The organism is Kitasatospora sp. NPDC059646, from assembly GCF_042734615.1.
Lineage (GTDB): Bacteria > Actinomycetota > Actinomycetes > Streptomycetales > Streptomycetaceae > Kitasatospora.
Map to the genome: position 1 here is coordinate 165,484 of NZ_JBHWDS010000004.1, position 57,671 is coordinate 223,154.

Genomic DNA, 57,671 nt, shown 5'->3' on the forward strand with positions numbered 1-57,671 from the left:
CCGCGTCCTGTACGGCGCGCAGATCTCGCTGCTGGTGGCGCTCGGCGCCGCCGTGCTGTCCGTCGGCATCGGCGTGGTCATGGGCATCACCGCCGGCTACTTCGGCGGCTGGGTGGACGCGTTCATCGGCCGCGTCATGGACGTCCTGCTGGCCTTCCCGCAGCTGCTGTTCAGCATCGCGCTGGTGTCGGTGATCCCCAACTCGGTGCTCGGACTGGGCGACACCACCGTGCGCGTATGGGTGCTGATCATCGTGATCGGCTTCTTCGGCTGGCCCTACATCGGACGCATCGTCAGAGGCCAGGCCCTGTCGCTGCGCAACCGGGAGTTCGTGGACGCCGCCCGCAGCCTCGGCGCCGGCCGCGCCCACATCCTGTTCCGCGAACTGCTTCCCAACCTGGTGGCGCCGATCCTGGTCTACGCGACCCTGATCATCCCCGCCAACATCCTGAACGAGGCGGCGCTCAGCTTCCTCGGGGCCGGTGTCCGGCCGCCCACCCCCTCCTGGGGCCAGATGCTCTCCGACGCGGTCGGCATCTACCAGGCGGACCCCACCTACATGGTGATCCCCGGCCTCGCGATCTTCATCACCGTGCTCGCCTTCAACCTGTTCGGCGACGGCCTGCGCGACGCGCTCGACCCCAAGGGCAACTGAGCCCGCAACTCTGGAGGTTCCCCAACCCATGAAGCGAAACAGGACGCTCGCGGTCGCCGCCCTCGCGGCCACCCTCGCGCTCACCGCCACCGCCTGCGGCGGCAGCAAGAGCGGCAACTCCGGCGAAGGCGGTGCCAAGGGCAGCGCGGCCGGCTTCAACGCGGCCGTCGACAAGGTGGTGAACCCGTCCGACAAGAAGGGCGGCACCCTCAACCTGTGGACCACCACCGACGTGGACTCGCTCGACCCCGGTCGCGCCTACTACGCCTCGGTGTGGAACTTCGAGCGCTTCTACACCCGCACCCTGCTGGCCTTCGACGGCAAGCCGGGCAAGGAGGGCCTGAACCTGGTCCCCGACCTGGCCGCCGCCAAGCCGGAGATCTCCGCGGACGGCAAGACCTACACCTTCAAGCTGAAGCCGGGCCTGAAGTTCGAGGACGGCTCGGTCATCACCTCGAAGGACATCAAGTACGGCATCGAGCGCGTCTTCGCGCAGGACGTCATCTCCGGCGGCCCGACCTACGTGGTCAACGAGCTCGACCAGGGCCAGAACTACAAGGGCCCCTACACGGACACCGACCCGAACAAGCTGGGCCTGAAGTCCGTCCAGACCCCGGACGACAACACCATCGTCTTCACCCTGGCCAAGCCCAACTCGGACTTCCCGTACCTGCTGGCCATGGGCTCCGCCGCCCCGGTCCCGCAGAAGCTGGACACCGGCGCCCACTACGCCGACAAGCCGGTCTCCTCCGGCCCGTACAAGTTCAAGACCGCCGAGCCGGGCAAGGGCTACGAGCTGGTCCGCAACGAGAACTGGGACCCGGCCTCCGACCCGTTCCGCAAGGCGCTGCCGGACGTCGTGAAGCTGACCGTCACCACCAACGCCGACGACATGGACGCCCGCCTGCTGGCGAACACCGCCGACCTCGACTGGGGCCAGACCGGCCTGTCGCAGGCCGCCCAGGTCAAGGTCCTGCAGGACCAGGCCCTGAAGGCCAACACCGACGACCCGTACAACGGCTTCATCCGCTACGTCGTGATGGCCCCGACGGTCGCCCCGTTCGAGAACGAGCACTGCCGCAAGGCCGTCCTGTACGCGGCCGACACCACCGCCCTGCAGACCGCCCGCGGCGGCTCGGTGGCCGGCTCGCTCTACGGCTCGATGCTGCCCCCGAACATCCTCGGCTCGGACGACTACGACCCGTGGGGTCTGACCAAGGGCAAGCCGAACGTCGAGAAGGCCAAGGAAGAGCTGAAGGCCTGCGGCAAGCCCGACGGATTCAAGACCAACATCGCGGTGCGCGGCAACAAGCCGAAGGAGGTCAACTCCGCGGTGGCGCTGCAGACCGCCCTCAAGGCCGTCAACATCGACGTCACCGTCGACCAGTACGACGGCAAGCTGAACGCCTCGGTGATCGGCGCGCCCGACTCGGTCAAGAGCAAGGGCTACGGCCTGATCGTCATGGGCTGGGGCGCCGACTACCCGACCGGCTCCGGCTACCTCCAGCCGCTGGTCGACGGCCGCTTCATCACCACCAACGGCAACAACAACTACGCCGAGATCAACGACCCGGAGATCAACGGCTGGTTCGACCAGGCCGCGCAGACCACCGACCCGGCCAAGGCCGCCGAGATCTACAAGAAGATCAACCACAAGGTCGCCGACGGCGCCTACTACCTGCCGATCGTCGCCGACAAGGCCCTGAACTGGCGCAACCCGCGCCTGACCAACGTCTACATCTCCGACGCCTTCGGCGAGGTGGACTTCCAGGCGCTCGGCGTCTCCGACGGCAAGTGACCTGACCTTCCCCCTTAGTTCGCACCGCTAGTCCGAAGGGCAGGTGAAGGCCCTGCCCGGGTCGGCCGGACGACCCCCACCGGGGAAACGCCGGCCGGCCCGTGGCAGGGCCGACCGCAGTGCTCGTGTATCTCTTCAGGCGACTGATCAACGTCGTCCTCATGCTGCTGGTGGTCGCCGCGGTGACCTTCGGCATCTTCTTCATGGTGCCCAAGCTCACCGGAACCGACCCCGCGATGCTCTACGTGGGCAAGATCGCGGACCACGCGGCCGTCGAGGGTATCCGCCACAAGATGGGCCTCGACAAGTCGATCGTCGAACAGTTCTGGCTCTTCCTGAAGGGCGTGTTCGTCGGCCGCGACTTCAACGCCGGCGTCGACGTGACCCACTGCTACGCCCCCTGCCTGGGCTACTCGTTCAAGACCGAGCAGGAGGTCTTCCCGCTCCTGCTCAGCCGGGTCGGCGTCGACATCTCGCTGGCCGTCGGCGCCTCGGTGCTGTGGCTGCTGCTCGGCACCGCCACCGGCATCGTCTCGGCGCTGCGCCGCGGCACCGCCCTGGACCGCATCAGCATGACCGTCGCGCTGGCCGGCGTCTCGCTGCCGATGTACTTCACCGGCCTGGTCGCGCTCGCGGTCTTCGTCCACCAGCTCGGCTGGTTCCCGAACACCTACACGGAGTTCGCGGACGACCCGGTGGCCTGGTTCCAGGGGCTGGTCCTGCCCTGGATCACGCTGGCCTTCCTGTTCGCCGCGACCTACGCCCGACTCAGCAGGGCGACCCTGCTCGACGTGCTCGGCGAGGACTACATCCGCACCGCGCGCGCCAAGGGCCTCAAGGAACCCGTCGTCATCGGCAAGCACGCCATGCGCTCCACGCTGACCCCGATCCTGACCGTCTTCGGCATGGACCTCGGCGGCCTGCTGGGCGGCGCGGTGCTCACCGAGAAGACCTTCAACCTGCGCGGCCTCGGCTACGAGGCGGTCCAGTCGATCGCCTCCAGCGACCTGCCGGTGATCATGGGCGTGACCATGTTCGCCGCGTTCTTCATCATCATGGCCAGCCTCGTGGTTGACCTGCTGTACGCCGTCGTCGATCCCAAGGTGAAGCTGGCATGAGCAACGACGACAAGCCCTTCCTGTCCGTCCGCGACCTGAAGGTGCACTTCCCGACCGACGACGGACTGGTCAAGTCGGTCAACGGCCTGAGCTTCGACCTGGAGCGCGGCAAGACCCTCGGCATCGTCGGCGAGTCCGGCTCCGGAAAGTCCGTCACCTCGCTGTCGATCATGGGCCTGCACCGCACCGGCACCAAGCGCGGCGCCCCGCAGATCTCCGGCGAGATCTGGCTGGACGGCGAGGAGCTGGTGGCGGCCGGCGCCAACCGGGTGCGCCAGCTCCGCGGCCAGAAGATGGCGATGATCTTCCAGGACCCGCTGACCGCGATGCACCCGTACTACACGGTCGGCGCCCAGATCATCGAGGGCTACCGGGCCCACCACCCCGGCGCCTCCAAGAAGGAGGCCCGCGCCCGGGCCGTCGAGATGCTCGACCGGGTCGGCATCCCGCAGCCCGACAAGCGGGTCGACAGCTACCCGCACGAGTTCTCCGGCGGCATGCGCCAGCGCGCCATGATCGCCATGGCCCTGGTCAACGACCCCTCGCTGCTGATCGCCGACGAGCCGACCACCGCCCTGGACGTCACCGTCCAGGCGCAGATCCTGGACCTGATCCGGGACCTGCAGAAGGAGTTCGGCTCCGCCGTCATCATCATCACGCACGACCTGGGCGTGGTCGCCGAAATCGCCGACGACATCCTGGTCATGTACGGCGGCAAGCCCGTCGAGCGCGGCCCCGCCGAGACCATCTTCGACTCGCCCGAGCACCCCTACACCTGGGGCCTGCTCGGCTCGATGCCCCGCCTCGACCGGGAGCTCCAGGACCGGCTGATCCCGGTCAAGGGCACCCCGCCGAGCCTGATCAACGTGCCGTCCGGCTGCGCGTTCCACCCGCGCTGCCCGTACGCCGAGCTCACCGGCGGCCGCTCCACCAGCGAGGTTCCCGTGCTCGCCGAGGCCGCGCCCCGGCACCACGCCGCCTGCCACCTGCCGATCGCCGAACGCCACCGGATCTTCGCCGAAGAGATCGCGCCCCGGCTGTGAGCACGTACCACCCACTTGGAGACAACCGATGACGGACAGCCAGACGGCGGCCCCGCAGGCCGCGAAGGTGCCCGCCCAGGCACCCGGCCCGGACCGTGAACCCCTGCTGCGGGTCACCGGACTGACCCGGCACTTCCCGGTCACCAAGGGCCTGCTGAAGCGTCAGGTCGCCGCGGTGCGAGCCGTCGACGGCATCGACTTCGAGGTCATGGCCGGCGAGACGCTCGGCGTGGTCGGCGAGTCCGGCTGCGGCAAGTCCACGATGGGACGCCTGGTCACCCGGCTCGACGAACCCACCGGCGGGAAGATCGAGTTCGAGGGCGCCGACATCACCCACCTGGGCGTCGCGGCGATGCGGCCGTACCGCCGCGACATCCAGATGATCTTCCAGGACCCGTACTCCTCGCTGAACCCGCGGCACACCATCGGCACCATCGTCGGTGCGCCGTTCCGGCTCCAGAACGTCCAGACCGAGCACGGCGTCAAGAGGGCCGTCCAGGACCTCCTGGAACTCTGCGGACTCAGCCCCGAGCACTACAACCGCTACCCGCACGAGTTCTCCGGCGGCCAGCGCCAGCGCATCGGCATCGCCCGCGCGCTCGCCCTGCGGCCGAAGATGATCGTCGCCGACGAGCCGGTCTCGGCCCTGGACGTCTCCATCCAGGCCCAGGTGGTCAACCTGCTGGACGACCTCCAGAAGGAGCTCGGCCTGACCTACCTGATCATCGCGCACGACCTCTCGGTGGTCCGGCACGTCTCCGACCGCGTCGCGGTGATGTACCTCGGCAAGGTGGTGGAGATCGCCGACCGCGACTCCCTCTACGCCCAGCCGATGCACCCGTACACCAACGCCCTGATGTCCGCGGTGCCGGTCCCCGACCCGCGGCGCAAGGAGCGCCGCGAGCGGATCCTGCTCACCGGCGACGTGCCCTCCCCGCTCAACCCGCCGTCCGGCTGCCGGTTCCGCACCCGCTGCTGGAAGGCGCAGGAGATCTGCGCGAGCCAGGAACCGCCGCTCGCCGCCGCGAAGGCGGGGCACCAGGTGGCGTGCCACTTCCCGGAGAACACCGGCGAGTAGGGCACTTCGAACGACAGGTCCGCCCCGGGGGGTTGCTCCCCGGGGCGGACCTTTCCGTCGGCGGGGGAGTGCCCCTCCCGTTCTCCGCTGACAGTGGCGGATGCGAGGGTGGGGCCATGCTCGAGATCGCGGTGAAGGACCAGTCGGACGAGGTCAGGGTGCGCGTGTCGGAGGACGAACTCGCCGACCTGGTGCGGGACATGGGGGAGTGGGACGGCGCGTTCCTGGTGCTGCAGCGGGTGCCCGACCTGCCGGACGTGTACGCGCAGACCTGCCCGGTGGACGGCGAATGGACCGTCGAGCACCGGGCCGGCAGCCCGGCCCGGCACTACGAGACCCGGGTCGCCGACCTGGAGCGGGTGGCCGAACTGCTGATCCGGTGGTCGCGGGAGGACCCGGACTGGGACGCCGGGGTCGAGTGGCAGCGGATGGACTTCGGGCCCGAGCCGGAGCCCGCGCCGCTGGAGCTGTCCGAGGAGGACGAGCGGATCCTGGTCGAGGCAGTACGGGGCCTGCTGCGCGGCGGCTACGCGACCAGGCGGGAGGCGGCCGAACTCGCCGCCGACCACCTGGTGCGCGACGGCGCGAGCCCGGTGACGCAGGCTCAGGCCGAGCAGCTGGCCGACCGGCTGTGGCTGGAGCGGGTCGCCGAGCAGCGGACCTGGGTCGGCCGGACCGACCCCGAGCGGCTGACCGGGGCGTTCGCCGCCCTGGAGGCGCGCGGCATCACCGCCCGGGAGAACTTCACCTGCTGCCACGGCTGCGGCCAGGCCGAGATCGGCGCGGAGGCCGCGCCGGACAGCCGGGGCTTCGTCTACTTCCACTCCCAGGGCACCGACCACGCCGCCGCCGGCCACGGCCTGTCGCTGTACTACGGCGGCTTCGACGGCTCGGAGGACACCACCGCGGCGATCGGCAGGGAGGTCGTCGCGGCCCTGGAGGACGCCGGCCTGACGGTCCGTTGGAACGGCAGCCCGTCGCAGGCGATCGAGATCGTCGAGCTGGACTGGCGGCGCCGGCTGATCGGCTAGTCCGACTGCGGCACCGCCGTCCTTCGTCCGGCTCAGCCGGCGGCGTGAGCGGTTGCCCGGGCGGGCCGCGGTGCCTTGACTGGACCGGAATGTCCCGGCTCCCGTGCGAGGGGTAGGTCCACCATGCTGTCGGCCCGCAGTCTGTTCCAGGAGATCCACGACGACGACCGGGCGTTCCGGCTGTTCTGTTCGATCGCGGCCAAGGGGGAGGACCAGGGCGGCTGGGAGAACGGCCGGATCGCCCGGCTGGTGCCGGACCGGGTGCTGGCGCCGAAGGTGGCCCGGCACGGCGCGGACGAGGACAAGCACGGCCGGATCTTCAAGGCGCTGATGCACAAGCGCGGCCTGGAGCCGGCCGAGGTCCCGGACGAGACCGACTACACGATGATCCTGGAGCGCCAGGGCATCGGCCTGGCGCATTCCCGGCTGCGCCGCGACGAGCCGCTGACCGAGCGGGACGTGATCACGTACCTGGCGCACTCCCGGGTGACCGAACAGCGGGCGTCCGAGCAGATGCTGATGCTGAAGCGGATCTTCGGCGACCACCCGGAGCTGGGCCGGGCGGTGCGGATGATCTCCAACGACGAGGACAACCACCTGGCGTTCTGCCACGAGGAACTGCTGCGGCTCGCGTACCACGGGCACGGCCGGCTGATCCTGGACACCCTGCAGGCCACCGCCCGCGCGGAGATCCGCACCTACCGGGACGTCAGCCTGGCGGTGATGGCGCACCTGGGCGAGCTGCTGCGCTGGCCGCGGGCGAAGTCGACGGCGCTGGCGGCGGGCATCCACGCGGTGTACGGGTACGAACGGGCGGGCGGCTGGCGGCGGATGACGACGCTGCGGATGCCGGCCAAGCTGAACGCGCTGGGCGGGCCCGCGCCGCACGAGTCCTTCGCCTGACCGCCCGGCGACCGGCACCGGTCGGCCGACGTGGACACTGGCCAGGTGACATCCGAGATCTTCCCGCACGACGTCCAGCAGGTCCTCGACCTGGTGGGCATCTTCGTCTTCGCGCTGTCCGGCGGCCTGATGGCCGTCCGGAAGAACATGGACATCTTCGGCATCTGCGTCCTGGCCGAGGCCACCGCACTGGGCGGCGGCGTGCTGCGCGACCTGGTGATCGGCGCGCTGCCGGTGGCGGCGTTCACCAACTCCGGCTACTTCCCGACCCCGTTGGTGGCCGGCGTGGTGGTGTTCTTCCTGCACCCGCAGGTGGAGCGGATCAACCGGGCGGTGATGGTGCTGGACGCGGCGGGCCTCGGGCTGTTCGCCGTCACCGGCACCATCAAGGCGCACGACTACGGGCTCGGCGCGGTCGCCTCGGTGTCCTGCGGCATGCTGACCGCGGCGGGCGGCGGCGTGGTGCGCGACGTGCTGGCGATGGAGCCGCCGTCGCTGCTGCGCTGGGACCGGGAGATCTACGCGGTGCCGGCGCTGGTCGGCGCGGCGATCACCGCGGTCCTGATCGGCACCGGGCAGCTCACCCCGGTGAACGCCGCACTGGCCGCGATCGCCGCCTTCACCATGCGGATGCTGGCGCTCAGGTACGGCTGGCGGGCGCCGCGGGCCTGGCACCGCAACGGCTCGCGCACCGGCGAGGAGTGAGCGCGGCCGCCGCGACCGGGCCGGTGCTCAGGCGCGGTCGGCGCGCACCGCGTGCTTGGCGCCGCACCGGTTCTCGCACCAGCGGGGCGTCGGGGAGCCGCCGTACGCCAGCGAGATCGCCTCGACCGTGCAGAGCAGTTCGGGCAGCAGCTTGCTGAGTTCGACGACCGAGGCGACCCGGACCGGGGCGGAGATCGAGCAGGCGGCGATCGCGGTGCCCTCGGTGCCGGCGATCGGCGCGGCGATGCAGTTCACCGACTCGTGGTACTCGGCCTGGTCGACCGCCCAGCCGCGCTGCCGCACATCGGCCAGCTCCGTCCGGAGCTCCTCCGGGTCGCGGATCGACTGCGGTGTGCGGGCCGGGAGTTCGGCCTCGGCGAGGAAGGCGGCGAGCCGGTCCGCGGGCAGGTCGGCGAGCAGCACCTTGCCGGCCGCGGTGGCCGCGGCCGGGGCGCGGCGGCCGATCCGGCTCTCCTCGCCGAGCCAGCCGCGGCCGAGCTCCGGGTAGCGGGCCTCCACCTTGTCCAGGTAGAGCACCTCGTCGCCCTCCAGCACCGACAGGTGGACGGTGTGCCCGTAGCGCTCGTTCAGCACCGCCAGGTAGGGCGCCGCGACCTGGCGGATGTCGATGCCCTCCAGGGCCTGGTGGGCGAGCGAGAACAGCCGGCCGCCGAGCCGGTAGCGCTGGTCGGACTGGCGGGTGACGAAGCCGTGCTCCTGGAGGGTGCGCAGCAGGCGCAGCGCGGTCGACTTGTGGACCCCGATCCGGGAGGCGGCCTGTTCCAGCGAGGCGGGGCCCTCGCCGAGCGAGGCCAGGATGGTCAGCGCGCGGTCGACCGTCTGGGACACGGCCCTTCCCCCTCTCACAGCGGCGTGGCCGGAAGGCTAACGGCGCGTTGCAGAGGGTGCAATGGCCAAATCGTGACCCGTGGGCCGCCTACACTGGTCCCGCTATGGCTTACCTCGACCACGCCGCCACCACCCCGATGCTGCCCGAGGCGATCGCCGCGATGACGGCGCAGTTCGGGGCCGTCGGCAACGCCTCCTCGCTGCACGCCGCCGGGCGGCGGGCCCGGCGGGTGATCGAGGAGTCCCGCGAGTCGCTGGGCGAGTCGCTCGGTGCGCGGCCCAGCGAGATCGTGCTCACCGCCGGCGGCACCGAGTCCGACAACCTGGCGGTCAAGGGCCTGTACTGGGCCCGCCGGGCCGCCGACCCGGCCCGCCGCCGGGTGCTGAGCAGCCCGGTCGAGCACCACGCGGTGCTGGACGCGGTGCACTGGCTGGCCGAGCACGAGGGCGCCGAGGTCGAGTACCTGCCGGTGGACGGGCTCGGCCGGGTGCACCCCGAGGCACTGCGCGAGGCGATCGAACGCTCGCCCGGGACGGTCGCCCTGGTCACCGTGATGTGGGCCAACAACGAGGTCGGCACCGTTCAGCCGGTCCGCGAACTCGCGGCCGTCGCCACTGAGTTCGGCATCCCGATGCATGCGGACGCGGTGCAGGCGCTGGGCCAGGTCCCGGTGTCGTTCGCGGACTCCGGGCTGACCGCGATGACCGTCACCGGCCACAAGGTCGGCGGCCCGTACGGGGTCGGCGCGCTGCTGCTGTCCCGGTCCGCCACCCCCGTCCCGCTGCTGCACGGCGGCGGCCAGGAGCGCGACGTCCGCTCCGGGACGCTGGACGTGCCCGGCGCGGCCGGGTTCGCGGCGGCCGCGGCGCTCGCCGTCGAGCGGCAGCCCGCGTACGCGGCCGGCGTCGGCATGCTGCGGGACGACCTGGTCGCGGTGGTCCGGGAGGCGGCGCCGGACGCGCTGCTGAACGGCGACCCGGACCCGGCGGGCCGGCTGCCCGCCAACGCGCACTTCTCGTTCCCCGGCTGCGAGGGCGACGCGCTGCTGATGCTGCTGGACGCGGCGGGCGTGGAGTGCTCCACCGGCTCGGCCTGTTCGGCGGGCGTCCCGCAGCCCAGCCACGTGCTGCTGGCGATGGGCGTGGAGCCCGAACTCGCCCGCGCCTCGCTGCGGTTCTCGCTCGGCCACACCTCCACCGCGGCGGACGTGGCGGCGCTGGCCGCCGCGCTGCCCGGCGCGGTGGAGCGGGCCCGGCGGGCCGGGCTGGTCCGCTCCGCCCGCTGACCGGGCCGTTCGGCGGCGGAACCGTCTACTGGCGGACTTATTCTGGGGAGATGAACTCTCCCGTCCCGGAGCGGACCGTCCGCGACCTCACCGGACTGCTGGTGCAGGCCGGCCATGCCATGAACACCCGCCTGTCGGTGGCGCTGGCGGAGATCGGCAGCTCGCCGCGCAAGCACTGCGTGCTGGTGCACGCCATGGAGGCGGAGCGCACCCAGTCGCAACTGGCGGCGCTCGCCGGGCTGGACAAGACCACCATGGTGGTCACCGCCGACGAGCTGGAACGCGACGGCCTCGCCGAGCGCCGCCCGTCCGCCACCGACCGGCGGGCGCGGGTCATCAGCGTCACCCCGGCCGGCGAGGAGCTGGTGAGCCGGGGCACGGAGATCGTGGACCGGGTGCACGCCGCCGCGCTGGACGAACTGTCGCCGGGGGAGCGGCAGGTGCTGGTGGACGCCCTCGACAAGCTGCAGCGGCTGCCGGCCGGCGGGCCGGCGTCCGGCCCCGAGGAGAAGCAGGTGCGGCGGCCGCGGCGCCCTCGGCAGTGAGGTTCCGGGACGTCGTACCGTTTTAGATCGTCTATTACAAAACCATCTGCTACGGTCTCTCTTATCGGAGGGAGCGCACGCCCGCGCGCCCCGGGGGAGGGAGACACCCATGTCCGAACACCCGTCACGCGGCCGCTGGCCGGCCCTCGCGGTGGTCTGCGCCGGCATGCTGATGGTGATCCTGGACGGCTCGATCACCACCGTCGCGCTGCCCGCCATCCAGAACGACCTGCACATCGGCCGGGCCGGACTGGCCTGGGTGGTGGACGCCTACGTGATCGCCTTCGGCGGCCTGCTGCTGCTCGCCGGACGCCTCGGCGACCTGCTCGGCCGCCGCCGCGTCTACCTCGCCGGCATCGCCGCCTTCACCGCCGCGTCCGTGCTGTGCGGCCTCGCCGCCGGCCCCGCGACGCTGATCGCCGCCCGCTTCCTGCAGGGCGTCGGCGGGGCGATGGCCTCCGCCGTCGGCCTCGGCATGGTGGTCGGGCTGTTCCCCGAACCCGCCGACCGGGCCAAGGCGTTCGGTGCCGTCGGCTTCACCGGCGCGGCCGGCGCCTCGCTCGGCCAGGTGCTCGGCGGGGTGCTCACCCAGGGCCTCGGCTGGCACTGGATCTTCTTCATCAACCTGCCGATCGGCGCCGCAGCCCTGGCCGCCGGGCTGCGCCTGCTGCCCCGCGACCGGGCCGCCGGCGCCGCGGGCGGCGTGGACCTCCCCGGCGCGGTGCTGGTCACCGGCGGCCTGATGCTCGGCGTGTACACCATCGTCGAGGGCGGCCCGCACGGCTGGGCCCCGGCCGCCGCCGCGCTCGCCCTGCTCGCCGGGTTCGTCCTCCGGCAGACCAGCGCCGCCGCCCCGCTGCTGCCGCTGCGGATCCTCGCCCGGCGCACCACCGCGCTCGCCAACCTGGTGCAGGTCCTGCTGCTGGCCGCGATGTTCGGCTTCCAGGTGCTGGTGGCGCTCTACCTGCAGAACGTCCAGCACTACGGACCGCTCGCCACCGGACTGGCCATGCTGCCCGCCGCGCTCACCATCGGCGCCGTCTCGCTGCTGGTCGCCGCCCGCGCCATCGGCCGGCTCGGCGAACGCCGCACCCTGCTGCTCGGCCTCGCCCTGCTCACCGCCGGCCTGGCGCTGCTGCTGCGGCTGCCCGCCGGGCGCTTCCACTACGCCGCCGACCTGCTGCCCACCATGCTGCTCGGGGCCGGCTTCGGGCTCGCCGCCACCGCGCTCACCGCGCTCGGCATGGCCGACGCCCGGCCCGAGGACGCCGGCCTGCTCTCCGGTGTGCTCAACACCACCCAGCAGGTCGGCGCGGCGCTCGGCGTCGCCGTCCTCACCGCCCTGGCCGGGGACGCCGGGGACGCCGTCGGAGGCTTCCACCTGGCCTTCGGGGTGGGCGCGGCGCTGCTGCTCGCCGCGTTCCTGCTGGCCACCGCGCTGCCCGCGCGCACCACCCCCGTGCCGGAGGCGGCCGAGCCGCCCGTCCCGGTGGCGAACTGACCGTCCGACGAGCGCCCGGCCCCCGTTACGCTGGACTCCTTATGACTGACTTCCCCGGCGCCCCGACCACCCCGTCCACCGGCCGTCTGCGCGTGCTCGCCGCGATGTCCGGCGGCGTCGACTCCGCCGTCGCCGCCGCCCGGGCCGTCGAAGCGGGCCACGAGGTGACCGGCGTCCACCTGGCGCTCGCCAGCAACCCGCAGTCCTTCCGCACCGGCGCGCGCGGCTGCTGCACCCTGGAGGACTCCAGGGACGCCCGCCGGGCCGCCGACGTGATCGGGATCCCGTTCTACGTCTGGGACTTGGCGGAGCGCTTCCGCGAGGACGTGATCGAGGACTTCGTCGCCGAGTACGCCGCCGGGCGCACCCCCAACCCGTGCCTGCGATGCAACGAGAAGATCAAGTTCGCCGCCCTGCTCGACAAGGCGATCGCGCTCGGCTTCGACGCCGTCTGCACCGGCCACTACGCCCGGATCGTCGACCTGCCCGACGGCACCCGCGAACTGCACCGGGCGGTCGACGCCGCGAAGGACCAGTCGTACGTGCTCGGCGTGCTCGACGCCGAGCAGCTCGCCCACTCGCTGTTCCCGCTGGGCGACACCACCAAGGACGTCATCCGCGAGGAGGCCGACCGGCGCGGCCTCGCCGTCGCCAAGAAGCCCGACAGCCACGACATCTGCTTCATCGCCGACGGCGACACCCAGGGCTTCCTCGCCGCCCGGCTCGGCACGGCCACCGGCGACATCCTCGACACCGACGGCACCAAGCTCGGCGAGCACGACGGCGCGTACGGCTTCACCATCGGCCAGCGCAAGGGCCTGCGGCTCGGCCGCCCCGCCGCGGACGGCAAGCCGCGCTACGTGCTCGACATCTCGCCGGTGAACAACACCGTCACCGTCGGCCCCGCGAGCGGACTCGACGTGCACGCCCTGACCGCCATCCGCCCCCGCTGGTGCGGCACCCCGGCGGCCGGCGAGGGCCGCTACACCGCGCAGCTCCGGGCCCACGGCGAAGAGGTGCCGGTCACCGCCGTCCTGACGGACGATCAGCTCCACGTCCGCCTCGACACCCCCGCCCGCGGCATCGCCCCCGGCCAGGCCGTGGTGCTGTACGACGGCACCCGGGTGGTCGGCTCGGCGACCATCGCCACCACCGAGCGGGCCGTCGAGGTCTAGGCCGGCAATACCGGGTTGACCCGGCCGTGGCGGGCGGTGATAGGACTGGTCGCACTATGAACATCACGGTCTTCTGTTCGGCGAACCTGCTCGACGCCAAGTACACCGCCCCGGCGGCGGAGTTCGCCCGACTGCTCGGGGCCGGCGGGCACACGCTGGTGTGGGGCGGGTCGCACACCGGGCTGATGGGCCTGCTGGCCGACGAGGTGAAGGAGGCCGGCGGGCGGCTGGTCGGCGTCTCCGTGGAGTTCCTGCGGCACAAGGCGTACGAGGGCGCCGACGAGCTGGTGGTGACGCCCGACCTGGCGACCCGGAAGGCGGAGCTGCTGGCACGCGGCGACGCGCTGGTGGTGCTGGTCGGCGGCCTGGGCACGCTCGACGAGGTCACCGAGGTGCTGGAGCTGAAGAAGCACGGCCACCACGACAAGCCGGTGGTGCTGCTCGACACCGAGGGCTTCTACACCGGCCTGCGGACGCAGCTCGAACGGATGGACAGCGACGGGTTCCTGCCGCGTCCGCTCGCCGAGCTGGTGGCTTTCGCGCAGACTCCCGCCGAGGCCCTCGCCCGGCTGACCGTCCAGCAGAACTGAGGAATCCCATGGGTGTCCACCTGATCACCGGTGCCGGCTCCGGCATCGGCGCCGCCGTCGCCGACAAGCTCGCCGCCCGCGGCGAGGAGCTCTGGCTGCTCGCCCGGGACGCCCGCCGCGCCGCCCAGCTGCGCGAGCGCCACCCCGAGGCGCGGACCCTGGTCGGCGACCTCGACGACCCCGCCAAGCTGTCCTGGGCGTTCGGCCACCAGGCGCTGCCCGTCGAACTCGACTCGCTGCTGCACATCGCCGGCGTGGTCGAGCTCGGCACCGTCGGCGAGACCCCGGTCAAGGCGTGGCAGCAGCAGCTGAACGTCAACACCGTCGCGCCCGCCGAGATCACCCGCCTGCTGCTGCCCTCGCTCCGGCTGGCCCGCGGCCACGTGGTGTTCGTCAACTCCGGCGCCGGCCTGCGCGCGGACCCCACCTGGGGCTCGTACGCGGCGAGCAAGTTCGCCGTCCGGGCGCTGGCCGACGCGCTGCGGCAGGAGGAGCACGCCAACGGGGTGCGCGTCACCACGGTCTACCCGGGGCGGACGGCCACCGCGATGCAGGTGAAGGTGCACCAGCAGGAGGGCAAGGAGTACGACCCGGCGAAGTGGATCGCCCCCGAGTCCGTCGCCACCGCGATCCTCACCGCGCTCGACCTGCCCCGGGACGCCGAGATCACCGTCCGCCCCGGCCAGTAGCACCGGGCCCGGTCAGCCGGCGGCGGGCCGGTCGTCCCGGTGGGCGGCGAACTCCCGCCCGCGGACCTCGGCGATGCGCTCGTGCCGGGCGAGCCGGTCGGTCCACGAGGCGTCGACGCCGAACGCGGTGCCGGCGAAGCCGAGGCGGCCGAGGGCCTCCGGGACGTCCGGGTCCCCGGGGGCCAGCAGCCGGACCGGGTCGCCGACGGCGAGGGTGTGCGGCGGGACGAAGAACTCGTCCGGGAGCACCGTGCGGGCGTGGACCAGCGCGGCCACGGCCACCACCGCGCCCGCGCCGACCCGCGCCTCCTGCAGCACGCTCGCCGAGCCCGCCAGGTAGCAGCAGCGCTGCACGGTACAGCCGAGCAGCGTGGCGTGCGGGCCGACGAACACGTGGTCGCCGAGGACGACGGGCTGGTCGGCGGCGACGGCGGAGGCCCGCAGGACGGCGTTCTCGCACACCACCGTCGACTCGCCGACCTCGACGTGCGAGCCCTCCGCGTCGAGCACGGCGCCGTACATCACCCGGGCGTGCGGCCCGATCCGGACGTCGCCGACCAGGGTGGCGGTCGGCGCGATCCAGGCGGTGGGGTGCACCTGCGGGGCGGCGCCGCGGTGCATGATCCGGATTCCCGGCGGAAGAGTGGTCACAGCCCGGATTCTCGGGGCAGCGCCGGGCGGCCCGCCAGCGGAATTCGGACACCGCACTCCGGCGGGCGGATCCACGGCGGCCCGGTCCGCTGCGTAGGCTCTGTCCCGTGACTGACGTGGACGTTTTCGGGAAGCTCGTCGGGGCCGCGACCGGCGTGGGATCGATGCCCGGCGGGGACGTGCGGGACATGGTCCGGGGGGTGACCGCGGAACTGGAGCAGCTGCCGCACCTGCCGGAACTGCCCGGGCGCGGGCCCGGCGCCGACATGATCGGGCGCGGCGCCGGCCTGCTGGCCGAGCTGTTCGTGCAGACCGAGCCCAGCGGCTGGCGGTTCACCGACCACCCCGGGCGGGACACCAAGCGGGCCCGCTCCTGGCTGGGCGAGGACCTGGACGCGCTGGAGGAGTACACCCAGGGCTATGACGGCCTGCTCAAGGTCCAGGCGGTCGGGCCGTGGACGCTCGCCGGGTCGATCGAGCTCCGGCACGGCGAGAAGGCGCTCAGCGACCCGGGCGCCTGCCGGGACATCGCCGAGTCGCTGACCGAGGGCCTGCGCCGGCACCTGGACGACGTCCGCCGCCGGGTGCCGGGAGCGACCCCGGTGCTGCAACTGGACGAGCCGCTGCTGCCCGCCGTGCTGGCCGGCTCGGTGCGGACCGCCAGCGGCTTCCAGCGGCTGCGCGCGATCGACCGCCAACTCGCCGAGCAGACGCTGCGCGAGGTGATCCGGGGGGTGGACGCCCCGGTGCTGGTGCACAGTTGCGCGCCCGAGGTGCCGATCCCGCTGCTGCGCCGGGCCGGGGTGGCCGGGATCAGCCTGGACTTCGGGCTGCTGACGGAGCGTCACGACGACGACCTGGGCGAGGCGATCGAGGGCGGGACGCTGATTCTCGCCGGTGTGGTGCCGTCCACCGACGTCGAATCGTCGGACCCGGCCGGTAGTGTCCAGGGTGTCAGGACGTTGTGGCGCAGGCTGGGGCTGGCCCCGGAGCTCCTGGGCCGCCGGGTCGTGGTGACGCCGACGTGCGGGCTGGCGGGGGCCTCCCCGGCGTACGCCCGGCGGGCGCTGGCACAGACCGTGAAGGCGGCGCGGAGCCTGGTGGACAACCCGGAGTGACGAGCGAGGAGGGCCCGGTGGCGGCTGCTGTGGAGGGCTGGGAGGACGTCCCGGCGGAGGTGCGGACCCGGCACGCCGAACTGGCGACCGAGATCGAGGAGCACCGCTCCCGGTACTACGAGCTGGACGCGCCGACCGTCAGCGACGCCGAATTCGACGCCCTGATGCGCGAGTTGGAGGCACTGGAGGCCGAGCACCCGGCGCTGGTGACGCCCGACTCGCCGACCCAGAAGGTCGGCGGCGCGCCGACCGTGCTGTTCGCCCCGGTCGAGCACCGGGAGCGGCTGCTCAGCCTGGACAACGCGATGGACGCGGACGAACTCGCCGCCTGGGCCGAGCGGGTCGCCACCGAACTGTCCGGCATCGACTACCACTACCTGTGCGAACTCAAGGTCGACGGCCTCGCCGTCAACCTGACGTACGAGAACGGGGTGCTGGTGCAGGCCGCCACCCGCGGCGACGGCCGGGTCGGCGAGGACATCACCGCCAACGTCCGCACCATCAAGGAGATCCCGCACCGGCTCAAGGGCGAGAACGTGCCCGCCCTGGTGGAGATCCGCGGCGAGGTGTACTTCCCCACCGAGGAGTTCGACGCGCTGAACGCCTCGTTCGCGGCGGAGAACGAGCGCCGCCGGCAGGAGAACGAGGAGCGCGCCAAGGAGGGCAAGCGGCCCCGGGCGATGATCCGGCTGTTCATGAACCCGCGGAACGCCGCCGCAGGATCGTTGCGCCAGAAGGACCCGCTGATCACCGCCGCCCGCCCGCTGCGGATGGTGGTGCACGGCATCGGCGCCCGGGTCGGCTTCGACATCGACTGCCAGTCGCACGCCTACCGGCTGCTGCACGACTGGGGCCTGCCCACCGCCCGGCACAACAAGGTGGTCGGCACGATGGACGAGGTCCGGGCGTTCATCCAGCACTTCGGCGAGCAGCGGCACTCCGTCGAGCACGAGATCGACGGCGTCGTGGTCAAGGTCGACGAGATCGCCCTGCAGGGCCGGCTCGGCTCCACCTCCAAGTCGCCGCGCTGGGCGATCGCCTGGAAGTACCCGCCGGAGGAGGTCACCGGCCGGCTCGCCGAGATCAAGATCGGCATCGGCCGCACCGGCCGCGCCACCCCGTACGCGGTGCTGGCCGAGCCGGTCAAGGTGGCCGGCTCGATGGTGCAGTACGCGACGCTGCACAACCAGCAGATCGTCAAGGCCAAGGACGTGCTGCTCGGCGACACCGTCGTGCTGCGCAAGGCCGGCGACGTGATCCCGGAGATCCTCGGCCCGGTCTACGACCTGCGCGACGGCACCGAGCGGGCGTTCGAGATGCCCACCCACTGCCCGGAGTGCGGCACCGAGCTGCGCCCGATGGCCGAGGGCGACATCGACCTGCGCTGCCCGAACGCCCAGCACTGCCCGGCGCAGGTCCGCGAGCGGATCGCCTTCCTCGGCGGCCGGCAGTGCCTGGACGTCGAGGGACTCGGCTACGTCGCGGCGACCGCCCTCACCCAGCCGCTGGAGCCCGCCGACCCGCCGGTCGGGGACGAGGGCGACATCTTCGGCCTGACCGAGGAACAGCTGCTGCCGATCAAGGTGCTGGTGCGCGACCCGAAGACCGGCATGCCCAAGCTGGACGACAGGACCGGCAAGGAGAAGAAGGTCTCCTTCTTCGCCACCACGGCCGGCGCGCCCAAGAAGAACACCGGCGTGCTGCTGGACAACCTGGCCAAGGCCAAGGACCGCCCGCTGTGGCGGTTCCTGAACGGCCTGTCGATCCGTCACGTCGGCCCGGTCGCCGCCCAGGAGCTGGCCCGCGAGTTCCGCGACCTGGACCGCGTCTTCGCCGCCGACGAGACCGAACTCGCCGCCGTCGAGGGCGTCGGGCCGACCATCGCCCGCTCCATCAAGGAGTGGTACGCCGAGGAGTGGCACCGGGAGATCCTCCGCAAGTGGCGCGACGCGGGCGTCCGGTTCACCGAGGAGGCCGGCGAGGACGAGGGCGAACGCCCGCTGGAGGGCCTGACCGTGGTGGTCACCGGCACGCTCGCCGGGCACACCCGGGACGGCGCGAAGGAGGCGCTGACCTCGCGCGGGGCGAAGGTGACCGGCTCGGTGTCGAAGAAGACGCACTTCGTGGTGGTCGGCGACAACCCCGGCTCGAAGTACGACAAGGCGGTGCAGTTGGGCGTCCCGGTGCTGGACGACGCCGGCTTCGAGGTGCTGCTGGAGCAGGGCGCCGACGCGGCCCGCCGGCACCTCGGGCTGCCCGTCGAGGACGCGAACGGCGGGGAAAATGCCGGAGAAGTGCCGGAGGAGGAGGTTTCCTGACGGGTCGTTACCGTCCTGATGCCGGGTCAGTCGGGTGTTCGAGAGTGAAATCGGGCATTGTGTCACTGAGCAGCGCGCGGATATGACGTTGCGCTCGGAGGTGACCGGAAAGTGCGCCCCGACGGCGGGCCCCGGCTTACCCTGGGCGCTACGAACTGTCAGCAGGAGTGTGTGGCACCGGTTCTGCCGGTGCCCCCGGGGACACGCCCTCGTCTGACGTCCACCGGCATCCCGAGGAGGGGGTGCCTCACCGTGAGGCGGCCCAGCGGGGGCGGGCCCGACGGAGGACTGGGCTTATGGATCGTACGACCGGCGGCGCGCCCACACGCCCGCCGCAGGGGATGGCGGGGGCGGTGCTGCTGCTCGGCGTCCTGCTGGCCGGGGCCGCGCCGCTGATCCCGCTGGCCGTCCTGGTGTACCGCTACGAACCCGAACTGCTGCCGCTGTTCGCGGTTCCGCTGGCCGTCCTGGTCGCCGCCTGGCGGATCGCCCGGGACCGGGCGAGAGACCAGCTCACCGACCCGCTCACCGACCTGCCCAACCGGCAGGCGCTGCTGCTCGCCACGCAGGAGGCGCTGGCCGCGCACGAGAACGACCCCGAGTACTGCGTCGGTCTGATCCTGCTGGACCTGGACCGCTTCCGGTCGCTGAACGACGCGCTCGGGCACACCGCCGGCGACCGGCTGCTGGTGCACATCGCCCGGCGGCTGCACCGCGCCCTGCGCAGCGGACCGAGCTTCACCCAGTGCCCGGACACCGCCGTGCTGACCCCGCAGGTACGGCGCGGGGGCCGCCCGGTGGTGGCCAGGATGGGCGGCGACGAGTTCGCGGTGCTGCTCCCCGGGGTCGGCAACCCCGACCTGCTGGAGAAGATCGCCAAGGGGCTGATCGCCGAACTCGCCGCGCCGATCCGGCTGGACGGCCTGCTGCTGGTGCTGGAGGCGAGTGCCGGGGTCTGCATCCACCCGACGCACGCCCAGGACGCAGAATCGCTTCTGCGGCGGGCCGACGTGGCGATGGGCCACGCCCAGCACAGCCGCAGCGGCGTCGAACTGTACGACGAGGCCCGGGACCTGGACACCCCGTACCGGATCGGCCTGCTCGGCGACCTGCGGCGCGCGCTGGAGATGAACGAGGTCGCGCTGCACTACCAGCCGAAGGTCGCCTTCGACGGCCGGGTGGTCGGCCTGGAGGCGCTGGTGCGCTGGGAGCGGCCCGGACAGGGGCGGGTGCCCCCCGACGAGTTCATCAGCCTCGCCGAGTCGTCCGGGCTGATGCCCCGGCTCACCGACTACGTGCTGGAGAGCGCCGTCGGGCAGATCGCCCGCTGGCGCCACCAGGGCCTGATGGTGCCGGTCGCCGTCAACGTGTCGCCGCGCGACGTGCTCAATCCGGGTTTCGCCGCCCGGGTCGCCGGCCACCTCACCCGGCACCAGGTGCCCGCCGAGGCGCTCCAACTGGAGATCACCGAACGGCTGCTGCTGGACGACAGCCGGCGCGCCGCCGACACCCTCGCCGAACTGCGCCGCTACGGCGTGCGGATGTCGCTGGACGACTTCGGCACCGGGCACTCCTCGCTGGTGCGGCTGCGCAGCCTCCCGGTCGGCGAGCTGAAGATCGACCGCTCGTTCGTCTCCCGGATGGTCGCCGACGACCACGACGCGGCCGTGGTCCGCTGCTCCGTCGAACTCGCCCACTCGCTGGGCCTGACCGTGGTCGCCGAGGGCGTCGAGGACGACGAGACCTGGGAGCGCCTGCACGACCTGGGCGTGGACGCCGTCCAGGGCTGGCTGGTGTCCGCCGCGCTGCCCGCCGACCAGGCCACCGCGTGGCTGCAGGTGCGGCGCGCGGAGGTGGCGCCGGTGGAGTCGCTGCCGCGGTAGCCGACCGCCCGCGAGGGTCCGTCCGGGGAGGCCGGTTCCGTCCCCGGACGGACCCTTCCGCGCGTGCCCGGCGGTCCGCGCGGTTCCCCGCGCCCCTGAAGGTGCCCCCGCTGGCCATAGGATGGGTCACTGGACCGAAAGGACGGGTGTGCCCAGGGCCGCCCGGTCTACCAGAACTCACCCTTGAGGATCGCTGCATGCCTGGCATCACGCGCGAGGAGGTCGCCCACCTCGCCCGGCTGTCGCGTCTTGAGTTGCAGGCGGAGGAGTTGGACCACTTCGCCGAGCAGCTCGACGTGATCATCGGCGCGGTCGCCCGCGTTTCCGAGGTCGCGGGGCAGGACGTCCCGCCGACCTCCCACCCGCTCCCGCTGAGCAACGTCATGCGGGCGGACGAGGTGCGACAGTCGCTGACCCCGGAGCAGGCGCTGTCCGGCGCCCCGGCCAGTGAGGACCAGCGTTTCCGCGTGCCGCAGATCCTCGGGGAGGACTGACCGAGATGACCGAGCTGATCAAGTACACGGCGGCCGAGACGGCCACCGCGATCGCCACCGGCGAGGTCTCGGCGGTCGAGGTCGCCCAGGCCCACCTGGACCGGATCGACGCCGTCGACAAGAAGGTCAACGCCTTCCTGCACGTCGACGGCGAGGGCGCGCTGGCCGCCGCCCGCAAGGTCGACGACAAGCGCGCCAAGGGCGAGCCGCTGAGCCCGCTGGCCGGCGTGCCGCTCGCGCTGAAGGACGTCTTCACCACCAAGGGCATCCCGACCACCTGCGGGTCGAAGATGCTCGAGGGCTGGATCCCGCCCTACGACGCCACCCTGACGCGCCGTCTGAAGGACGCGGACGTCGTCATCCTCGGCAAGACCAACATGGACGAGTTCGCGATGGGCTCCTCCACCGAGAACTCGGCGTACGGCCCGACCGGCAACCCCTGGGACCTGACCCGGATCCCCGGCGGCTCCGGCGGCGGCTCCGCGGCCGCGCTCGCCGCGTTCGAGGCCCCGCTCGCGATCGGCACCGACACCGGCGGCTCGATCCGCCAGCCCGGCGCCGTCACCGGCACCGTCGGCGTCAAGCCGACCTACGGCGCGGTGTCCCGCTACGGCCTGGTCGCGTTCTCGTCCTCGCTCGACCAGGGCGGCCCGTGCGCCCGCACCGTGCTCGACGCGGCGCTGCTGCACGAGGCGATCGCCGGCCACGACCCGCTGGACTCCACCTCGATCGACGCGCCGGTGCCGGCCGTGGTCGAGGCCGCGAAGATGCGCGACATCCGCGGCATGCGGATCGGCGTCGTCAAGGAGTTCGCCGGCGAGGGCTACCAGGCCGGCGTCATGCAGCGCTTCAACGAGACGGTGGAGCTGCTGCGCGAGCTGGGCGCCGAGGTCGTCGAGGTGTCCTGCCCGTCGTTCACGCTGGCGCTGCCCGCGTACTACCTGATCGCCCCGTCCGAGTGCTCCTCGAACCTCGCCCGGTTCGACGCGATGCGCTACGGCCTGCGGGTCGGCGACGACGGAACCCGGTCCGCCGAGCAGGTCACCGCGCTGACCCGCGAGGCCGGCTTCGGCGACGAGGTCAAGCGCCGCATCATCCTCGGCACCTACGCGCTGTCCTCCGGCTACTACGACGCCTACTACGGCTCGGCGCAGAAGGTCCGCACCCTGATCTCCCGCGACTTCGACGCCGCGTTCGCCGGCGTGGACGTGCTGATCTCGCCGACCACGCCGACCACCGCGTTCCCGATCGGCGAGCGGGCGGACGACCCGATGGCGATGTACCTCGCCGACCTGTGCACCATTCCCTCGAACCTGGCGGGCAATGCGGCCATGTCGCTGCCCTGCGGGCTCGCCCCGGAGGACAATCTCCCGGTCGGCCTGCAGATCATCGCCCCCGCGATGGCGGACGACCGCCTCTACCGCGTGGGCGGAACCGTCGAGGCCGCGCTCAACGACAAGTGGGGTCACACCCTGCTGGAGGAGGCACCGGCACTATGAGCAAGATCGAGAAGGCCAAGGGCTGGAAGCACTCGAAGCCCGGCCTGTGGCTGTCCATCGGCACCAGCGCGTTCGGGGCGATCTCCATCGCCAAGGACGTCCGCCACGCCCGTGAGGACCACGACACCCTCAAGCTGATCAACGCCCTGGTCGGCGCCGCCGCCCTGGTCACCGGCACCGCGCTCCTCGTCCGCGAGCTCAGGCGGCTCGGCGACGACGACGTCCTGCTCGGCTGAACCTCCATGACTGAAGAAGGGACGCTGTGAGCGTCATGAGCCTGGTCTCCTACGAGGAGGCACTCGCCTCGTACGACCCGGTGATGGGCCTTGAGGTCCACGTCGAGCTGGGTACCAAGACCAAGATGTTCTGCGGCTGCTCCACCGAGCTGGGCGCCGAGCCGAACTCGCAGACCTGCCCGACCTGCCTCGGCCTGCCCGGCTCGCTGCCGGTGGTCAACGCGGTCGGCGTCGAGTCGGCGATCCGGATCGGCCTCGCGCTGAACTGCGAGATCGCCGAGTGGTGCCGCTTCGCCCGGAAGAACTACTTCTATCCGGACATGCCGAAGAACTTCCAGACCAGCCAGTACGACGAGCCGATCGCCTTCAACGGCTACCTCGACGTGCAGCTGGAGGACGGCGAGATCTTCCGCGTGGAGATCGAGCGCGCCCACATGGAGGAGGACACCGGCAAGTCCACCCACGTCGGCGGCGCGACCGGCCGCATCCACGGCGCCGAGTACTCGCTGCTCGACTACAACCGGGCCGGCATCCCGCTGATCGAGATCGTCACCAAGCCGATCGTCGGCGCGGGCCACCGCGCCCCGGAGGTCGCCAAGGCGTACGTCTCCGAACTGCGCGAGCTGATCAAGGCACTGGGCGTCTCCGAGGCCCGGATGGACAAGGGCCAGATGCGCTGCGACGTCAACCTGTCGCTGCGCCCCAACGGCACCTCGACGTTCGGCACCCGCAGCGAGACCAAGAACGTCAACTCGCTGCGCAGCGTCGAGCGGGCCGCCCGGTTCGAGATCATGCGGCACGCCACCGTGCTCACCGACGGCGGCACGATCGTCCAGGAGACCCGGCACTTCCACGAGGAGGACGGCTCCACCACCTCCGGCCGGATCAAGGACAACGCCGAGGACTACCGGTACTTCCCGGAGCCCGACCTGGTCCCCGTCGCCCCGGCCCGCGAGTGGGTCGAGGAACTGCGGGCCGGCCTGCCGGAGATGCCGCGGGTCCGCCGGGCCCGACTGCAGGCCGAGTGGGGCCTGACCGACAAGGACATGCAGTCGGTGCTCAACGCCGGTGCGGTGGAGCCGATTTCGGACACCATCGCGGCCGGCGCCCCGGCCGACCAGGCCCGCAAGTGGTGGATGGGCGAGCTGGCGCGACGCGCCAACGAGACCGGCACCGAGCTGTCCGAGCAGCCGATCACCCCGGCCCAGGTGGCCCGGGTCTGCGCGCTGGTCGCCGAGGGCAAGCTGAACGACAAGCTGGCCCGCCAGGTCATCGAGGGCGTCCTCGCGGGCGAGGGCGAGCCGGACCAGGTCGTCGAGAAGCGCGGCCTCGCCGTGGTCTCCGACGACTCGGCGCTCGGCGCGGCCGTCGACCAGGCGATCGCCGACAACCCGGACGTCGCCGCGAAGATCCGCGACGGCAAGGTGCAGGCGGTCGGCGCGCTGGTCGGCGCGGTCATGAAGGCCACCCGCGGCCAGGCCGACGCGGCGAAGGTCAAGGACCTGATCCTGGAGCGGCTCGCCGCGTAAGGACCGTCAGGTACAGCCTGGAGAAGCCGGCCCGGGGCCTGCGCTGCTCCGCACGGTGCCCGTTCCCGCAGTGGGGGCGGGCACCGTCGTCGTTCGCACGGAGAGAACCACATGAGGATCCTGGTCACCGGCGGCGCCGGCTTCATCGGCTCGCACTACGTCCGCACGCTGCTGGCGGACGGCTACCCCGGCCTGCGCGGCGCCCGGGTCACCGTCGTCGACCGGCTCACCTACGCCGGCAACCGCGACAACCTGCCGGCCGCCGACCCCCGGCTGGACTTCGTCCACGGCGACATCTGCGACCCCGACCTGCTGCTCGGACTGACGCCCGGCCACGACGCGGTGGTGCACTTCGCCGCCGAGTCGCACGTCGACCGCTCCGTGGAGTCGGCCGCCGAGTTCGTCCGCACCAACGTCGGCGGCACCCAGAGCGTCATGGAGGCCGCACTGCGCTCCGGCGTGCGGCGGGTGGTCCACGTCTCCACCGACGAGGTGTACGGGTCGGTGGAGCAGGGCTGCTGGACCGAGGAGAGCCCGCTGCTCCCCAATTCGCCGTACGCCGCCTCCAAGGCCGGCTCCGACCTGATCGCCCGGGCCTACTGGCGCACCCACGGGCTGGACGTCTCGATCACCCGCTGCTCCAACAACTACGGCCCCTACCAGCACCCCGAGAAGCTCATCCCGCTGTTCACCACCAACCTGCTGGAGGGCCGGCCCGTCCCGCTGTACGGCGACGGCGCCAACGTCCGCGAGTGGCTGCACGTCGACGACCACTGCCGGGCCGTCCAGCTGGTCCTCGAAGGCGGCCGGGCCGGCGAGGTCTACAACGTCGGCGGCGGCGACGGGCGGACCAACCGGCAGATCACCGAACTCCTGCTGGCCCGCCTCGGCGCCGACTGGAGCGCCGTGCGCCACGTCGCCGACCGGAAGGGCCACGACCTGCGCTACGCGCTGGACGACAGCAAGATCCGCGAGGAGCTCGGCTACCGGCCGCGGATCCCGTTCGCCCGCGGTCTGGCCGAGACCGTCGACTGGTACCGCGACCACCCGGCCTGGTGGAAGGCCGCCAAGCACCGCGGGCAGCAGTCGGCCTGACGGCGGCTCAGGTCCGTTCTGGGCCGAACGGGCGACACCTCCCCGAGCGGCCCCCTCCCCACCTGGCAACCATTACGCTGAGTTGAGTATGCGTGCCGGTGCGTGACCGGATTGGTGTAGGGTCCGGAGCGGGAACACCGGTACGGCCGCGGGCCGGAGGGGGAGATGTCGATTGAACTCCACCGAATCGGTGCTGCCTGCCTGCTCGCCCATGCGCCGGCTCACGGCCGCGCTGCTCGCCGTGCTCTGCGCCGGCTACGCGGTGGGCGCCGGGTTCGGCTGGGGGTCGTGCGAACTCTCCATGGTGATGGGCGACTTCGGCCTCGCCGCAGCGGCCCTCGCGGCCGCCCTGTCCTGTCTGGCGCACGGCATCGCGGTGGGCGGCCACACCCGCCCCGCCTGGCTGCTGTTCGGCCTCTCCTCCGCCATGGTGGCGTGCGGCAACGCCGCCTGGGGCTGGTACGAGGTGGTGCTCCGCCGCCCGCTGCCGCAGGACTCCTACGCCGACTTCGCCTTCCTGCTGTTCGCCCCGCTGGCCATCACCGGCCTGCTGGTGCTCGCCCAGCGCCCGCGCAACCCGGCCGGCTGGCTCTGCCTGGTGCTGGACGCCTGGCTGGTGGCCGGCTCGCTGTTCACCCTCAGCTGGAGCCTGGCCCTCGGGCGGGTCGCCGCCGGCGACGGCGACGACCCGCTGAAGCTCGCCCTCGGCCTCGGCTACCCCGTGCTGGACATCCTGCTGGTCAGCCTGGTGGTCGGCCTGAACGTCCGCGGCCGGGACCGCAACCGGGCCGCCGTGCACACCGCGATGATCGGCCTGGCCGTCACCGTGGTGTGCGACGCCCTGTTCACCACCCCGCAGTTCCACAGCGACTACCACTCCGGCGAACTGCTGGACGCCGGCTGGTTCGCCGGCTCCCTGCTGCTCGCCTGGGCCCCCTGGTCGCACACCCGCCGCCCCAGCCGCGAACACCCCTCCACCCAGGGCGTCCCGCGCCGCCGGGTCGCCTCCACGTTCAGCGCCCTCACCCCGTACGCCGCCGCCGCGGTGTGCACCGCCGGGATCCTCTACAACGCCCTCGGCGGCCGCCCGCTGGACCGGGTGATGCTGGCCGCCGCCAGCACCGTCGGCCTCGCACTGATCGTCCGCCAGGGCGTCATGCTGCTCGACAACCTGTCCCTCGCCCAGGAACTCGCCACCAAGGAGGCCCACTTCCGCTCCCTGGTGCAGGGCTCCAGCGACGTCATCATGATCGCCGGACCGTCCGGCGCGCTGTCCTACGTCAGCCCCGCCGCCCTGCGGGTCTACAACCGCGACCCCGAGGACCTGGTCGGCGGCAACCTGCTCAACCTGGTGCACCCCGAGGACGTCGACCGGGTGCTCGCCGAGGTGCGCCGCATCCTGGCCCGCACCAAGGGGGCCCGGTTCAGCAACGGCGAACCCTCCGCCCGGGTCGAATGCCGGATCCGCTCCGGCGAGGGGGAGTGGCTGCACGTCGAATCCACCGTCAACCCGTACCGCGACGGGCTGATCCTCAACAGCCGCGACATCACCGAACGCGTCCGCCTGCAGGCCCAGTTGCAGCACAACGCGTTCCACGACCCGCTCACCGACCTGCCCAACCGCGCGCTGTTCGCGCACCGCGTCCGGGCCGCGCTGTCCGCCCAGGGGCCGGCCGGCACCGCCGTCGCCGTGCTCTTCCTCGACCTGGACGGCTTCAAGGCCGTCAACGACACCGCCGGCCACCAGGTCGGCGACGAACTGCTGGTGCAGGCCGCCCGCCGGTTGCAGGCCGCCGTCCGCAGCGAGGACACCGTGGCCCGGTTCGGCGGCGACGAGTTCGCGGTCCTGGTCCGCGGCCGGCTCGGCCACCCGCAGGTCCGCGAACTCGCCGAACGGATCCGCGCCGCGCTCTCCGAGCCGTACTGGATCGGCGGCGCCGAACTCGGCGTCGCCGCCTCGATCGGCATCGCCTTCGGCCCCGACACCCCGCTGCCCGTCCCCGAGCCCGCCCCCGGCGAGGACGACCCCGCCCGCGCCCGCACCGCCGACACGCCGGCCACCGGCGCCGCCGACGAACTGCTGCGCAACGCCGACCTGGCGATGTACCAGGCCAAGTCCCGCGGCAAGGGCCGGGTCATGCTCTACACCCCGGCCATGCGCGCCGAACTCGACCGGCGCGGCGAACTCGAGGAACGGCTGCGCGCCGCCGTCCGGGAAGGCTCCTTCGCGCTGCTCCACCAGCCCGTCGTCGACCTGGCCGGCGGCCGGCTCACCGGCGTCGAGGCACAGGCCCGCTGGCGCTCCGCCGAAGGCATGCTGCTCACCCCCGCCGAGTTCCTGCGCACCGCGGACACCGGCGACGCCGCCACCCGGTTCGCCCGCTGGCTGCTCACCGAGGCGGTCGCCGCCGCCGCCCGCCGCCGCGCCGACGGCCCCGCCGCCCCGCCCGTCCCGGTGACCGTCCGGCTCGCCGCCGACCGGCTCTGCGCCCCCGGCATGTACGAGACCCTGGCCGGCGTCCTCCGGGACACCCAGCTGCCGCCCGACCTGCTGGTCCTGGAGGTCGCCCGGACCGGCCCCGACGCGCTCGCCGACGAACTCGGCCGCCGGCTGGCCGCGTTCCGCCGCCTCGGGGTGTCCACCGCGCTCGCCGGGTTCGGCGCCGGCAGCGGCTCGCTCGGCGCGCTCGCCCGGATGCCGTTCGACGCGCTCAAACTGGACCGCAGCCTGGTCCAGGACATCGCCGACTCCACCCTCACCCGGGCGCTGGCCGGCCACGCGCTCCGCCTCGGCCGCGACCTCGGCCTGGTCACCGGCGCCGACGGCGTCGACCACCCCCGGCAGGTCGCCGTCCTCCAGGAGCTCGGCTGCCGGCGCGGCCAGGGCCTGGCCTTCGACCGGCCGCTCGACGAACTCCGGCTGCGCCGCGCCCTGCTGCGCCGCGGCTACCCCGTGCCGCGCCCCGGCCAGGGCCGCCCCGCCCGCCGCCCGCCGCTCGCCCCGGACCCTCGCCCGGGAGGACTCGCGGAGGCTTCGGCGGCCCGTCCGGGACACCACCACACCGGCCTTGAGCTGCCGCAACGGCACACCGTGGGGGGTCCGGCCGGCGGCTCGCATGGTGAGACGGCGGTCCCACCAGCTTGACACCCACCACTGCGTGGGAGGAAGGTCGGTGCCATGACCACCCGAATTCTCGTACTTGGCGGGCGCGTCGGCTGAACCGCAGCCCGACGCGCCTCCCCCTCGCATGCCCTTGGCACGAGGGGTTTTTTGTTGCACGAATCCGGGTCGGCCACCGCAGAAACCCTGGCCTCAACCCCCCGAAATCCGGACGATCGAGGCACCGCCGGAGACCGCCCCGGTGGCCACCGCCACCAGGGCCGGCGCCACCCCGAGCAGAACCCGAGAAGAGACAGGCAGATGACTGAGCACGCCGCAACCCCCCGCCGCGGGGACCACCCGGCCGCCCACGCTCCGGGTCAGCAGACCATCGAGACCATGACCGGCGCGCAGTCGCTCATCCGTTCGCTCGAGGCCGTGGGGGCCGACACGGTCTTCGGCATCCCGGGCGGCGCGATCCTCCCGGCGTACGACCCGCTGATGGACTCCACCAAGGTCCGGCACATCCTGGTCCGCCACGAGCAGGGCGCCGGCCACGCCGCGACCGGCTACGCGCAGGCCACCGGCAAGGTCGGCGTCTGCATGGCCACCTCGGGCCCCGGCGCCACCAACCTGGTCACGCCGATCGCCGACGCCTACATGGACTCGGTGCCGATGGTCGCGATCACCGGCCAGGTCACCTCCAAGGCGATCGGCACGGACGCCTTCCAGGAGGCGGACATCTGCGGCATCACCATGCCGATCACCAAGCACAACTACCTGGTCACCGACCCGGCCGAGATCCCCCGGGTGATCGCCGAGGCGTTCCACATCGCCGCCACCGGCCGCCCCGGCCCGGTCCTGGTCGACATCGCCAAGGACGCGCTGCAGGCCACCACCACCTTCCGCTGGCCGGTCGAGCCCTCGCTGCCCGGCTACCGCCCCGTCACCAAGCCGCACGCCAAGCAGATCCGCGAGGCCGCCAAGCTGCTGGTCAACTCGAAGCGGCCGGTGCTGTACGTCGGCGGCGGCGTGCTCAAGGCCAACGCCGGCACCGAGCTGCGCATCCTGGCCGAGCTGACCGGCGCCCCCGTGGTCACCACCCTGATGGCGATCGGCGTCTTCCCGGACAGCCACCCGCAGCACCTGGGCATGCCCGGCATGCACGGCTCGGTCCCCGCCGTCACCGCGCTGCAGAAGTCCGACCTGCTGTTCACCCTGGGCGCCCGCTTCGACGACCGGGTCACCGGCAAGCTCGACTCGTTCGCCCCGAACGCCAAGGTCGTGCACGCCGACATCGACCCGGCCGAGATCGGCAAGAACCGCCCGGCGGACGTCCCGATCGTCGGCGACGCCCGTGAGGTGCTGGCCGACCTGATCGTCGCCGTCCAGGCCGAGTTCGACGCCGGCCACCGCGGCGACTACGCGGACTGGTGGACCAAGCTCAACCACTGGAAGAAGACCTACCCGGTCGGCTGGGAGCCCGCCCCCGACGGCCGGCTGTCGCCGCAGCAGGTGATCGAGCGGATCGGCCAACTGGTCGGCCCGGACGCGATCTACGCCGCGGGCGTCGGCCAGCACCAGATGTGGGCCAGCCAGTTCATCCAGTTCGAGAAGCCCGCGACCTGGCTGAACTCCGGCGGCGCCGGCACCATGGGCTACGCCGTCCCGGCGGCCATGGGCGCCAAGGCCGGCAAGCCCGACACCCCGGTGTGGGCGATCGACGGCGACGGCTGCTTCCAGATGACCAATCAGGAACTGACCACCTGCACGCTGAACAACCTGCCGATCAAGGTCGCGGTCATCAACAACGGCTCGCTGGGCATGGTCCGCCAGTGGCAGACGCTGTTCTACAACCAGCGCTACTCCAACACCGTCCTGCACTCCGGCCCCGGCCACGACGGCATCGAGCCGCCCGCCCAGGGCACCCGGATCCCGGACTTCGTGCTGCTGTCCGAGGCGATGGGCTGCGTCGGCCTGCGCTGCGAGCGCCCCGAGGACCTGGACGCCGTGATCAAGCAGGCCATGGAGATCAACGACCGTCCGGTGGTCATCGACTTCATCGTCCACCAGGACGCGATGGTCTGGCCGATGGTCGCCGCCGGCACCTCCAACGACGAGATCCTGTTCGCCCGTGGCGTCCGCCCCGACTTCGGCGACGACCAGGACTGACGAGTCAGAAAGCGATGACCACCATGTCCAAGCACACCCTGTCCGTCCTGGTCGAGAACAAGCCCGGCGTGCTCGCCCGGATCGCCGCGCTGTTCTCCCGCCGCGGCTTCAACATCGACTCGCTCGCGGTCGGCCCGACCGAGCACCCCGACATCTCCCGGATGACCATCGTGGTCAACGTCGAGGAGCTGCCGCTGGAGCAGGTCACCAAGCAGCTCAACAAGCTGGTCAACGTGATCAAGATCGTGGAGCTGGACCAGGGCCAGGCCGTCCAGCGCGAGCTGATCCTGGTGAAGGTTCGCGCCGACGCCGAGACCCGCTCCCAGGTCACCGAGATCGTCCAGCTGTTCCGCGCCAAGACCGTCGACGTGTCGCCCGACGCGGTGACCGTCGAGGCGACCGGCTCCTCGGACAAGCTGGAGGCCATGCTGCGGATGCTGGAGCCTTACGGCATCAAGGAGTTGGTGCAGTCCGGCCTGGTCGCCATCGGCCGCGGCGCCCGCTCCATCACCGACCGCTCGCTGCGTGCGCTCGACCGCACCGCCTGACCCAGGCGCTCGACGCCGCGTCTCAACACTCAAGCAGTACCGACGACCCCCGCCGGGTGCGCCTACGGTAGGAACCCCCGGCAACACCACCACGCAAGGAGATGTGCCCCCGTGGCCGAGCTGTTCTACGAAGACGACGCCGACCTGTCCATCATCCAGGGCCGCAAGGTCGCGGTCATCGGCTACGGCAGCCAGGGCCACGCCCACGCGCTGTCGCTGCGCGACTCGGGCGTGGACGTCCGCGTCGGCCTGCTGGAGGGCTCCAAGTCCCGTGCCGCCGCCGCCGAGGCCGGCCTGCGCGTGGTCACCCCGTCCGAGGCCGCGGCCGAGGCCGACGTCATCATGATCCTGGTGCCGGACCCGATCCAGGCCGACGTCTACAAGGAGGCCGTCGAGCCGAACCTGAAGGCGGGCGACGCCCTGTTCTTCGGCCACGGCCTGAACATCCGGTTCGGCTTCATCCAGCCGCCGGCCGACGTCGACGTCTGCATGGTCGCCCCGAAGGGCCCGGGCCACCTGGTCCGCCGCCAGTACCAGGAGGGCCGCGGCGTCCCGTGCATCGTGGCCGTCGAGCAGGACGCCACCGGCAAGGCCTTCGACCTGGCGCTGTCCTACGCCAAGGGCATCGGCGGCACCAAGGCCGGCGTCATCAAGACCACCTTCACCGAGGAGACCGAGACCGACCTGTTCGGCGAGCAGGCCGTCCTCTGCGGCGGCACCGCCGCCCTGGTCAAGGCCGGCTTCGAGACCCTGGTCGAGGCGGGCTACCAGCCCGAGATCGCCTACTTCGAGTGCCTGCACGAGCTGAAGCTGATCGTCGACCTGATGTACGAGGGCGGCCTGGAGAAGATGCGCTGGTCGGTCTCCGAGACCGCCGAGTGGGGCGACTACGTGACCGGCCCCCGCATCATCACCGCCGACACCAAGGCCGAGATGAAGAAGGTCCTCGCCGAGATCCAGGACGGCACCTTCGCCAACACCTGGATCGCCGAGTACAAGGCCGGCCTGCCGAAGTACAACGAGTACAAGAACGCGGACGCCGACCACCTGCTGGAGACCACCGGCAAGAAGCTGCGCAAGCTGATGTCCTGGGTGGACCAGGAGGCCTGAGCCGCCTCATCGCGCTTGTACAACAAGGCTGTTCCCGTCCGGGTGATTTCGCCGGACGGGAGCAGTCCCCCCGGCGGCCCGCCGATAGACTCCCGAATACGCGTCAGGCCCACAGCGTCGTGCGTCTAGCTACGCGACATGCCACCTTCCCCCGCCCTGTGCACGCCACCTCCGTGTGGCGGGGTGAACCGGACAGTTAAGGACACACTGTCGTGAGCACTGTGACACCTAAAAGCGCTGTCGTTCTGATCGCTGAAGAGCTCTCGCCCGCCACCGTCGACGCGCTGGGCCCCGACTTCGAGATCCGGCACTGCAACGGCGCCGACCGCACCGAGCTGCTGACCGCGATCGCGGACGTGGACGCCATCCTGATCCGCTCCGCCACCAAGGTGGACGCCGAGGCGCTGGCCGCCGCCAAGAAGCTCAAGGTCGTCGCCCGCGCCGGTGTCGGCCTGGACAACGTGGACGTCGCCGCCGCCACCAAGGCCGGCGTGATGGTCGTCAACGCGCCGACCTCCAACATCGTGACCGCCGCCGAACTCGCCTGCGGCCTGCTGATCTCGGTCGCCCGCAACATCGCGCCCGCCAACGCCGCGCTCAAGGGCGGCGAGTGGAAGCGCAACAAGTACACCGGCGTCGAGCTCAGCGAGAAGACCCTCGGCGTGGTCGGCCTCGGCCGGATCGGCGTCCTGGTCGCGCAGCGGATGTCCGCGTTCGGCATGAAGATCGTCGCCTACGACCCCTACATCCAGGCCGCCCGCGCGGCCCAGATGGGCGTCAAGCTGCTCTCGCTCGAAGAGCTGCTGGAGGTCTCGGACTTCATCACCGTGCACCTGCCGAAGACCCCGGAGACCATCGGCCTGATCGGCGACGAGGCGCTGCACAAGGTCAAGCCGAGCGTGCGGATCGTCAACGCGGCCCGCGGCGGCATCGTCGACGAGGACGCGCTGCTGCGCGCCCTGCAGGAGGGCCGGGTCGCCGGCGCCGGCCTCGACGTGTACGCCAAGGAGCCGTGCACCGACTCGCCGCTGTTCGCCCTCGACAACGTGGTGGCCACCCCGCACCTGGGCGCCTCCACCGACGAGGCGCAGGAGAAGGCCGGCATCGCGGTCGCCAAGTCGGTGCGCCTCGCGCTGGCCGGCGAGCTGGTGCCGGACGCGGTCAACGTCCAGGGCGGCGTGATCGCCGAGGACGTGCGCCCGGGCCTGCCGCTGGCCGAGAAGCTCGGCCGGATCTTCACCGCGCTGGCCGGCGAGGTCGCCGTCCGGCTCGACGTCGAGGTCCGCGGCGAGATCACCCAGCACGACGTGAAGGTGCTCGAACTCTCCGCGCTGAAGGGCGTGTTCGAGGACGTGGTGGCCGAGACGGTGTCGTACGTCAACGCCCCGCTGTTCGCCCAGGAGCGCGGCGTCGAGGTCCGCCTGACCACCTCCAGCGAGTCGCCCGAGCACCGCAACGTGATCACCGTCCGCGGCACCCTGGCGAACGGCTCGGAGGTGTCGATCTCCGGCACCCTGTCCGGCCACAAGCAGACCCAGAAGATCGTCGGCGTGGACGGCTTCGACGTGGACGTCGCGCTCACCGACCACATGGCGTTCTTCCACTACGAGGACCGCCCCGGCGTGGTCGGCACCCTCGGCCGGATCCTCGGCGACGCCGGCATCAACATCGCCGGCATGCAGGTCGCCCGCGACGGCGACAACGCGCTCGCCTCGATCACCGTCGACAGCGAGGTCTCGCAGGACGTCCTGACCGAGATCGCCGGTGCCATCGGCGCCCGCTTCGCCCGTTCGGTGAACCTCGGCTGACACCCCCTCAGCACCACCCGAACGGCCCTTCCGACCTTGAGGCGGAAGGGCCGTTCGCATGCCCGTGGATCGCCGGCGTCTCAGATACTAGGAAATCCAAGTAATTCGGCGACAGCGCCGCCGACCCGTCGTACTGTGGAGTAGTCATACGGTGCGCCACCCCCGCAACGCCGGGGCGCGTGGCCCGTGTGCGCGTACGCGGTGCGGCAGGCGACCCCTGCCGGCGTACCCCTCGCTCACCACCCTCCCGCGCGCTGCTGCGCCCCCGCACCAAGGAGCCCGGTATGCCTTTCGTCGCAGACCGCACCGCCGCCCCCACCACGCCCGCCACCGCCGCCGCCGTCCAGCGCCGCCGCCGCCGCGCCCAGGCCGACCCCCGGGCCGCCGCCGCCCTGCAGCGCGCCCTCGACCGCCGCGACAACGGCGGCCCCGCCGAGCACTGAGCCGCGCCCAACTCCACTGCTGCGCCAGGCGGGTGACTTACCGTCACCCGTCGGTGGAGATCCTCGCCCGGCCCCGCGGCGGCTCCTAGGTTGGGGCGGTGCGCACCGCCCTCGGCCTCCTCGCCGCCCTCGCCCTGCTCGCCCCGGCCGCCCCCGCGACGGCCGCCCCGCCCGCCGGGCCGCACCGGCCGACCACCACCGTCCTGCTGGAACTCGACACCGAACCCGCCGCCACCGCCTGGCGGCGCGCCCGGGACGACGCCCGGCGCGACCGCCGCACCCCCGAGCAGGGCCGGCGCGCCGCGGCCGCCGCCGGCAGCGCCGGCCGGGCCGCCGCCGACCGCTCGCTGGACACCCTCACCACCGCCCTGCACCGCGCCGTCCCCGAAGCCCGCCCGCTGTACCGCACCCGCACCCTGGTCAGCGGGCTCGCCGTCCGCCTGCCCGCCGACCGGCTGCCGCGCCTGACCGGCCTGCCCGGCGTCCGGGCCGTCCACCCCGTCACGCCCAAGCGGCGCGCCAACGGGCACTCGGTGCCGCTCACCGGCGCCCCCGCCGTCTGGGACGGCCCCGAGGGCCACACCGGCGAAGGCGTCCGGATCGGCGTCGTCGACTCCGGCATCGACTACACCCACGCCGACTTCGGCGGCCCCGGCACCCCCGAGGCCTACCGCGCCGTGGACGGCGCCAAGCCCGCACCCGCCGCCCTGTTCCCCAACGCCAAGGTGATCGGCGGCAAGGACCTGGTCGGCGACGACTACGACCCCGACCCGGCCGCCGAGGACTACCAGCCCGACCCGCACCCCGACGACAACCCGCTCGACTGCGCCGCCAACGGCCACGGCACCCACGTCGCCGGCACCGCCGCCGGCCTCGGCGTCACCGCCGACGGCACGCCCTACCGCGGCCCCTACCGGCCCGGACTCGACCCCGCCGGCTTCCGGGTCGCCCCCGGCGCGGCCCCCGGCGCCCAGCTGTACGCCATCAAGGTGTTCGGCTGCCACGGCTCCACCGACCAGCTCGCCGCCGCCCTCGACCTGGCCGCCGACCCGAACGGCGACGGCGACCTCACCGACCGGCTGGACGTGGTCAACCTCTCGCTCGGCAGCGCCTTCGGCCGCCCCGGCGACGCCGACGCCCTCGCCGCCGACCGGCTCGCCGCACTCGGCTCCGTGGTGGTCGCCGCCGCCGGCAACGAGGGCGACGTGTACGGCATCGGCGGCAGTCCCGGCAGCGCCGCCCGGGTCCTCACCGCCGCCGCCTCCGTCGACCCGCACGGCGACGCCGACGGCATCACCGTGCTCGCCCCCGCCGCCCTCGCCGGCACCGTCCCCGCGCACTGGAGCAGCAAGTACACCCAGTGGGACACCGCCGCCGTCAGCGGCGAACTCGCCGTCCCCGCCGAGGACCTGGACGGCTGCGCCCCCTTCTCGCCGACCGACGCCGACCGGCTGCGCGGCAGGATCGCCGTGCTCCGCTGGACCACCAAGGACCCCGACCGGGCCTGCGGCTCCGCCCCGCGCGCCGACCACGCCGCCGACGCCGGGGCGATCGGCGCGCTGTACGCCGCCGACGGCGACAACCTCGGCGAGATCGCCGGCGACGACCGGATCCCCGCCGCGATCCTGGCCCGCGCCGACGGCGACCGGCTGCTGACGGCCGCTCAGGACGGCCCCGTCACGGTCCGGCTCGCCGCCCCCGGCAACACCCTGCACGGCGCCGTCCCGCAGGACCAGCCGCGCCGCACCGACACCCTCGCCTCCTTCACCTCCCGCGGCATCGGCGTCGACGGCATCGTCAAACCCGACCTGGCCGCGCCGGGGGAGACCATCTGGTCCGCGAAGGCCGGCACCGGCAGCGGCGGCATGCGCGAGGACGGCACCTCGATGGCCACCCCGCACCTGGCCGGCCTGGCCGCGCTGGTCCGCTCCGCGCACCCCGAATGGAGCGCCGCCGACACCAAGGCCGCACTGATGAACACCGCCGCCGACACCTACCCGCACGACGACCGCACCGGCCCGGTGTACGGCCCCGAACGCACCGGCAGCGGCCGGGTCCGGGCCGACGCCGCCGTCCGCACCCCCGCCCTCGCGTACGGCACCCGGGTCGACGGCGCGGTCGGCGTCTCGTTCGGCGTCGTCGAGGCCACCGGCCGGTACCAGGCGACCCGCGAGGTCGAGGTCCGCAACCTGACCGACCGGCAACTCTCCTACCGCACCGGATACTCCGCTTCCACCGACGTTCCCGGTGCACGGTTCGCCCTCACGCCCGACCGGGTCGACCTGCCGCCGCACGGCACCGCGACCGTCACCGTCACGCTCCGCCTCGCGCACGGCCTCGGCCGCGCCCCCGACCCCACCCTCGACCTGGTCCAGGCCGGCCACCCGCGCACCTACCGCGGCGAACTCTCCGGCCGCCTCACCCTCACCCCCGCCGACCCGGCCGACCCCGAACTGCGCGTCCCGCTGTTCGCCGCCCCGCGCCCCGCCACCGACGCCACCGCCCTCGGCGCCCCCGCGGCCTTCGCCGTCTCCGGCGGCACCCGCCCCGACCTGCTCAGCGTGCTGCAGCCCGGCGGCACCGGCGAACGGTGGCCCGACTGCCCCGCCGACGGCCCCTGCGCGGACGACCCCGCCGACCGCGCCGCCGACCTCCACCACGCGGCCGCCGCCGTCGACGACCACGGCACGCTCTACCTCGCCGCCGTCCTCTGGGCGCCCGCCGCCACCCCCGCCGCGACCTACGGCGTCCGGGCCTCCCTCGACCTCGACGGCGACGGCGCCCCCGACGCCACCGTCCTCGCCGACCGCCTCCGCGGCAGCGACGTGCTGATCGCCCGCACCCTCGACGCCCGCACCGGCGCCGAACTCGACGTCCAACCCCTCAACGGCCACTGGGGCGACACCGACACCGCGCTGCTCGACTCCGACACCGTCCTGCTCCCGGTCCGCCTCTCCGCCCTCCCGCCGGCGACGAACCTCCACTACACCCTCTGGACCGGCCCCACCCAGGACCCCGCCGACGCCCTCTCCACCCTCGGCCCCTACCCCGTCGACCTCACCCGCCCCACCCCCGTCCTGCACCCCGCCGCCCCCGGCGAGACGTTCCGCACCGCCCTGCCCGACCCCCTGCTCATTCACCACCTCAACCCCGTCGGACGGCGCGTCCAACTCCTCAACCCGAAGGGTGACCCCGGGCCGGAAGGGGCCCGGTAGCCTGGCAGCACCGGCCAGAATCCCGACCGTGGGAGCACTGATGAGCGTCGACCCGTACCCGGACTGGCTCCGCCCGCCGGTCGGCGGCTACACCGCCGACGACCTGGACCGACTGCCGGACCTCCCGCCGCACACCGAGCTGATCGACGGGAGCCTGGTTTTCGGGAGTCCGCAGACGAGGTTCCACATGCGCGTGCTGCGCGTCCTGGAGAACGTGCTGGTCGCCGCCGTTCCCCGGGCTGGGAGGTGCTGCGCGAGATGTCGGTCAGGATCGACCCGCGCAATCGGCCGGAGCCGGACCTCATGGTGGTCGCCGAGGAAGGGAACACCGGCCAGCGCCAGACCTTCAGCCTGCCGGCCGATGTCCTGCTGGTGGTCGAAGTGGTGTCCGAGGAGTCGCAGACCCGCGACCGCGAGATCAAGCCCCGCAAGTACGCCGCCGCCGGCATCCGGTTCTTCTGGCGGGTGGAGAACGTCGACGACCGACCCGTCGCCCACACCTACGAGTTGGACCCGGCGACGAACCGGTACACCCCCACCGGGATCTTCCACGACCGCCTCAAGGTCGAGCACCCGTTCCCCGTCGACGTCGAGCTGGTCTGACGTCCCGTCCGAATGATGGACGGTGCGTGCTCAGGGCCTGGGACGGTTGTACTGTCCGAAGCATGTCTCGCACCATTCGTCTCGCTGTGATCCCGGGTGACGGCATCGGCCAGGAGGTCGTCGCCGAGGGCCTGAAGGTGCTTCGCGCCGCGCTTCCCTCCGACGTGAAGCTGGAGACCACCGAGTACGACCTCGGGGCCCGGCTGTACCACCGGACCGGGGAGACCCTTCCGGACGCCGTGCTGGCGGAACTGAAGGGCCAGGACGCGATCCTGCTCGGCGCGATCGGCGACCCGAGCGTGCCGTCCGGCGTGCTGGAGCGCGGGCTGCTGCTGAAGCTGCGGTTCGCCTTCGACCACCACATCAACCTCCGCCCCGGCAAGCTGTTCCCGGGCGTGACGTCGCCGCTGGCCGGACAGCCGGAGATCGACTTCGTGGTGGTCCGCGAGGGCACCGAGGGCCCGTACGTCGGCAACGGCGGCACGCTGCGCACCGGCACCCCGCAGGAGGTCGCCACCGAGGTCAGCCTGAACACCGCGTTCGGCATCGAGCGGGTCGTCCGGGACGCCTACCGGCGCGCCCAGGCCCGCCCGCGCAAGAAGCTGACCCTGGTTCACAAGAACAACGTGCTGGTGCACGCCGGCCACCTGTGGACCCGGATCTTCGAGCAGGTCGGCCGGGAGTTCCCCGAGGTCACCACCGACTACCTGCACGTGGACGCGGCGACGATCTTCTTCGTCACCCAGCCCGAGCGGTTCGACGTGATCGTCACCGACAACCTGTTCGGCGACATCCTGACCGACCTCGCCGCGGCCGTCACCGGCGGCATCGGCCTGGCCGCGTCCGGCAACATCAACCCGAGCGGCGAGTTCCCGTCGATGTTCGAGCCGGTGCACGGCTCCGCCCCGGACATCGCCGGCCAGGGCAAGGCCGACCCGACCGCCACCGTGCTCTCGGTCGCCATGCTGCTGGAGCACCTCGGCTTCGCCCCCGAGGCCGCCCGGGTCGAGGCCGCGGTCGCCGCGGACCTCGCCGAGCGCGCCGGCACCCGCTCGACCACCGAGGTCGGCGACGCGCTCGCCGCCCGAGTATCGGGCTGACCGGCCGGACCACAATTCCGGCCGACGGGCCGGTTCATATACGTACAGCCTCCCGGCTGTTCGGCACGGCCCTCTGGATGCGAGTATCGACAGTGGGCCGTGCCGTCATGCGTTCCTCCGCCCGGCGGTGGCCCAGCCCAACCCCACGGTGAAGGACAGACAGCCATGAGCACGCCGACCCAGGCGCCCATCACGTTCGACCTCAAGCCCTCCGCGCACCCGCTGCCCGACGCGGAGCGCGAGGCCCGACTGGCCAACCCCGGCTTCGGCCGGATCTTCACCGACCACATGGTGACCATCCGCTGGACCGAGGGCCGGGGCTGGCACGACGCCCAGCTGACGCCGTACGCGCCGCTGGAGATCGACCCGGCCAACATGACGCTGCACTACGGTCAGGCGATCTTCGAGGGCCTGAAGGCCTACCGCCAGGCCGACGGCTCCATCGCGACGTTCCGCCCCGAGGCCAACGCCGAGCGCTTCCGGGCCTCCGCCCGCCGCCTCGCGATGCCCGAGCTGCCCGTCGAGACCTTCGTCGAGGCCGTCGAACTGCTGGTCCAGCAGGACCGGGCGTGGGTGCCGAACCAGGCCGAGCAGAGCCTCTACCTGCGGCCGTTCATGTTCGCCACCGAGGCCGCGCTGGGCGTGCGCCCCGCCGACTCCTACCTGTTCATGGTCATCGCCTCGCCGGCCGGCGCGTACTTCCCCGGCGGCGTCAAGCCGGTCTCCGTCTGGCTCTCCGAGGACTACGTCCGCGCGGCGCCCGGCGGCACCGGCGCCGCGAAGTGCGCCGGCAACTACGCGGCCTCCCTGGTCGCCCAGGCCGAGGCCGCCGCCAAGGGCTGCGACCAGGTGGTCTGGCTGGACGCCGCCGAGCACAAGTGGGTCGAGGAGATGGGAGGCATGAACCTCTACTTCGTCGTCGGCGAGGGCGAGAACGCCACCGTCGTCACCCCGGAGCTCTCCGGCGCGCTGCTCCCCGGCATCACCCGCGACTCGCTGCTCGCCCTGGCCAACGACCTCGGCTACCGCTCCGAGGAGCGCAAGATCTCCACCGACGAGTGGAAGCAGGGCAACGCCGACGGCACCATCACCGAGGTCTTCGCCTGCGGCACCGCCGCCGTCATCACCCCCGTCGGCCACGTCAAGTCCGCCTCCGCGGACTGGACCGTCGCCAACGGCGAGCCCGGCCCCATCACCATGCAGCTCCGCGAGGCCCTCCTCGCCATCCAGAGCGGCCGCCGCCCGGACACCCACCACTGGCTCCACAAGATCGTCTGACGCCGTCCGCCCGGGCATTCCACGGTGGAATGCCCGGGCTCGACACCCTCGGAGACTCCGCTCGTCGAGCAGGCCGGACAGGAGGAAGGGGCCACGACCGCCGCGGTGCACGACGATGCCGACGTCCGGCGCGGCCCGGAGGACGACCTCCTCGAAGCCTTCCTGGCCCCGGACACCCCGCCGGGGTTCAAGGCCGAGCTCCTCGGGCGCCGTTCCGGATGGCGAGACGGGTCTGTCGGATCGCGGACCGTGTGCAAGACTGCCGAGGTGTCCTCGCTTTCGCTGATTATTAGCAGCAGGCGCGCCGGTCCGCAGTGACCGCTTCCGTGGCAACACCCTGACCGCGGAGCGACCACCAGCGTCCAGACCCGCGCGCAGACCTCTCGCACCCGCGAGGGGTCTTTTGTTTTGTCCCGGACCGGCCCGGGCCCTCACGAGGGGCCCGGAGACACCGGGGGTGCGCGCGGGATGCTGGACAGTGGAGCCGGATCACGATCCCGGCAGAAACGCAGAAACTCCACCGAACGGAGAACCCAGGGCCATGACCGAGGCCAACAGCCGTCCGCACGACGGCTTCCACGTCTTCGACACCACCCTCCGCGACGGCGCCCAGCGCGAGGGGATCAACCTCACGGTGGCGGACAAGCTCGCCATCGCACGGCACCTGGACGAGTTCGGAGTCGGTTTCATCGAGGGCGGCTGGCCCGGCGCCAACCCCCGCGACACCGAGTTCTTCGCCCGTGCGCAGGCCGAACTGGAGCTGAAGAACGCCCAGTTGGTGGCGTTCGGGGCGACCCGCCGGGCCGGCGGGAAGGCCGCCGAGGACCCGCAGCTGGCGGCGCTGGTGGCGTCCGGCGCGCCGGTGGTGACGCTGGTGGCGAAGTCCCACGACCGCCACGTGGAGCTGGCGCTGCGCACCACACTGGAGGAGAACCTGGAGATGGTCCGGGACAGCGTGGAGTTCCTGCGCTCCCGGGGCCGCCGGGTGTTCATCGACTGCGAGCACTTCTTCGACGGCTACCGGGCGAACCCGGAGTACGCGCTCGCCGTGGTGCGGGCCGCGCACGGCGCCGGTGCCGACGTGGTCGTGCTGTGCGACACCAACGGCGGCATGCTGCCGTCGGGCGTGCGCGAGATCGTCGCCGCGGTGCTGGCGGAGACCGGTGCGCGCCTCGGCATCCACGCCCAGGACGACACCGGCTGCGCGGTCGCGAACACGCTGGCCGCGGTGGACGCGGGCGCCACGCACGTGCAGTGCACCGCGAACGGCTACGGCGAGCGGGTCGGCAACGCGAACCTGTTCCCGGTGACGGCGGCGCTGGAGCTGAAGTACGACCGCCGGGTGCTGCCGGCCGGCAGCCTCGCCGAGATGACCCGGATCTCGCACGCGATCGCCGAGGTGGTGAACCTGACCCCGTCCACCCACCAGCCGTACGTGGGCTTCTCGGCGTTCGCGCACAAGGCGGGCCTGCACGCGTCCGCGATCAAGGTGGACCCGGACCTGTACCAGCACATCGACCCGGAGCTGGTCGGCAACACCATGCGGATGCTGGTGTCCGACATGGCGGGCCGGGCGTCGATCGAGCTGAAGGGCAAGGAGCTGGGCTACGACCTGGCCGGCGACCGGGACCTGGCGGGCCGGGTGGTGGCCCGGGTGAAGGCGCAGGAGAGCCTGGGCTACACGTACGAGGCGGCGGACGCCTCCTTCGAGCTGCTGCTGCGGGACGAGGCGAGCGGCGGCGAGCGGCGGCGGTTCTTCGAGCTGGAGTCCTGGCGGTCCATCAGCGAGCAGGGGCCGGAGGGCCGGGCGGGCAACGAGGCCACCGTGAAGCTGTGGGCGAAGGGCGAGCGGAAGGTCGCCACCGGTGAGGGCAACGGCCCGGTCGACGCGCTGGACAAGGCGCTGCGGGCGGCCCTGGAGCCGATCTACCCGCCGCTGGCGGAGCTGGAGCTGGTGGACTACAAGGTCCGCATCCTGGAGGGGCAGCACGGCACCGGGTCGAAGACCCGGGTGCTGGTCGAGTCCACGGACGGCACCGCGACGTGGTCGACGGTCGGCGTCGCGGACAACGTGATCGCGGCGTCCTGGGTGGCGCTCGAGGACGCTTACACCTACGGCCTGCTGAGGGCGGATCAGCAGCCGTAGCGACGGTTGGTGCGAGGAAGTGCCCAAGGGGCGTGCGGAAGGCTCCGCACGCCCCTTTCTGGCGTGGCCATGCCCCGTTTCGTCAGCGCAGGCGGGCGAGGAGGGCGTGTTCGACGAGGGTGATGAGTGCGCTCTTGGCGCTGTCCCGGCGTCGGGCGTCGAGGGTGATGATGGGGATGTCGGCGTTGAGTTGGAGTGCTTCGCGGACTTCGTCGGCGGTGTGGGGCTGGTGTCCGTCGAAGCCGTTGAGGGCGACGACGAAGGGGAGTCCGCTGTTCTCGAAGTAGTCGAGGGCGGGGAAGCAGTCGGCGAGGCGGCGGGTGTCGACGAGGACGACGGCGCCGATGGCTCCGCGGACGAGGTCGTCCCACATGAACCAGAAGCGGTCCTGTCCGGGGGTGCCGAACAGGTAGAGGATGAGGTCTTCGTCGAGGGTGATGCGGCCGAAGTCCATGGCGACGGTGGTGGTCGTCTTGCCGGAGACGTGGCTGAGGTCGTCGATGCCGGCGGAGGCCGAGGTCATGACGGCTTCGGTGCGCAGGGGGTTGATTTCGGAGACCGCGCCGACGAGCGTCGTCTTGCCCACGCCGAATCCGCCCGCGACGACGATCTTGGCGGAGGTGGTGGCGCGGCTGGGGGCGGCCGCGTTAGAGCTTGCGAAGTCCACTGAGGACCCTTTCGAGCAGCGTGACGTCGGGCTGGTTGCCGGATTCACCGCCGGCTGCGGGCTGGTGGATGGCGACCAGGCCGGCCTCGGCCAGGTCCGCCACGAGAATGCGGGCCACCCCCAGGGGGAGGCCGAGCAGGGCGGAGATCTCCGCCACCGACTTGACGTCGGAGGCGCACAGCGAGCAGATCCGCTGGTGCTCGGGCAGCAGCGTGGCCAGCCGGGCCTGGTCGACCGACGCGGAGACCAGCGCCTCCAGGGCGAGTTCGTAGCGCGGCCGGGTCCGTCCGCCGGTCATGGCGAACGGCCGGATCAGCGGCCCGGAGTCCTCGTGCTCGTCGAACCCGTCGTCCTCGTAAGGCTGTTCGACGTGCGGCGCCTCGTAGCGGTGCGGCAGGTCGGCCGGGTTCTGCGGGAACGACTCCGGTCCGGGGTAGGCCTGGCCGTATCCGTCCGGCTGCTGCTGGAACCAGCGGGGGTCGGACTGCGGGGGCAGGTACGACTGGCCACCGTCGAACTGCGGCGCGTACTGCTGCTGCTGACCGTGGCCGACGCCGGGAGCCCCGAAAGCGTCGTGGCCGGAGCCCGCGTACGGGACGCCGAACTGGCCACTGTGGTCGGGCGGTGTCACGGTTCATCTCCTCAAAGGGGTGCGGCGGTGCGTAGCTGGCCGCGTCGCCGAGGAGCGCCGAGGCCGGTGGTGCGAAGGCCGTACAACGCCCGGTCCCGAGGCCGCCGAAGCGACCTCGGGACGGGCAATGAGGTCTTTCGAATACCAGGACGGTATCCGACGAACCGTCAGTGCAGGAGACTGCCCTGGAGTTCGGCCCGCAGAGCGGGCGTCAGGACCGCGCCGGCGCGGTCCACCAGCAGGGCCATCTCGTAGCCGACGAGACCGATGTCGGAGTCCGGCGAGGCGAGCACCGCGAGCGCGGAGCCGTCGCTGATCGCCATCAGGAACAGGAAGCCCCGCTCCATCTCGACCACGGTCTGGGTCACGTCGCCGCCCTCGAAGATGCGGCTGGCGCCGGAGGTCAGCGAGGTCAGTCCGGAGGCGACGGCGGCGAGCTGGTCGGCGCGGTCCCGGGGGAAGCCCTCGGACATGCACAGCAGCAGACCGTCGGCGGAGACCACCACGGTGTGGGACACCCCGGGGGTGTTGTCCACGAAATTGGTGATCAGCCAGTTCAGGTTCTGTGCGGCCTGGCTCATCTGGGTCAACTCAACGCTCCTGCTGGTTCGAGCCGCCGAAGAGATCGGTGCTGCTGTTGTGCGGTCCATCACCGTACGCCCCCTGGTCGGGGTCGATCCGGAAAGTGCCGGTGGTACCGGAGTCGCCGCCGGCCTGGCGGCCCTGCTCGACACCGCGGCGCAGGTTGGTCAGGCGGCCGCGGACCTCGTTCGGGTCGCGGGAGACCTGCGGTCCTTCCTGCGGGGTGGGCTTGGCGTTGCCCGGCACCAGGTTCTGCCGTGGCACCCGGCGCGGCAGACCCGACGGGGTCGTGCCGGCGCTGGAGGGCTCGCGGAGCTTCTCCGCGCGCTGCCAGTCGCCGTCGTTGGGCGACTCCCACTCGCTGGGGGCCGCGGTCGGACCGGTCGGGCCGTAGCCGCCGAGCGCGGACACGTCGTGGCCGCGGGACTCCACGGGGGCCGAGGTGTCCTTCGCGCCGGTGAACCAGTTCGGGCTCTCCGAGCCCTGCCCGCCGCCCGCACCGGCCAGCTGCTGGCCGGGCCGGCGCTGCGGCAGGCCGCTGCCGGTCGTCCCGCCCGCGGGGGCGGCCGGCGGCAGCGCCGGCAGCTCCTCCGCCGGGTACGGGTGCCCGGCCGGCTCCTCGTAGCCGTACTCCTGCTGGTACTCGTCGGCGTACTGCGCCTCCGGGTACTGCTCCCCGGCGTACTGCTCCTCGCCGAACCGGCCCGCGGCGTACGGCTGCTGGTACTCGTCGCCGTACTGCTGCCCGCCCGTCCAGGCGTCGTCCTGGTGGCCGGCCGGCGCGTACGGGGCCGGGTACTGGCCGCCCTGGAACGGGTCGTCCTGGTAGTGCTCGGCGGGCGTGTACGGGTCACGGCCGTAGCCGGCGCCGTCCTGGTAGCCGTAGGAGTCGCCCTGGGCGGCCTGCTGCGGGTCGTAGGGGGCCGCGAAGGGGTCGGACTCCGGACGGCGGTACTCGTCCGCGTACGGGGCCTGGTGGCCGTTCTCGACGGGGTAGCCCTCGGAGCCGTACGGCGACTCCAGGATCTCCGCCTCCATCGGCTCCTCGGCGGCGGCGCTCGGGCCGGCCTCCAGGGCCGCCCGGCGGCGCTCCTCCAGGCGCTGGGAGCGCTGCATCGACTCCAGCGCGGGGGAGAAGCCGGGGCCGCCGGCCACGCCGCGGGCGGCCAGGTGGTCGTCGAAGCCGAGTTCGGCGGCGGTGCGGTCCTGGCCGTCGAAGGTCCACTCGGCGGAGGGCTCCTGCTCGGCGAAGATCCGCGAGACGGTGAACTCCTCGCCCTGCGGCTCCGGGGTCCGGGCCAGCTGGGTGAGCTGCTGCGGCAGCATCACCAGCGAGGTGGTGCCGGCCGACTCGCCCGAGGGGCGCAGCTGCACGCGGATGTCGTGCCGCTGGGACAGCCGGCCGACCACGAACAGGCCCATGCGGCGGGAGATGGTCGCGTCGACGGTGGGCGGTTCGGCCAGCTTCTCGTTGATCTCGGCGAAGTCCTCGGCGGTCAGGCCGATGCCCTTGTCGTGGATCTCGATCAGCACCCGGCCGTCCGGCAGGCTGGTCGCGTTGACCAGCACCCGGGTCTGCGGGGAGGAGAACGAGGTGGCGTTCTCCAGCAGCTCGGCGAGCAGGTGGACGAGGTCGGTCACGGCGGGGCCGACCACGTCGGCCTCGGGGATGCCGGCCAGTTCGATGCGCTCGTAGTGCTCCACCTCGGAGGCGGCGGCGCGCAGCACGTCGACCAGCGGGACGGGCGTGCTCCAGCGGCGGCCGGGCTCCTCGCCCGCGAGGACGAGGAGGTTCTCGCCGTTGCGGCGCATGCGGGTGGCCAGGTGGTCCAGCTTGAAGAGGTTCTCCAGCTGGTCCGGGTCGGCCTCGTTGTTCTCCAGGTCGGTGATCAGCGCCAGCTGACGCTGGATCAGGCCCTGGCTGCGGCGCGACAGGTTGGTGAAGATCGCGTTGACGTTGCCCCGCAGCAGCGCCTGCTCGGCGGCCAGCGAGACCGCCTGCTGGTGGACCTGGTCGAAGGCGCGGGCGACCTCGCCGATCTCGTCCTTGCCCCACAGCGGGATCGGGCTGACCGAGGTGTCGACCCGTTCCGGGTCGGTCTTGGACAGCTTGTCGACCAGCTCGGGCAGGCGGTGGTTGGCGATGTCGAGCGCGGCGGTGTTCAGGGTCCGCATGCCGAGGATCATCGAGCGGGCGATGTAGCCGGTGAGCAGGCCGGCCAGCACCAGCGAGGCGATCACGATCAGCGAGTTGAGCACCCAGTCGGTGAACGCCCGGTCCTTGATGTTCTGGGCGTCGGCGACGACCTGGTCGAGCAGCTGGCCCTCGGCCGCGCGCAGCGCGCTCATGTGGCTCTTGGTGGCCTGGTCCCACAGCGGGCGGGTCAGGCCGTCGGCGCCGGCCGCGTTGATGATCCGGGCGGCGGCGTCGCGGTCGGAGGCGGCGGTGGCCAGCTGGCCGGCGTAGGACATGCCGACCATCAGCAGCGAGCCCATGGTGGGCATGGTGTGGCCGTCCGGCATCCGCAGCGGCAGGCGCTGGTCGGCGGTGGCCTGGGCGACCTCGGCGTCCGAGTAGACCTTCACCTCCTCGCCGCTGGAGGCGGTGTTGAACTCGTCGCGGGCGGTCTGCTCCAGCTTGTTGGCGACCGTCAGGGCCTGGATCAGGTCCTGGCCCTCGTGGCCGTCCACGCCGCCGACGCCGAGGCCGACCAGCAGGTGCAGCATCAGCGCGCGCTGGGTCGAGGCGGACGCCTTGGCCAGCGACATCGCGTAGATCGCGCGGCCCTTGGAGGTGACGTTGGAGGAGCCGAAGCCGACGGAGTTGTCCATCGCCAGCAGCGGCGCGAACATCATCGAGTACGCGTTGGCGGTGGCGGTCGCGAACAGCTCCTGGCTGTAGGCGTTCTTCCGCAGGTGGGGGAGCGACTCGACCATCGACTCGAACTGCGCGTTGCGGCGGGCGACCGTGGCGTCGTCCTTGATCTTGGCGAAGGTGGCCCGGTAGTCGGCCAGCGCCTGGTCGGTGCGGTCGCGGAGCTTCTTCACCTCGCCCTGGTCGCCCTGGCCGGTGAGCAGCGGCACCAGGCTCTCGTCGCGCTCCTGTTCCAGCGCGTCGGCCAGCTTGGTCGCGGCGCTCGCCACCTTCGCGATGCGCACCGCGCGGTCGGCCTGGGTGTAGTCGTCCAGCGAGGTGTTGACGCGCAGGCCGCCGAAGACCAGCGCGATCACCACGGGGATGACCAGGATGGCGACCAGACGGGTCGGCACCCGCCAGTTCAGCGGGGACAGGAAGTCGGCCCGGCCGGTGCTGCCGCGCTGCGGAGCCTCCTTGGCACCGCCGGTCCGCTCGGCCGGCTCGCCGACGGGGGCGGGGCGCTGCGGCTCGCCGCGGTCCTCGGCCGCGGTGAACGCGGAGAACTGACCGGTGGTCTGGCCGCTTCCCGACTCCTGCTGGCGGGGCTCGGAGCGCCGCTGCTGGGTGACTGGCTGCTTACGCCTCACTCGACAACAACCTCTCGACCGACTGGCGGCCATGGATCTATCCGGCGGCTACCCCCCGACGGGCCGCGACCCGCTCGGGTGCACGGGGTAGCTGAGATTTCAACACGAGCCGGAGTGGCGGACAAACGGCTCCCCCGCCCCGCACGCCCGGGGCGGAAAGCGGACATTTGCGTCCGAACTCCCGCAAAGTTCAAGGTCATTGGCGCGGACCGGGATCGAACGGCTACGCACTGTCAGTCGGCACCGGCAAATGCCTACCGAACTGTTACCGGGGGACGCGAACCATCTGTGGTACGCGCCCCCGGCCCGAGCTTCCGCCACTCAGCGCAGGCGGGCGAGGAGGGCGTGTTCGACGAGGGTGATGAGTGCGCTCTTGGCGCTGTCCCGGCGTCGGGCGTCGAGGGTGATGATGGGGATGTCGGCGTTGAGTTGGAGTGCTTCGCGGACTTCGTCGGCGGTGTGGGGCTGGTGTCCGTCGAAGCCGTTGAGGGCGACGACGAAGGGGAGTCCGCTGTTCTCGAAGTAGTCGAGGGCGGGGAAGCAGTCGGCGAGGCGGCGGGTGTCGACGAGGACGACGGCGCCGATGGCTCCGCGGACGAGGTCGTCCCACATGAACCAGAAGCGGTCCTGTCCGGGGGTGCCGAACAGGTAGAGGATGAGGTCTTCGTCGAGGGTGATGCGGCCGAAGTCCATGGCGACGGTGGTGGTCGTCTTGCCGGAGACGTGGCTGAGGTCGTCGATGCCGGCGGAGGCCGAGGTCATGACGGCTTCGGTGCGCAGGGGGTTGATTTCGGAGACCGCGCCGACGAGCGTCGTCTTGCCCACGCCGAATCCGCCCGCGACGACGATCTTGGCGGAGGTGGTGGCGCGGCTGGGGGCGGCCGCGTTAGAGCTTGCGAAGTCCACTGAGGACCCTTTCGAGCAGCGTGACGTCAGGCGTACCGCCCGACTCGCCCGCGGCGGCGGGCTGGTGGATGGCGACCAGGCCGGCCTCGGCCAGGTCTGCGACGAGGATGCGGGCGACCCCGAGCGGGACTCCCGCCAGCGCGGAGATCTCGGCGACCGACTTGACCTCGCGGCACAGCGACACGATCCGGGCGTGCTCGGGCAGCAGGGCGCCGGGCGGGTTGGAGCCCGTGGTCGAGATCAGCGCCTCGATGGCCAGCTGGTACCGCGGCCGGGTCCGTCCGCCGGTCATGGCGTACGGGCGGACCAGCGGCTGCTGCTCGTAGCTGTCCGACTGCTGGCCGCCGTACCCGCCGGCCTGCTGGCCGCCGTAGCCGTTTCCGTACCCGTTGCCGTACGCGCCGGCGGGTGTCGGGGGCGGGGTCATGCGTCCTCCTTGTGCTGCAGTCGATCGCGGCCGGAGCCCGGGGCCGGCCGGCTGACCGGATGTCAGCCGCCGTGCCGCGAAGACCTGGGGGTTGGTGTGCCGGACCCAGGGTCGGGTGGGTCCGGCACGGTGAGGGTGGTGCAGAGGAGTCGAACGGGCGGACGGGCCGTCAGTGCAGCAGGCTGCCCTGGAGCTCGGCCCGCAGGGCCGGCGTGAGCACCGCGCCGGCGCGGTCCACCAGCAGGGCCATCTCGTAGCCGACCAGGCCGATGTCGGAGTCCGGCGAGGCGAGCACCGCGAGCGCGGAGCCGTCGCTGATCGCCATCAGGAACAGGAACCCGCGCTCCATCTCCACGACGGTCTGGTTGACGTCACCGCCCTCGAAGATGCGGCTGGCGCCGGACGTCAGCGAGGTCAACCCGGAGGCCACCGCGGCGAGCTGGTCGGCGCGGTCCCGGGGGAAGCCCTCGGACATGCACAGCAGCAGACCGTCGGCGGAGACCACCACCGTGTGGGACACCCCGGGGGTGTTGTCCACGAAGTTGGTGATCAGCCAGTTCAGGTTCTGGGCGGCCTGGCTCATCATCTGACTCAACTCAACGCTCCTGGTGCTCGGGGCCGAAGCCGTTGTTGCCATCGGCGTCGAACTGGGCTCCCCGGTGGCCCTCGGACGTCCCGCCGAAGTCGAAGCCCGGCCGCTGCTGCGGCGCGGGACGGCCGGCGCCCGGCTGCTGCGCGCCGGCCTGGCGGCCCTGCTGGATGCCGCGGCGCAGGTTGGTCAGCCGGCCGCGCACCTCCTCCGGGCTGCGCGAGACCTGAGGACCCGTCAGCGGGCTGGCCTCGGCGCTGCCGGAGACCAGGTTGGCCTGCGGGGTGCGCCGCGGCAGACCCGAGGTGGTCAGGCCGTCGGTCTGCGGCTCGCGCATCTGCTCGGCCCGCCGCCAGCGCTCGTCGTTCGCGGACGGCCGCCACGGCGCGTCCGGACCGGGACCGGCCGGCTGCTGCGGGGCCTGCTGGCCCTGCGGCTGCTGGGGCCGGCGCTCCGCCGTCGGACGCTGCGGCATGCCCTGCGGACGCTGCTGCTGCGAGTACTGCTCGGCCTGCGGGTACTGCTGCTCGGTCTGCTGGAACGGATCGGCCTGCTGGAACGGATCGGCCTGCGGCTGCGGCCGGGTGGCCCGGGCCTGCGGGGCCTGCGCCTGCGGCGCCGGCCGGGACTGCTGCTGGCCGAAGCCGGGCGCGGTGGTCCCGGGACGCTGCGGCTGGTAGCCGCGCGGGCGGACCTGCTCACGGGCCGGCGCCGGGACGTCCTGCGACCCGCCCGCGGTCGGCAGCGCCATCGGCTGCGGCCGCTCCGCGAACTGCTGCGGGGCCGGGCGCTCCTGCGGCACCATCGGCGGCACACCCTGACCCACCGGGTCCGGCAGCACCGGCTCCACCAGGCCGAGGCCCAGCGGGTCGCGCGGGTCGATGTCGGCCGCCTCGAACCGCGGCCGGGCGAACCCGCCCGCCTGCTCGACCGGCGCGGCCTCGATCGGCGCGGCCGGCTGCTGCGGCGGCAGCGGACGGCGCTGCGGCTGCTCGGCACGGCCGTGCTGGGTCGGCTCGCCGCCCGGACGGGCCTCCATCGGACGGGTCCGCTCCGGGCCCTGCGGCCCCTGCGGACGACGCGGACCGCCCTGCGGCCCCTGCGGAGCCTGCTGGCCCGGCTGCGGGCGGCGCGGCGGAAGCCCGCCCGGACCGCCCTGCAGACCCGGCGCGCCGGACGCGCCCGGCACCCGCCGCGGCGGCAGCCCGCCGCCGGCCGGCGCACCCGCACCCGGACCGGCCGGGGCCGCGGGGCCCGTCGCACCCGGCGCGGGGTTCTCGCGCAGCGACTGGCCGACCGAACGGGTCGGCAGACCGCCGGTGCGGCCGCCCTGGGCCGGACCGGTGCCGAACGCGCCGCCGGGGCCGAAGCCGCCCTGCGCGGGCGCCTCGCCCGGCCCGCGCCGGCCACCCGGACCCGCCGGGCCCGTGGGCGCGGACGGACCGGACGACGCGCCCGGGGTGAACAGGTCGGGGCTGCCGCCCATCGGGCCCTGGCCGAGCTGCGGACGCCCGCCGCCCTGACCGCCGGCCGCCGGGGCCTGGCCGAGCGCGGTGCGACCGCCGGGCAGGTCGCCCGCCGGACGGCCCTGCTGACGCGGCGTCGGCGCGACGCCGCGCTGCTGCCGGCCGCCCTGGCCGGCCCCGGCGCCCGCACCGGGCCGGTTGCCGCGCCGCTCGGCGGAGTTGGTGACGTCCACCGGCAGCATGACCAGCGCGGTGGTGCCGCCCGAGTCGGACGGGCGGAGCTGGATCCGGATGCCGTGTCGCAGGGACAGGCGGCCGACCACGAACAGACCCATCCGGCGGGACACCGAGACGTCCACCACCGGCGGGTTCGCCAGGCGCTCGTTGATGTCGGCGAGGTCGTCGGGGGAGAGGCCGATGCCGGTGTCGTGGATCTCGATCAGCACCCGGCCGTCCGGCAGGGCGTGGCCGGTGACCCGGACGCGGGTCTGCGGGGAGGAGAACGAGGTGGCGTTCTCCAGCAGCTCGGCGAGCAGGTGGACGAGGTCGTTGACGACGCGGCCGGCGACCTCGGCGGTCGGCACCGAGGCGAGCTCGATGCGCTCGTACTGCTCCACCTCGGAGGCGGCGGCGCGCAGCACGTCGACCAGCGGGACGGGACGGGTCCAGCGGCGGCCCGGGTCCTCGCCCGCGAGGACGAGGAGGTTCTCGCCGTTGCGGCGCATGCGGGTGGCCAGGTGGTCGAGCTTGAACAGCGAGGCCAGCTGGTCCGGGTCGGCCTCGCGGCTCTCCAGCTCGGAGATCAGCGACAGCTGACGCTGGATCAGGCCCTGGCTGCGGCGCGACAGGTTGGTGAACATCGCGTTGATGTTGCCTCGCAGCAGCGCCTGCTCGGCGGCCAGTCGGACCGCCTCGCGGTGCACCATGTCGAAGGCGTGCGCCACGTGGCCGATCTCGTCGGCGGAGTCGACGCCGACCGGTTCGACGGTGACGTCGACGTCGTGCGGGTCGCTCTCGGAGAGCGTCTTGACCAGCTCCGGCAGGCGGCGTTCGGCGACGTCCTCGGCGGAGGTCTGCAGGCGGGTCAGCGAGCGCACCATCGAGCGGGCCACCAGGGCGGCGCCGGCGATGGCGACGATCAGCACCAGGGCGACCAGCGCGGCGTTGATGACGGACTCGGTGTCGACGTCCGACTGCAGCGACTGGGCCTTGCCGTCGAGGACGTCGAGCAGGTTGTTCTCGATCGTCTTCTCGGCGTTGACCTTGGCGGTCGACTTGTCGAACCAGTCCTTGTAGGAGGTGTTCTCGGCGGACCGGATGCCGTTGGTGTTCAGCACCGCCTTGGAGAACCGGTCGGCCTCGGCGACCACCTGGTTGTAGCTCATCGCGGCGCGCAGCCCGCGGGCCTCGCTCTCGCCGTAGATGGCGGTGAAGTTGGCGAGCGCGTTGTCCTCGGAGCTCATCAGACGGACGCCGAAGGTCTCGTCCGAGGCCGACATGGCGGGGCCGCTCTGGTTCGCGAGCGCGGCGCTGATCAGCGCGCGCTGCATCGAGGTGTACTCCTTGGCCGAGGAGAACTGGTACAGCGCACGGGTGGTCTTGATCAGCTCGGTGGAGTTCGAGGTGATCGCGATGTCCTGGGTGGCGCCGATCAGGTCCTTGATGATCACGTCGTAGTTGGTGATCGTGGCCTGGATGTTGTCGGGGCTCTTGAACGCGCCGGTCCGGGCCCGGGACAGCGTGTTGAGGTCCTTGCGGACCTGCAGCAGCAGGGTCTTGGAACCGGCCAGGTCGAGGTTGTCGAACTTGTCGGCGCTGGCGTTGAAGGTCTTCGACAGCGTGTTGGTCTGCTTGTACGCGTCGGCGATCTCGGGGTCGTTGTCGGCGCTGCCGCCGGCGGCCAGCGGGCCGGCCGAGACGTCGCGCTCGTACTGGAGGGCGTTGGCCAGCGCGGTGGCGTTGCGGGCGAGCTCGGCCAGGTCGCTCATCTGGGACAGCTGGCGGGAGTTCTCCATCGAGGTCTGCACGCGCAGACCGCCCAGGACCAGCGCGACCACCACGGGGAGGAACAGCAGCGCGATCAGGCGGGTGCGGATCCGCCAGTTGCGCATGGCGAAGCGGCTCATGCCGGTGGCGCGGCGGCGGTTGAGCGTGCCGCGGAGTCTGGCGCGACGGCTCTGCTTGTCGGCCGACGGGCCGTCCTCCTGCTGGGGCGCGCCGGCGCCCGGGGCACTGCTGTCGGCGGCGGCCTCGGCGGGAGCGCCGAACGGCCGCTCGCCTTGGCCGGTCGTCGCCGGTGCCGCCTGGTGGGCGCCGGCTACGGGCTCCCGCGACTCCGGGTCACCCGCGGCGCCGCTGCCCCTCTTGAAACGTCCCTGCACTGGCGTCGCAACCTCTGGACCGGGCGCCCGTCCCCGCCGGGCGGAGAGTAGGGCGGTGTCGAGTTTTTCCGTGGCATTCCAGCACAGCGGGGGAAGTCCAACAAGGCCCGTTACGACACGGTGTCCTGGGCTACCCACCGCGCGCGGCGACTCACGTTCCGTGTCGCATCGGGCCCGGAATACGGTCCTTTTCGGACACTCGTCCTAGTCATGTCAACAAAGAGGAAGATCAGTTTGTGCGGCGAATGTCCGGGATATCCGGAATGGAGGATTTTGCCATTGGTCCGGAATCGCCACTTCCGCGCCCTTTGGGATCGGAATTGTGAGCAAACTCACAGCCGAATGTGTAGCTTTGGTCACGGCCGCTGTGGAATGGGCTCCCTAACCTGGCAGGGTTGACCGGAGCCTGCCCAGCGGCGGGCCCGCGCAAAAGTCCGTTCGAGCGAAACAAGGTGCTGACGCAAATGTCCGAGACGACCAAGGCCACCCGTTCCACGGCCAACCCGCGCCGCACCACGCTGGCCTCCGTCGCGGACTTCGCCGAGCTGCCCGGCTTCGGCGACCGCACGCCCCGCGCCTACGCCGCGGAGCTGCCCGCCAGCACCGCCAACCCGCGCCGCACCGTCCTGATGACCGCCCCGGCCACCCGCCTGCCGCAGGACTGAACCCCGCGCCGATAACCTGGTGTCACGGCCGGGCCCGGTACTGCGGGCTCGGCAACCGCCCGGGAGCGTCCGGGCGGCCGACGAACCGAGAGGTTGCAGGGCTGTGCGTATCGCCAGGTTCTCCGTACGTGAAGGGAGCCCCGCGGCGGGCTCGGTCTCCTTCGGAATCATCGAGGGGGACGCCGCACAACCCGAATCGCTGGTGGTGCACACCCTCGCCGGACACCCCTTCGGCACCCCCCAGCCGACCGGCGAGACCCACCGCCTCCAGGACGTCCGCCTGCTGGCCCCGATGCTGCCCAGCAAGATCGTGGCGGTCGGCCGCAACTACGCCGCGCACGCCGCCGAGCTCGGCAACGACGTCCCCGCCGTGCCGCTGACGTTCTTCAAGCCCTCCACCGCCGTCGTCGGCCCCACCGAGTCGATCGCGTACCCGCCGTTCTCCGAGGACGTCCAGTACGAGGCCGAACTCGCCGTGGTGATCGGCCGGATGTGCCGCGAGGTGCCGCTCGACCGCGTTCCCGAAGTGATCTTCGGCTACACCTGTGCCAACGACGTCACCGCCCGCGACGTGCAGCAGCGCGAGGGCCAGTGGGCCCGCGCCAAGGGCTTCGACACCTCCTGCCCGCTCGGCCCGTGGATCGAGACCGACCTCGACCCCGCCGACCTGGCCGTCACCTGCACCGTCAACGGCGAGACCCGCCAGTCCGGCCGGACCTCCCAGATGGTCCGCTCGGTCGCCGAGCTGGTCGCGCACATCTCCGAGGCGATGACCCTGCTCCCGGGCGACGTCATCCTCACCGGCACCCCCGCGGGCGTCGGCCCCCTGAACATCGGCGACGAGGTCGCCGTCTCCGTCGAAGGCATCGGCACCCTCGCCAACAAGGTCGTCAAGCGATGAAGGATGCAGCAACCGTGGCTGACAAGAACCCCGCCGTCCGGGTCCGCTTCTGCCCCTCCCCGACCGGGAACCCGCACGTCGGCCTGGTCCGCACCGCCCTCTTCAACTGGGCCTACGCCCGCCACAACGGCGGCACCCTGGTCTTCCGGATCGAGGACACCGACGCCGCCCGCGACTCCGAGGAGTCGTACAACCAGCTGCTCGACGCGATGCGCTGGCTCGGCTTCGACTGGGACGAGGGCCCCGAGGTCGGCGGCCCGCACGCCCCGTACCGCCAGTCGCAGCGGATGGACATCTACGCGGACGTCGCCAAGCGCCTGCAGGAGGCCGGCCACGCCTACCCCTGCTACTGCACCACCGAGGAGCTCGACGCCCGCCGCGAGGCCGCCCGCGCCGCCGGCAAGCCCTCCGGCTACGACGGCCACTGCCGCGAACTGACGGCCGACCAGGTCGCCGTGTACGAGCAGGAGGGCCGCAAGCCGATCCTGCGCTTCCGGATGCCCGACACCACGCTCGCCTTCGACGACCTGGTCCGCGGCCCGATCTCCTTCGACCCGAAGGACGTCCCCGACTACGGCATCGTCCGGGCCAACGGCGCCCCGCTGTACACCCTGGTCAACCCGGTCGACGACGCCCTGATGGAGATCACCCACGTGCTCCGCGGCGAGGACCTGCTGTCCTCGACGCCCCGTCAGATCGCGCTCTACGCCGCCCTCGCGGAGATCGGCGTCGGCAACGGCACCACTCCGCGCTTCGGCCACCTCCCCTACGTCATGGGCGAGGGCAACAAGAAGCTCTCCAAGCGCGACCCGCAGGCCTCGCTCAACCTGTACCGCGAGCGCGGCTTCCTGCCCGAGGGCCTGCTCAACTACCTCGCCCTGCTGGGCTGGTCGCTCGCCGACGACCGCGACATCTTCGACATCGACGAGATGGTCGCCGCCTTCGACATCGACGACGTCAACGGCAACCCGGCCCGCTTCGACCTCAAGAAGGCCGAGCACCTCAACGCCGAGCACGTCCGCCGCCTCGCCCCCGAGGAGTTCGTCAAGCGCCTGGTGCCGTACCTGCAGGCCGCCGACCTGCTCCCGGCCGAGCCGACCGCCGAGCAGCTCGACCTGCTCGCCAAGGTCGCGCCGCTCACCCAGGAGCGGATGGTCGTCCTCTCCGAGATCGTCACCATGGCCGGCTTCCTGTTCGTCGCCCCCGCCGACTTCACCGTCGACCCGGAGGACGCCGCCAAGGTCCTGACCGCGGACGCCCGCCCGGTGATCGAAGCCTCCGTCAAGGCGCTCACCGAGCTGGCGGACTTCACCCCCGAGCCGATCCAGGCCGCGCTCCGCGAGGCCCTGGTCGAGGGCCTGGGCATCAAGCCCAAGTTCGCCTTCACGCCGCTGCGCGTCGCGGTGACCGGCCGCCGGGTCTCCCCGCCGCTGTTCGAGTCGATGGAGCTGCTGGGCCGCGAGGAGACGCTGCGCCGCCTGCTCGCCGCCCTGGAGCTGCTCCCGGCCTCCTGAGCCGCCCCGCGGCCCCCCGGGGCCGCGTCCGACCCCCTGCGGGCCAGGTCCCTGACCTGGCCCGCAGGTGTCCGGGGCACTGCCTGCGGTTATCGATTTTGGAGCCGGGCGGGGCGTCGGGTAATG

The 57,671-nt window shown here is 72.5% G+C and carries 44 protein-coding genes and 2 pseudogenes (1 of these 46 running past the window's edge); 36 read left to right on the forward strand and 10 right to left on the reverse strand.

Annotated features, from left to right (window positions below; translation table 11 throughout):
- The 8 genes from ACFV1L_RS04295 to ACFV1L_RS04330 all read left to right on the forward strand — a co-directional run.
- On the forward strand, nucleotides 1-655 hold the 3' portion of the coding sequence (locus ACFV1L_RS04295) for an ABC transporter permease (protein ID WP_380362724.1). Its footprint begins 344 nt before the window's first position; 655 of the gene's 999 nt are visible here — the last part of the coding sequence; the start codon falls outside the window, past its left edge; its stop codon occupies nucleotides 653-655.
- 28 nt (nucleotides 656-683) lie between these two features.
- The gene (locus ACFV1L_RS04300; RefSeq protein ID WP_380362726.1) at nucleotides 684-2,453 is read left to right on the forward strand and encodes an ABC transporter substrate-binding protein; all 1,770 of its coding nucleotides are present in this window, start codon (nucleotides 684-686) and stop codon (nucleotides 2,451-2,453) included.
- Between the two features lie 119 nt (nucleotides 2,454-2,572).
- Entirely contained in the window at nucleotides 2,573-3,571 is a 999-nt protein-coding gene (locus tag ACFV1L_RS04305) for an ABC transporter permease (protein ID WP_380362728.1), read from the forward strand.
- The gene (locus ACFV1L_RS04310; protein ID WP_380362730.1) at nucleotides 3,568-4,614 is read left to right on the forward strand and encodes an ABC transporter ATP-binding protein; all 1,047 of its coding nucleotides are present in this window, start codon (nucleotides 3,568-3,570) and stop codon (nucleotides 4,612-4,614) included. Before ACFV1L_RS04305 ends, ACFV1L_RS04310 begins: the two co-directional genes overlap by 4 nt.
- A 28-nt stretch (nucleotides 4,615-4,642) precedes the next feature.
- Entirely contained in the window at nucleotides 4,643-5,692 is a 1,050-nt protein-coding gene (locus tag ACFV1L_RS04315) for an ABC transporter ATP-binding protein (protein ID WP_380362731.1), read from the forward strand.
- Nucleotides 5,693-5,808: 116 nt separating this feature from the next.
- Nucleotides 5,809-6,723, forward strand: a complete 915-nt coding sequence (locus ACFV1L_RS04320; protein WP_380362733.1) for a DUF6891 domain-containing protein — start codon at nucleotides 5,809-5,811, stop codon at nucleotides 6,721-6,723.
- A gap of 123 nt (nucleotides 6,724-6,846) precedes the next feature.
- Nucleotides 6,847-7,626 (forward strand): ferritin-like domain-containing protein, encoded by a 780-nt coding sequence (locus ACFV1L_RS04325; RefSeq protein ID WP_380362735.1) that lies wholly within the window; start codon nucleotides 6,847-6,849, stop codon nucleotides 7,624-7,626.
- A 45-nt stretch (nucleotides 7,627-7,671) separates the two neighbouring features.
- Nucleotides 7,672-8,331, forward strand: coding sequence for a trimeric intracellular cation channel family protein (locus tag ACFV1L_RS04330; RefSeq protein WP_380362736.1), 660 nt, complete (start codon nucleotides 7,672-7,674; stop codon nucleotides 8,329-8,331).
- Nucleotides 8,332-8,358: 27 nt separating this feature from the next.
- On the opposite strand, the gene ACFV1L_RS04335 is transcribed toward ACFV1L_RS04330, so the two are convergent.
- The gene (locus ACFV1L_RS04335; RefSeq protein WP_380362738.1) at nucleotides 8,359-9,180 is read right to left on the reverse strand and encodes an IclR family transcriptional regulator; all 822 of its coding nucleotides are present in this window, start codon (nucleotides 9,178-9,180) and stop codon (nucleotides 8,359-8,361) included.
- 104 nt (nucleotides 9,181-9,284) lie between these two features.
- Here ACFV1L_RS04335 and ACFV1L_RS04340 point away from each other — a divergent pair, with 104 nt between their 5' ends.
- The 6 genes from ACFV1L_RS04340 to ACFV1L_RS04365 all read left to right on the forward strand — a co-directional run bounded on the left by ACFV1L_RS04340 (nucleotide 9,285) and on the right by ACFV1L_RS04365 (nucleotide 14,966).
- Complete coding sequence (locus tag ACFV1L_RS04340; RefSeq protein WP_380362740.1) at nucleotides 9,285-10,466, forward strand: cysteine desulfurase family protein; 1,182 nt, start codon at nucleotides 9,285-9,287, stop codon at nucleotides 10,464-10,466.
- 50 nt (nucleotides 10,467-10,516) lie between these two features.
- The gene (locus tag ACFV1L_RS04345; RefSeq protein WP_380362741.1) at nucleotides 10,517-11,011 is read left to right on the forward strand and encodes a MarR family winged helix-turn-helix transcriptional regulator; all 495 of its coding nucleotides are present in this window, start codon (nucleotides 10,517-10,519) and stop codon (nucleotides 11,009-11,011) included.
- Between the two features lie 109 nt (nucleotides 11,012-11,120).
- Nucleotides 11,121-12,512 carry an MFS transporter gene (locus tag ACFV1L_RS04350; protein WP_380362742.1) on the forward strand — a complete coding sequence of 464 codons (1,392 nt, stop codon included), beginning with the start codon at nucleotides 11,121-11,123 and terminating at the stop codon, nucleotides 12,510-12,512.
- Nucleotides 12,513-12,553: 41 nt separating this feature from the next.
- Nucleotides 12,554-13,687, forward strand: a complete 1,134-nt coding sequence (mnmA, locus tag ACFV1L_RS04355) for a tRNA 2-thiouridine(34) synthase MnmA (protein WP_380362744.1) — start codon at nucleotides 12,554-12,556, stop codon at nucleotides 13,685-13,687.
- Nucleotides 13,688-13,743: 56 nt separating this feature from the next.
- A complete protein-coding gene (locus ACFV1L_RS04360; protein ID WP_380362746.1) occupies nucleotides 13,744-14,277 on the forward strand; it encodes a TIGR00730 family Rossman fold protein in 534 nt (177 codons plus the stop codon).
- An 8-nt stretch (nucleotides 14,278-14,285) separates the two neighbouring features.
- Complete coding sequence (locus ACFV1L_RS04365; protein WP_380362748.1) at nucleotides 14,286-14,966, forward strand: SDR family oxidoreductase; 681 nt, start codon at nucleotides 14,286-14,288, stop codon at nucleotides 14,964-14,966.
- Between the two features lie 12 nt (nucleotides 14,967-14,978).
- On the opposite strand, the gene ACFV1L_RS04370 is transcribed toward ACFV1L_RS04365, so the two are convergent.
- Nucleotides 14,979-15,617, reverse strand: a complete 639-nt coding sequence (locus ACFV1L_RS04370; RefSeq protein ID WP_380362749.1) for a gamma carbonic anhydrase family protein — start codon at nucleotides 15,615-15,617, stop codon at nucleotides 14,979-14,981.
- Between the two features lie 164 nt (nucleotides 15,618-15,781).
- Here ACFV1L_RS04370 and ACFV1L_RS04375 point away from each other — a divergent pair, with 164 nt between their 5' ends.
- The 19 genes and pseudogenes from ACFV1L_RS04375 (at nucleotide 15,782) to cimA (ending at nucleotide 43,312) form a co-directional block, all read left to right on the forward strand.
- The gene (locus ACFV1L_RS04375; protein WP_380362808.1) at nucleotides 15,782-16,735 is read left to right on the forward strand and encodes a methionine synthase; all 954 of its coding nucleotides are present in this window, start codon (nucleotides 15,782-15,784) and stop codon (nucleotides 16,733-16,735) included.
- A 17-nt stretch (nucleotides 16,736-16,752) separates the two neighbouring features.
- Nucleotides 16,753-19,053: an NAD-dependent DNA ligase LigA gene (gene ligA / locus ACFV1L_RS04380; protein ID WP_380362750.1), complete on the forward strand. Its 2,301-nt coding sequence runs from the start codon at nucleotides 16,753-16,755 to the stop codon at nucleotides 19,051-19,053.
- Nucleotides 19,054-19,412: 359 nt separating this feature from the next.
- Nucleotides 19,413-21,123, forward strand: a pseudogene (locus ACFV1L_RS04385) (putative bifunctional diguanylate cyclase/phosphodiesterase); the annotation flags it as partial.
- Nucleotides 21,124-21,133: 10 nt separating this feature from the next.
- Nucleotides 21,134-21,430: an Asp-tRNA(Asn)/Glu-tRNA(Gln) amidotransferase subunit GatC gene (gene gatC, locus ACFV1L_RS04390; protein WP_035866399.1), complete on the forward strand. Its 297-nt coding sequence runs from the start codon at nucleotides 21,134-21,136 to the stop codon at nucleotides 21,428-21,430.
- A gap of 5 nt (nucleotides 21,431-21,435) precedes the next feature.
- Complete coding sequence (gene gatA / locus ACFV1L_RS04395) at nucleotides 21,436-22,929, forward strand: Asp-tRNA(Asn)/Glu-tRNA(Gln) amidotransferase subunit GatA (protein WP_380362752.1); 1,494 nt, start codon at nucleotides 21,436-21,438, stop codon at nucleotides 22,927-22,929.
- Entirely contained in the window at nucleotides 22,926-23,165 is a 240-nt protein-coding gene (locus tag ACFV1L_RS04400; protein ID WP_380362753.1) for a hypothetical protein, read from the forward strand. The genes gatA and ACFV1L_RS04400 overlap by 4 nt, the downstream gene beginning before the upstream one ends.
- Nucleotides 23,166-23,191: 26 nt before the next feature.
- Nucleotides 23,192-24,694 carry an Asp-tRNA(Asn)/Glu-tRNA(Gln) amidotransferase subunit GatB gene (gatB, locus tag ACFV1L_RS04405; protein WP_380362755.1) on the forward strand — a complete coding sequence of 501 codons (1,503 nt, stop codon included), beginning with the start codon at nucleotides 23,192-23,194 and terminating at the stop codon, nucleotides 24,692-24,694.
- A 111-nt stretch (nucleotides 24,695-24,805) separates the two neighbouring features.
- Nucleotides 24,806-25,789 (forward strand): dTDP-glucose 4,6-dehydratase, encoded by a 984-nt coding sequence (rfbB, locus tag ACFV1L_RS04410; protein ID WP_380362757.1) that lies wholly within the window; start codon nucleotides 24,806-24,808, stop codon nucleotides 25,787-25,789.
- Nucleotides 25,790-26,000: 211 nt separating this feature from the next.
- The gene (locus ACFV1L_RS04415) at nucleotides 26,001-28,934 is read left to right on the forward strand and encodes a putative bifunctional diguanylate cyclase/phosphodiesterase (protein WP_380362810.1); all 2,934 of its coding nucleotides are present in this window, start codon (nucleotides 26,001-26,003) and stop codon (nucleotides 28,932-28,934) included.
- A gap of 276 nt (nucleotides 28,935-29,210) precedes the next feature.
- Complete coding sequence (locus ACFV1L_RS04420) at nucleotides 29,211-31,061, forward strand: acetolactate synthase large subunit (protein WP_380362758.1); 1,851 nt, start codon at nucleotides 29,211-29,213, stop codon at nucleotides 31,059-31,061.
- A 23-nt stretch (nucleotides 31,062-31,084) separates the two neighbouring features.
- Nucleotides 31,085-31,609: an acetolactate synthase small subunit gene (ilvN, locus tag ACFV1L_RS04425; protein ID WP_380362812.1), complete on the forward strand. Its 525-nt coding sequence runs from the start codon at nucleotides 31,085-31,087 to the stop codon at nucleotides 31,607-31,609.
- A gap of 111 nt (nucleotides 31,610-31,720) precedes the next feature.
- Nucleotides 31,721-32,719, forward strand: a complete 999-nt coding sequence (ilvC, locus tag ACFV1L_RS04430) for a ketol-acid reductoisomerase (protein WP_380362760.1) — start codon at nucleotides 31,721-31,723, stop codon at nucleotides 32,717-32,719.
- Nucleotides 32,720-32,940: 221 nt separating this feature from the next.
- Nucleotides 32,941-34,527, forward strand: coding sequence for a phosphoglycerate dehydrogenase (serA, locus tag ACFV1L_RS04435; RefSeq protein WP_380362761.1), 1,587 nt, complete (start codon nucleotides 32,941-32,943; stop codon nucleotides 34,525-34,527).
- A 284-nt stretch (nucleotides 34,528-34,811) separates the two neighbouring features.
- On the forward strand, nucleotides 34,812-34,970 hold the full coding sequence (locus tag ACFV1L_RS04440) for a hypothetical protein (protein ID WP_380362763.1): 159 nt from the start codon (nucleotides 34,812-34,814) through the stop codon (nucleotides 34,968-34,970).
- 98 nt (nucleotides 34,971-35,068) lie between these two features.
- The gene (locus ACFV1L_RS04445; protein ID WP_380362764.1) at nucleotides 35,069-38,185 is read left to right on the forward strand and encodes a S8 family serine peptidase; all 3,117 of its coding nucleotides are present in this window, start codon (nucleotides 35,069-35,071) and stop codon (nucleotides 38,183-38,185) included.
- 40 nt (nucleotides 38,186-38,225) lie between these two features.
- Nucleotides 38,226-38,788 (forward strand): annotated as a pseudogene (locus tag ACFV1L_RS04450) (Uma2 family endonuclease).
- A 62-nt stretch (nucleotides 38,789-38,850) separates the two neighbouring features.
- The gene (locus ACFV1L_RS04455; protein ID WP_380362766.1) at nucleotides 38,851-39,888 is read left to right on the forward strand and encodes a 3-isopropylmalate dehydrogenase; all 1,038 of its coding nucleotides are present in this window, start codon (nucleotides 38,851-38,853) and stop codon (nucleotides 39,886-39,888) included.
- Between the two features lie 165 nt (nucleotides 39,889-40,053).
- Entirely contained in the window at nucleotides 40,054-41,166 is a 1,113-nt protein-coding gene (locus ACFV1L_RS04460; RefSeq protein WP_380362768.1) for a branched-chain amino acid aminotransferase, read from the forward strand.
- Between the two features lie 541 nt (nucleotides 41,167-41,707).
- Complete coding sequence (cimA, locus tag ACFV1L_RS04465; protein ID WP_380362769.1) at nucleotides 41,708-43,312, forward strand: citramalate synthase; 1,605 nt, start codon at nucleotides 41,708-41,710, stop codon at nucleotides 43,310-43,312.
- An 82-nt stretch (nucleotides 43,313-43,394) separates the two neighbouring features.
- Here cimA and ACFV1L_RS04470 read toward each other — a convergent pair whose 3' ends face one another.
- From ACFV1L_RS04470 to ACFV1L_RS04505, 8 genes are all read right to left on the reverse strand, one after another.
- Entirely contained in the window at nucleotides 43,395-43,979 is a 585-nt protein-coding gene (locus tag ACFV1L_RS04470; RefSeq protein WP_035866431.1) for an ATP/GTP-binding protein, read from the reverse strand.
- On the reverse strand, nucleotides 43,960-44,610 hold the full coding sequence (locus ACFV1L_RS04475; RefSeq protein ID WP_380362771.1) for a DUF742 domain-containing protein: 651 nt from the start codon (nucleotides 44,608-44,610) through the stop codon (nucleotides 43,960-43,962). The genes ACFV1L_RS04470 and ACFV1L_RS04475 overlap by 20 nt, the downstream gene beginning before the upstream one ends.
- A gap of 167 nt (nucleotides 44,611-44,777) precedes the next feature.
- Complete coding sequence (locus tag ACFV1L_RS04480) at nucleotides 44,778-45,191, reverse strand: roadblock/LC7 domain-containing protein (protein WP_035873526.1); 414 nt, start codon at nucleotides 45,189-45,191, stop codon at nucleotides 44,778-44,780.
- Nucleotides 45,192-45,201: 10 nt separating this feature from the next.
- Nucleotides 45,202-48,696 (reverse strand): nitrate- and nitrite sensing domain-containing protein, encoded by a 3,495-nt coding sequence (locus tag ACFV1L_RS04485; RefSeq protein ID WP_380362773.1) that lies wholly within the window; start codon nucleotides 48,694-48,696, stop codon nucleotides 45,202-45,204.
- 321 nt (nucleotides 48,697-49,017) lie between these two features.
- Nucleotides 49,018-49,602 (reverse strand): ATP/GTP-binding protein, encoded by a 585-nt coding sequence (locus tag ACFV1L_RS04490; protein WP_035866431.1) that lies wholly within the window; start codon nucleotides 49,600-49,602, stop codon nucleotides 49,018-49,020.
- On the reverse strand, nucleotides 49,583-50,029 hold the full coding sequence (locus tag ACFV1L_RS04495; RefSeq protein ID WP_380362775.1) for a DUF742 domain-containing protein: 447 nt from the start codon (nucleotides 50,027-50,029) through the stop codon (nucleotides 49,583-49,585). Before ACFV1L_RS04495 ends, ACFV1L_RS04490 begins: the two co-directional genes overlap by 20 nt.
- 169 nt (nucleotides 50,030-50,198) lie before the next feature.
- On the reverse strand, nucleotides 50,199-50,612 hold the full coding sequence (locus tag ACFV1L_RS04500; RefSeq protein ID WP_035873530.1) for a roadblock/LC7 domain-containing protein: 414 nt from the start codon (nucleotides 50,610-50,612) through the stop codon (nucleotides 50,199-50,201).
- 13 nt (nucleotides 50,613-50,625) lie between these two features.
- Nucleotides 50,626-54,465, reverse strand: a complete 3,840-nt coding sequence (locus tag ACFV1L_RS04505; protein WP_380362777.1) for a nitrate- and nitrite sensing domain-containing protein — start codon at nucleotides 54,463-54,465, stop codon at nucleotides 50,626-50,628.
- Nucleotides 54,466-54,929: 464 nt separating this feature from the next.
- On the opposite strand from ACFV1L_RS04505, the gene ACFV1L_RS04510 reads away from it, so the two are divergent.
- The 3 genes from ACFV1L_RS04510 (at nucleotide 54,930) to gltX (ending at nucleotide 57,545) form a co-directional block, all read left to right on the forward strand.
- Nucleotides 54,930-55,130 carry a hypothetical protein gene (locus ACFV1L_RS04510; RefSeq protein ID WP_380362779.1) on the forward strand — a complete coding sequence of 67 codons (201 nt, stop codon included), beginning with the start codon at nucleotides 54,930-54,932 and terminating at the stop codon, nucleotides 55,128-55,130.
- Nucleotides 55,131-55,233: 103 nt separating this feature from the next.
- Nucleotides 55,234-56,031, forward strand: a complete 798-nt coding sequence (locus ACFV1L_RS04515) for a fumarylacetoacetate hydrolase family protein (protein WP_380362781.1) — start codon at nucleotides 55,234-55,236, stop codon at nucleotides 56,029-56,031.
- Complete coding sequence (gene gltX / locus ACFV1L_RS04520) at nucleotides 56,028-57,545, forward strand: glutamate--tRNA ligase (protein ID WP_380362783.1); 1,518 nt, start codon at nucleotides 56,028-56,030, stop codon at nucleotides 57,543-57,545. Before ACFV1L_RS04515 ends, gltX begins: the two co-directional genes overlap by 4 nt.
- Nucleotides 57,546-57,671: the final 126 nt, after the last annotated feature.

Coding starts and splice junctions, on each gene's coding strand:
- ACFV1L_RS04300 (WP_380362726.1), top strand. CDS start 684: ATGAAGCGAAACAGGACGCTCGCGGTCGCCGCCCTCGCGGCCACCCTC.
- ACFV1L_RS04310 (WP_380362730.1), top strand. CDS start 3,568: ATGAGCAACGACGACAAGCCCTTCCTGTCCGTCCGCGACCTGAAGGTG.
- ACFV1L_RS04315 (WP_380362731.1), top strand. CDS start 4,643: ATGACGGACAGCCAGACGGCGGCCCCGCAGGCCGCGAAGGTGCCCGCC.
- ACFV1L_RS04320 (WP_380362733.1), top strand. CDS start 5,809: ATGCTCGAGATCGCGGTGAAGGACCAGTCGGACGAGGTCAGGGTGCGC.
- ACFV1L_RS04325 (WP_380362735.1), top strand. CDS start 6,847: ATGCTGTCGGCCCGCAGTCTGTTCCAGGAGATCCACGACGACGACCGG.
- ACFV1L_RS04340 (WP_380362740.1), top strand. CDS start 9,285: ATGGCTTACCTCGACCACGCCGCCACCACCCCGATGCTGCCCGAGGCG.
- ACFV1L_RS04345 (WP_380362741.1), top strand. CDS start 10,517: ATGAACTCTCCCGTCCCGGAGCGGACCGTCCGCGACCTCACCGGACTG.
- ACFV1L_RS04350 (WP_380362742.1), top strand. CDS start 11,121: ATGTCCGAACACCCGTCACGCGGCCGCTGGCCGGCCCTCGCGGTGGTC.
- mnmA (WP_380362744.1), top strand. CDS start 12,554: ATGACTGACTTCCCCGGCGCCCCGACCACCCCGTCCACCGGCCGTCTG.
- ACFV1L_RS04360 (WP_380362746.1), top strand. CDS start 13,744: ATGAACATCACGGTCTTCTGTTCGGCGAACCTGCTCGACGCCAAGTAC.
- ACFV1L_RS04365 (WP_380362748.1), top strand. CDS start 14,286: ATGGGTGTCCACCTGATCACCGGTGCCGGCTCCGGCATCGGCGCCGCC.
- ACFV1L_RS04375 (WP_380362808.1), top strand. CDS start 15,782: ATGCCCGGCGGGGACGTGCGGGACATGGTCCGGGGGGTGACCGCGGAA.
- gatC (WP_035866399.1), top strand. CDS start 21,134: ATGCCTGGCATCACGCGCGAGGAGGTCGCCCACCTCGCCCGGCTGTCG.
- gatA (WP_380362752.1), top strand. CDS start 21,436: ATGACCGAGCTGATCAAGTACACGGCGGCCGAGACGGCCACCGCGATC.
- ACFV1L_RS04400 (WP_380362753.1), top strand. CDS start 22,926: ATGAGCAAGATCGAGAAGGCCAAGGGCTGGAAGCACTCGAAGCCCGGC.
- rfbB (WP_380362757.1), top strand. CDS start 24,806: ATGAGGATCCTGGTCACCGGCGGCGCCGGCTTCATCGGCTCGCACTAC.
- ACFV1L_RS04415 (WP_380362810.1), top strand. CDS start 26,001: ATGCGCCGGCTCACGGCCGCGCTGCTCGCCGTGCTCTGCGCCGGCTAC.
- ACFV1L_RS04420 (WP_380362758.1), top strand. CDS start 29,211: ATGACTGAGCACGCCGCAACCCCCCGCCGCGGGGACCACCCGGCCGCC.
- ilvN (WP_380362812.1), top strand. CDS start 31,085: ATGTCCAAGCACACCCTGTCCGTCCTGGTCGAGAACAAGCCCGGCGTG.
- ACFV1L_RS04440 (WP_380362763.1), top strand. CDS start 34,812: ATGCCTTTCGTCGCAGACCGCACCGCCGCCCCCACCACGCCCGCCACC.
- ACFV1L_RS04455 (WP_380362766.1), top strand. CDS start 38,851: ATGTCTCGCACCATTCGTCTCGCTGTGATCCCGGGTGACGGCATCGGC.
- ACFV1L_RS04460 (WP_380362768.1), top strand. CDS start 40,054: ATGAGCACGCCGACCCAGGCGCCCATCACGTTCGACCTCAAGCCCTCC.
- cimA (WP_380362769.1), top strand. CDS start 41,708: ATGACCGAGGCCAACAGCCGTCCGCACGACGGCTTCCACGTCTTCGAC.
- ACFV1L_RS04480 (WP_035873526.1), bottom strand. CDS start 45,191: ATGAGCCAGGCCGCACAGAACCTGAACTGGCTGATCACCAATTTCGTG.
- ACFV1L_RS04495 (WP_380362775.1), bottom strand. CDS start 50,029: ATGACCCCGCCCCCGACACCCGCCGGCGCGTACGGCAACGGGTACGGA.
- ACFV1L_RS04500 (WP_035873530.1), bottom strand. CDS start 50,612: ATGAGCCAGGCCGCCCAGAACCTGAACTGGCTGATCACCAACTTCGTG.
- ACFV1L_RS04510 (WP_380362779.1), top strand. CDS start 54,930: ATGTCCGAGACGACCAAGGCCACCCGTTCCACGGCCAACCCGCGCCGC.
- gltX (WP_380362783.1), top strand. CDS start 56,028: ATGAAGGATGCAGCAACCGTGGCTGACAAGAACCCCGCCGTCCGGGTC.